58 protein-coding genes (2 of these 58 running past the window's edge) are annotated in these 56025 nt (G+C 53.8%); 33 read left to right on the top strand and 25 right to left on the bottom strand.

Annotation, left to right across the window (positions count from 1 at the left end; all coding sequences use genetic code 11):
* The 4 genes from ACRDCA_RS12340 to ACRDCA_RS12325 all read left to right on the top strand — a co-directional run.
* On the top strand, window positions 1-160 hold the final stretch of the coding sequence (locus ACRDCA_RS12340; protein WP_438689763.1) for a TRAP transporter substrate-binding protein. The gene continues 818 nt to the left of window position 1, outside the view; the window shows 160 of its 978 coding nt (coding positions 819-978); its start codon lies off the left edge, out of view; its stop codon occupies window positions 158-160.
* A gap of 136 nt (window positions 161-296) precedes the next feature.
* On the top strand, window positions 297-809 hold the full coding sequence (locus ACRDCA_RS12335) for a TRAP transporter small permease (protein ID WP_025123315.1): 513 nt from the start codon (window positions 297-299) through the stop codon (window positions 807-809).
* A gap of 27 nt (window positions 810-836) precedes the next feature.
* A complete protein-coding gene (locus ACRDCA_RS12330) occupies window positions 837-2129 on the top strand; it encodes a TRAP transporter large permease (RefSeq protein WP_071680536.1) in 1293 nt (430 codons plus the stop codon).
* 167 nt (window positions 2130-2296) lie between these two features.
* Window positions 2297-2716 carry a hypothetical protein gene (locus tag ACRDCA_RS12325; RefSeq protein WP_438689762.1) on the top strand — a complete coding sequence of 140 codons (420 nt, stop codon included), beginning with the start codon at window positions 2297-2299 and terminating at the stop codon, window positions 2714-2716.
* A gap of 117 nt (window positions 2717-2833) precedes the next feature.
* On the opposite strand, the gene ACRDCA_RS12320 is transcribed toward ACRDCA_RS12325, so the two are convergent.
* Entirely contained in the window at window positions 2834-3328 is a 495-nt protein-coding gene (locus tag ACRDCA_RS12320) for an Lrp/AsnC family transcriptional regulator (RefSeq protein WP_438689761.1), read from the bottom strand.
* A 139-nt stretch (window positions 3329-3467) separates the two neighbouring features.
* On the opposite strand from ACRDCA_RS12320, the gene ACRDCA_RS12315 reads away from it, so the two are divergent.
* On the top strand, window positions 3468-4421 hold the full coding sequence (locus ACRDCA_RS12315) for a DMT family transporter (RefSeq protein WP_438689760.1): 954 nt from the start codon (window positions 3468-3470) through the stop codon (window positions 4419-4421).
* Window positions 4422-4514: 93 nt separating this feature from the next.
* Here ACRDCA_RS12315 and proP read toward each other — a convergent pair whose 3' ends face one another.
* Window positions 4515-6017 carry a glycine betaine/L-proline transporter ProP gene (gene proP, locus ACRDCA_RS12310; protein WP_438689759.1) on the bottom strand — a complete coding sequence of 501 codons (1503 nt, stop codon included), beginning with the start codon at window positions 6015-6017 and terminating at the stop codon, window positions 4515-4517.
* A gap of 415 nt (window positions 6018-6432) precedes the next feature.
* A complete protein-coding gene (locus ACRDCA_RS12305; protein ID WP_438689758.1) occupies window positions 6433-6846 on the bottom strand; it encodes an Exc2 family lipoprotein in 414 nt (137 codons plus the stop codon).
* A 152-nt stretch (window positions 6847-6998) separates the two neighbouring features.
* On the opposite strand from ACRDCA_RS12305, the gene ACRDCA_RS12300 reads away from it, so the two are divergent.
* The 3 genes from ACRDCA_RS12300 to ACRDCA_RS12290 all read left to right on the top strand — a co-directional run bounded on the left by ACRDCA_RS12300 (window position 6999) and on the right by ACRDCA_RS12290 (window position 8127).
* Entirely contained in the window at window positions 6999-7298 is a 300-nt protein-coding gene (locus ACRDCA_RS12300) for a hypothetical protein (protein WP_438689757.1), read from the top strand.
* A gap of 124 nt (window positions 7299-7422) precedes the next feature.
* Window positions 7423-7926, top strand: a complete 504-nt coding sequence (locus ACRDCA_RS12295) for a YlaC family protein (protein ID WP_438689756.1) — start codon at window positions 7423-7425, stop codon at window positions 7924-7926.
* A gap of 69 nt (window positions 7927-7995) precedes the next feature.
* Window positions 7996-8127, top strand: a complete 132-nt coding sequence (locus ACRDCA_RS12290) for a hypothetical protein (RefSeq protein WP_438689755.1) — start codon at window positions 7996-7998, stop codon at window positions 8125-8127.
* 285 nt (window positions 8128-8412) lie between these two features.
* On the opposite strand, the gene ACRDCA_RS12285 is transcribed toward ACRDCA_RS12290, so the two are convergent.
* The 3 genes from ACRDCA_RS12285 to mdoC all read right to left on the bottom strand — a co-directional run bounded on the left by ACRDCA_RS12285 (window position 8413) and on the right by mdoC (window position 12243).
* Entirely contained in the window at window positions 8413-10134 is a 1722-nt protein-coding gene (locus ACRDCA_RS12285; RefSeq protein ID WP_438689754.1) for a potassium/proton antiporter, read from the bottom strand.
* Window positions 10135-10625: 491 nt separating this feature from the next.
* Window positions 10626-10850, bottom strand: coding sequence for a hypothetical protein (locus ACRDCA_RS12280; RefSeq protein WP_438689753.1), 225 nt, complete (start codon window positions 10848-10850; stop codon window positions 10626-10628).
* A 265-nt stretch (window positions 10851-11115) separates the two neighbouring features.
* On the bottom strand, window positions 11116-12243 hold the full coding sequence (gene mdoC, locus ACRDCA_RS12275) for a glucans biosynthesis protein MdoC (RefSeq protein ID WP_438689752.1): 1128 nt from the start codon (window positions 12241-12243) through the stop codon (window positions 11116-11118).
* A gap of 251 nt (window positions 12244-12494) precedes the next feature.
* Here mdoC and ACRDCA_RS12270 point away from each other — a divergent pair, with 251 nt between their 5' ends.
* Both ACRDCA_RS12270 and mdoH read left to right on the top strand, forming a co-directional pair.
* Window positions 12495-14063 carry a glucan biosynthesis protein G gene (locus tag ACRDCA_RS12270; RefSeq protein WP_438689751.1) on the top strand — a complete coding sequence of 523 codons (1569 nt, stop codon included), beginning with the start codon at window positions 12495-12497 and terminating at the stop codon, window positions 14061-14063.
* Window positions 14056-16617 (top strand): glucans biosynthesis glucosyltransferase MdoH, encoded by a 2562-nt coding sequence (mdoH, locus tag ACRDCA_RS12265; protein WP_438689750.1) that lies wholly within the window; start codon window positions 14056-14058, stop codon window positions 16615-16617. Before ACRDCA_RS12270 ends, mdoH begins: the two co-directional genes overlap by 8 nt.
* A gap of 52 nt (window positions 16618-16669) precedes the next feature.
* On the opposite strand, the gene ACRDCA_RS12260 is transcribed toward mdoH, so the two are convergent.
* Window positions 16670-17218: a GNAT family N-acetyltransferase gene (locus tag ACRDCA_RS12260; RefSeq protein WP_438689749.1), complete on the bottom strand. Its 549-nt coding sequence runs from the start codon at window positions 17216-17218 to the stop codon at window positions 16670-16672.
* Between the two features lie 97 nt (window positions 17219-17315).
* On the bottom strand, window positions 17316-17690 hold the full coding sequence (locus ACRDCA_RS12255) for a MysB family protein (protein WP_438689748.1): 375 nt from the start codon (window positions 17688-17690) through the stop codon (window positions 17316-17318).
* Between the two features lie 176 nt (window positions 17691-17866).
* Here ACRDCA_RS12255 and leuA point away from each other — a divergent pair, with 176 nt between their 5' ends.
* Entirely contained in the window at window positions 17867-19534 is a 1668-nt protein-coding gene (leuA, locus tag ACRDCA_RS12250; RefSeq protein WP_438689747.1) for a 2-isopropylmalate synthase, read from the top strand.
* On the opposite strand, the gene ACRDCA_RS12245 is transcribed toward leuA, so the two are convergent.
* Entirely contained in the window at window positions 19506-20306 is an 801-nt protein-coding gene (locus tag ACRDCA_RS12245) for an AraC family transcriptional regulator (protein WP_438689746.1), read from the bottom strand. The genes leuA and ACRDCA_RS12245 overlap by 29 nt on opposite strands.
* A gap of 134 nt (window positions 20307-20440) precedes the next feature.
* On the opposite strand from ACRDCA_RS12245, the gene ACRDCA_RS12240 reads away from it, so the two are divergent.
* Window positions 20441-20839, top strand: a complete 399-nt coding sequence (locus ACRDCA_RS12240) for a VOC family protein (protein ID WP_438689745.1) — start codon at window positions 20441-20443, stop codon at window positions 20837-20839.
* 223 nt (window positions 20840-21062) lie between these two features.
* Here the strand turns inward: ACRDCA_RS12240 and ACRDCA_RS12235 are convergent, their stop codons facing one another.
* The 4 genes from ACRDCA_RS12235 to ACRDCA_RS12220 form a co-directional block, all read right to left on the bottom strand.
* Entirely contained in the window at window positions 21063-22616 is a 1554-nt protein-coding gene (locus ACRDCA_RS12235; protein WP_438689744.1) for a peptide MFS transporter, read from the bottom strand.
* 477 nt (window positions 22617-23093) lie between these two features.
* Window positions 23094-24329, bottom strand: a complete 1236-nt coding sequence (mdtG, locus tag ACRDCA_RS12230; RefSeq protein WP_438689743.1) for a multidrug efflux MFS transporter MdtG — start codon at window positions 24327-24329, stop codon at window positions 23094-23096.
* A 200-nt stretch (window positions 24330-24529) separates the two neighbouring features.
* Window positions 24530-24814 carry a YciI family protein gene (locus ACRDCA_RS12225; RefSeq protein WP_438689742.1) on the bottom strand — a complete coding sequence of 95 codons (285 nt, stop codon included), beginning with the start codon at window positions 24812-24814 and terminating at the stop codon, window positions 24530-24532.
* Between the two features lie 93 nt (window positions 24815-24907).
* Window positions 24908-25828, bottom strand: a complete 921-nt coding sequence (locus tag ACRDCA_RS12220) for a Kdo(2)-lipid IV(A) acyltransferase (protein ID WP_438689741.1) — start codon at window positions 25826-25828, stop codon at window positions 24908-24910.
* 307 nt (window positions 25829-26135) lie between these two features.
* Here ACRDCA_RS12220 and ACRDCA_RS12215 point away from each other — a divergent pair, with 307 nt between their 5' ends.
* Window positions 26136-26297 (top strand): hypothetical protein, encoded by a 162-nt coding sequence (locus tag ACRDCA_RS12215; protein WP_025123291.1) that lies wholly within the window; start codon window positions 26136-26138, stop codon window positions 26295-26297.
* 19 nt (window positions 26298-26316) lie between these two features.
* On the opposite strand, the gene ACRDCA_RS12210 is transcribed toward ACRDCA_RS12215, so the two are convergent.
* Complete coding sequence (locus ACRDCA_RS12210; RefSeq protein WP_438689740.1) at window positions 26317-27414, bottom strand: NADH:flavin oxidoreductase/NADH oxidase; 1098 nt, start codon at window positions 27412-27414, stop codon at window positions 26317-26319.
* 205 nt (window positions 27415-27619) lie between these two features.
* On the opposite strand from ACRDCA_RS12210, the gene trhO reads away from it, so the two are divergent.
* Complete coding sequence (gene trhO / locus ACRDCA_RS12205) at window positions 27620-28672, top strand: oxygen-dependent tRNA uridine(34) hydroxylase TrhO (RefSeq protein WP_438689739.1); 1053 nt, start codon at window positions 27620-27622, stop codon at window positions 28670-28672.
* A gap of 49 nt (window positions 28673-28721) precedes the next feature.
* Here trhO and ACRDCA_RS12200 read toward each other — a convergent pair whose 3' ends face one another.
* Together ACRDCA_RS12200 and ACRDCA_RS12195 are read right to left on the bottom strand one after the other, a co-directional pair.
* Window positions 28722-29300, bottom strand: a complete 579-nt coding sequence (locus ACRDCA_RS12200; RefSeq protein ID WP_024486808.1) for a YceI family protein — start codon at window positions 29298-29300, stop codon at window positions 28722-28724.
* Window positions 29301-29326: 26 nt separating this feature from the next.
* A complete protein-coding gene (locus ACRDCA_RS12195; RefSeq protein WP_438689738.1) occupies window positions 29327-29881 on the bottom strand; it encodes a cytochrome b in 555 nt (184 codons plus the stop codon).
* A gap of 428 nt (window positions 29882-30309) precedes the next feature.
* On the opposite strand from ACRDCA_RS12195, the gene ACRDCA_RS12190 reads away from it, so the two are divergent.
* The gene (locus ACRDCA_RS12190) at window positions 30310-31368 is read left to right on the top strand and encodes an AI-2E family transporter (protein ID WP_438689737.1); all 1059 of its coding nucleotides are present in this window, start codon (window positions 30310-30312) and stop codon (window positions 31366-31368) included.
* A gap of 3 nt (window positions 31369-31371) precedes the next feature.
* Here ACRDCA_RS12190 and ACRDCA_RS12185 read toward each other — a convergent pair whose 3' ends face one another.
* The 6 genes from ACRDCA_RS12185 to pyrC all read right to left on the bottom strand — a co-directional run bounded on the left by ACRDCA_RS12185 (window position 31372) and on the right by pyrC (window position 35725).
* Window positions 31372-32010 carry a helix-turn-helix transcriptional regulator gene (locus ACRDCA_RS12185; RefSeq protein WP_438689736.1) on the bottom strand — a complete coding sequence of 213 codons (639 nt, stop codon included), beginning with the start codon at window positions 32008-32010 and terminating at the stop codon, window positions 31372-31374.
* Window positions 32011-32225: 215 nt separating this feature from the next.
* The gene (gene solA / locus ACRDCA_RS12180; RefSeq protein WP_438689735.1) at window positions 32226-33338 is read right to left on the bottom strand and encodes an N-methyl-L-tryptophan oxidase; all 1113 of its coding nucleotides are present in this window, start codon (window positions 33336-33338) and stop codon (window positions 32226-32228) included.
* A 144-nt stretch (window positions 33339-33482) separates the two neighbouring features.
* Window positions 33483-33737: a biofilm formation regulator BssS gene (bssS, locus tag ACRDCA_RS12175; RefSeq protein WP_024485935.1), complete on the bottom strand. Its 255-nt coding sequence runs from the start codon at window positions 33735-33737 to the stop codon at window positions 33483-33485.
* Window positions 33738-33948: 211 nt separating this feature from the next.
* Window positions 33949-34227 (bottom strand): hypothetical protein, encoded by a 279-nt coding sequence (locus tag ACRDCA_RS12170; RefSeq protein WP_438689734.1) that lies wholly within the window; start codon window positions 34225-34227, stop codon window positions 33949-33951.
* 134 nt (window positions 34228-34361) lie between these two features.
* The gene (dinI, locus tag ACRDCA_RS12165; RefSeq protein ID WP_025123282.1) at window positions 34362-34601 is read right to left on the bottom strand and encodes a DNA damage-inducible protein I; all 240 of its coding nucleotides are present in this window, start codon (window positions 34599-34601) and stop codon (window positions 34362-34364) included.
* Window positions 34602-34675: 74 nt separating this feature from the next.
* Complete coding sequence (gene pyrC, locus ACRDCA_RS12160; protein WP_438689733.1) at window positions 34676-35725, bottom strand: dihydroorotase; 1050 nt, start codon at window positions 35723-35725, stop codon at window positions 34676-34678.
* A 340-nt stretch (window positions 35726-36065) separates the two neighbouring features.
* Between pyrC and ACRDCA_RS12155 the strand changes: the two genes are divergently transcribed.
* A complete protein-coding gene (locus tag ACRDCA_RS12155; RefSeq protein ID WP_438689732.1) occupies window positions 36066-36353 on the top strand; it encodes a putative quinol monooxygenase in 288 nt (95 codons plus the stop codon).
* 60 nt (window positions 36354-36413) lie between these two features.
* Here the strand turns inward: ACRDCA_RS12155 and rne are convergent, their stop codons facing one another.
* Window positions 36414-39698, bottom strand: a complete 3285-nt coding sequence (rne, locus tag ACRDCA_RS12150) for a ribonuclease E (RefSeq protein WP_438689731.1) — start codon at window positions 39696-39698, stop codon at window positions 36414-36416.
* A gap of 553 nt (window positions 39699-40251) precedes the next feature.
* Between rne and rluC the strand changes: the two genes are divergently transcribed.
* Complete coding sequence (gene rluC, locus ACRDCA_RS12145; RefSeq protein ID WP_438689730.1) at window positions 40252-41220, top strand: 23S rRNA pseudouridine(955/2504/2580) synthase RluC; 969 nt, start codon at window positions 40252-40254, stop codon at window positions 41218-41220.
* 3 nt (window positions 41221-41223) lie between these two features.
* Here rluC and ACRDCA_RS12140 read toward each other — a convergent pair whose 3' ends face one another.
* Window positions 41224-41805, bottom strand: a complete 582-nt coding sequence (locus tag ACRDCA_RS12140) for a Maf family protein (protein WP_438689729.1) — start codon at window positions 41803-41805, stop codon at window positions 41224-41226.
* Between the two features lie 141 nt (window positions 41806-41946).
* Between ACRDCA_RS12140 and yceD the strand changes: the two genes are divergently transcribed.
* The 14 genes from yceD to ptsG all read left to right on the top strand — a co-directional run bounded on the left by yceD (window position 41947) and on the right by ptsG (window position 54210).
* Window positions 41947-42468 carry a 23S rRNA accumulation protein YceD gene (gene yceD, locus ACRDCA_RS12135; RefSeq protein ID WP_025123531.1) on the top strand — a complete coding sequence of 174 codons (522 nt, stop codon included), beginning with the start codon at window positions 41947-41949 and terminating at the stop codon, window positions 42466-42468.
* Window positions 42469-42484: 16 nt separating this feature from the next.
* Window positions 42485-42652, top strand: coding sequence for a 50S ribosomal protein L32 (rpmF, locus tag ACRDCA_RS12130; RefSeq protein WP_004943042.1), 168 nt, complete (start codon window positions 42485-42487; stop codon window positions 42650-42652).
* A 12-nt stretch (window positions 42653-42664) separates the two neighbouring features.
* Entirely contained in the window at window positions 42665-43699 is a 1035-nt protein-coding gene (plsX, locus tag ACRDCA_RS12125; RefSeq protein WP_025123530.1) for a phosphate acyltransferase PlsX, read from the top strand.
* Between the two features lie 6 nt (window positions 43700-43705).
* The gene (locus ACRDCA_RS12120; RefSeq protein ID WP_438689728.1) at window positions 43706-44659 is read left to right on the top strand and encodes a beta-ketoacyl-ACP synthase III; all 954 of its coding nucleotides are present in this window, start codon (window positions 43706-43708) and stop codon (window positions 44657-44659) included.
* 18 nt (window positions 44660-44677) lie between these two features.
* Window positions 44678-45607 (top strand): ACP S-malonyltransferase, encoded by a 930-nt coding sequence (gene fabD / locus ACRDCA_RS12115; RefSeq protein WP_438689727.1) that lies wholly within the window; start codon window positions 44678-44680, stop codon window positions 45605-45607.
* Window positions 45608-45619: 12 nt separating this feature from the next.
* A complete protein-coding gene (fabG, locus tag ACRDCA_RS12110) occupies window positions 45620-46354 on the top strand; it encodes a 3-oxoacyl-ACP reductase FabG (RefSeq protein WP_025123527.1) in 735 nt (244 codons plus the stop codon).
* A 154-nt stretch (window positions 46355-46508) separates the two neighbouring features.
* On the top strand, window positions 46509-46745 hold the full coding sequence (acpP, locus tag ACRDCA_RS12105; protein ID WP_004719003.1) for an acyl carrier protein: 237 nt from the start codon (window positions 46509-46511) through the stop codon (window positions 46743-46745).
* An 81-nt stretch (window positions 46746-46826) separates the two neighbouring features.
* Window positions 46827-48068, top strand: a complete 1242-nt coding sequence (gene fabF / locus ACRDCA_RS12100; protein ID WP_438689726.1) for a beta-ketoacyl-ACP synthase II — start codon at window positions 46827-46829, stop codon at window positions 48066-48068.
* A 105-nt stretch (window positions 48069-48173) separates the two neighbouring features.
* Window positions 48174-48971, top strand: a complete 798-nt coding sequence (pabC, locus tag ACRDCA_RS12095; RefSeq protein ID WP_438689725.1) for an aminodeoxychorismate lyase — start codon at window positions 48174-48176, stop codon at window positions 48969-48971.
* 13 nt (window positions 48972-48984) lie between these two features.
* On the top strand, window positions 48985-50010 hold the full coding sequence (gene mltG, locus ACRDCA_RS12090; RefSeq protein ID WP_438689724.1) for an endolytic transglycosylase MltG: 1026 nt from the start codon (window positions 48985-48987) through the stop codon (window positions 50008-50010).
* Window positions 50000-50638 (top strand): dTMP kinase, encoded by a 639-nt coding sequence (gene tmk / locus ACRDCA_RS12085; protein WP_438689723.1) that lies wholly within the window; start codon window positions 50000-50002, stop codon window positions 50636-50638. The genes mltG and tmk overlap by 11 nt, the downstream gene beginning before the upstream one ends.
* Window positions 50638-51645: a DNA polymerase III subunit delta' gene (gene holB, locus ACRDCA_RS12080; RefSeq protein ID WP_438689722.1), complete on the top strand. Its 1008-nt coding sequence runs from the start codon at window positions 50638-50640 to the stop codon at window positions 51643-51645. The genes tmk and holB overlap by 1 nt, the downstream gene beginning before the upstream one ends.
* A gap of 14 nt (window positions 51646-51659) precedes the next feature.
* A complete protein-coding gene (locus ACRDCA_RS12075; protein ID WP_438689721.1) occupies window positions 51660-52436 on the top strand; it encodes a metal-dependent hydrolase in 777 nt (258 codons plus the stop codon).
* 340 nt (window positions 52437-52776) lie between these two features.
* A complete protein-coding gene (gene ptsG / locus ACRDCA_RS12070; protein WP_438689720.1) occupies window positions 52777-54210 on the top strand; it encodes a PTS glucose transporter subunit IIBC in 1434 nt (477 codons plus the stop codon).
* A gap of 139 nt (window positions 54211-54349) precedes the next feature.
* Here ptsG and ACRDCA_RS12065 read toward each other — a convergent pair whose 3' ends face one another.
* Window positions 54350-54502, bottom strand: coding sequence for a type I toxin-antitoxin system Hok family toxin (locus tag ACRDCA_RS12065; protein ID WP_438689719.1), 153 nt, complete (start codon window positions 54500-54502; stop codon window positions 54350-54352).
* A gap of 398 nt (window positions 54503-54900) precedes the next feature.
* Between ACRDCA_RS12065 and ACRDCA_RS12060 the strand changes: the two genes are divergently transcribed.
* Complete coding sequence (locus ACRDCA_RS12060) at window positions 54901-55410, top strand: hypothetical protein (RefSeq protein ID WP_438689718.1); 510 nt, start codon at window positions 54901-54903, stop codon at window positions 55408-55410.
* Between the two features lie 34 nt (window positions 55411-55444).
* Window positions 55445-56025, top strand: partial view of a GNAT family N-acetyltransferase gene (locus ACRDCA_RS12055; RefSeq protein ID WP_438689717.1) — the 5' portion only. 16 nt of this gene lie beyond the right edge of the window; 581 of the gene's 597 nt are visible here — the first part of the coding sequence; its start codon is at window positions 55445-55447; its stop codon lies beyond the right edge, outside the window.

Here is a 56025-nt window from a genome sequence, read left to right as displayed (position 1 = left end):
GAAGAAATATAACCAGAAATCTCTGGACGTGATGAAAGCGGGTGGAGTGCAGTTCCATGATATCGATACCGATTATTACTACAAAGCGACCCAATCCGTGCGCGATGAGTTCGGTAAGGGCCACGAAGAACTGCTCCAACGCATTGCAGATGTACAGTAACGTTCTTTATATCGTCGTATAAAAAACTGAACTCTGACGGTGGGCGAGGGGAATAGTATATCCCTCGCCCACGACGGCAAATATTACGACTACAGAGTGCTCATACAAACGACCTTTTCATATAGGTAATATTATTATGGGACGTTATTATTCGTTGCTCATGGACGTTATTTATCGCATTTCAATGTGGGGCTCAGGGATAGCTTTGTTACTTATGGTGTCGGTAATTCCTGTCGGCATATTTGCGCGTTATATATTGAATAGCGCGTTATCATGGCCTGAACCAGTCGCCATCATGTGTATGGTTACCTTTACCTTTATTGGGGCTGCGGTGAGCTATCGCGCTGGTTCCCATATTGCCGTCTCCATGGTGACGGACCGTCTCCCGCCTCATTTACAAAAAGCCAGTGCCTTGCTGACCGACCTGATGATGTTGGCGATCAGCGTATTTATTCTGGTGTACAGCTATGCCTTGTGCCGGGAGTTGTGGGAACAGCCGGTGGCAGAATTCCCTCTGCTTACCGCTGGGGAAACCTATTTGCCACTGCCAATCGGATCAACGGTAACGATACTCTTTATTGTTGAACGGATCCTTTTTGGTTCTCAGCAACGCCGCCCAGCTGTGATGTTGGGGTCAGCAGAGAGTTAATACAGCCTACTATCCAGGAGCCATTACATGGATGCTTTCATATTAGTTGCTTCATTGGCCGTAATGTTGGCTATCGGTGTTCCCGTTGCTTATGCGGTTGGTATCAGTGCGATCGTGGGGGCCTTGTGGATCGATATCCCGCTTGAAGCGGTAATGATCCAGTTAACCAATGGCGTAAACAAGTTTTCATTGCTGGCCATCCCTTTCTTTATTCTGGCGGGGGCGATCATGGCCGAAGGGGGAATAGCCAGGCGATTGGTTAACTTTGCCTATATCTTTGTCGGGTTTATTCGCGGTGGCCTGTCTCTGGTCAATATTGTGGCGTCAACGTTCTTTGGGGCGATCTCCGGTTCTTCCGTTGCGGATACGGCCTCCATCGGTTCCGTGATGATCCCGGAAATGGACAAGAAAGGTTACCCACGCGATTTTGCCGCAGCGGTAACGGCGAGTGGGTCGGTTCAAGCTATTTTGACCCCGCCTAGCCACAACTCGGTCATTTATTCACTGGCGACCGGGGGAACGGTTTCAATTGCTGCGTTGTTTATCGCCGGGATTTTGCCTGGGTTGCTACTCAGCTTTAGCCTGATGGTGATGTGCGTCTGCTTTGCTCATAAACGGGGTTATCCGAAAGGTGAAAAAATTCCTTTCCGCCAGGCAGTGAAAATTTTCGTTGATACACTGTGGGGATTAATGACCGTGGTCATTATTATGGGGGGGATCCTATCAGGCATCTTTACCGCCACTGAATCGGCCGCCATTGCCTGCCTGTGGTCGTTCTTCGTCACCATGTTTATTTATCGTGACTACAAATGGTCGGAGTTGCCGAAACTGATGTACCGCACGGTAAAAACCGTCACCATCGTGATGATCCTGATTGGTTTTGCGGCGGCGTTCGGCGGCATTATGACCTACATGCAGTTGCCTGCGCGCATTACCGAGATGTTCACCTCCATTTCAGATAACAAATATGTGATCCTGATGTGTATCAACATCATGTTGCTGCTCATTGGCACCTTGATGGACATGGCGCCGTTAATCCTGATCCTCACGCCTGTGCTACTGCCAGTGACCAACTCGCTGGGCATTGATCCGGTGCACTTTGGTATGATCATGCTGGTTAACCTGGGGATTGGTCTGATCACGCCGCCGGTGGGATCTGTATTATTTGTCGCCAGTGCGGTGAGCAAGCAGAAAATCGAGCAGGTTGTGAAAGCGATGCTGCCTTTCTATGCAGTGCTGTTCCTGGTACTGATGGTGATCACCTACATTCCGGCCATCTCCCTGTTCCTGCCCAAATTATTCGGAGTACATACCGGTTAAGTCTGTTCCTTTATAGTGCCCATGACTAACGGAATGGGCACTTTTCGGCAAGCTAACTGATGAGTTCTAAAGATTTTTTAAATTGAATGGATTCAGCGCGATTTCGTGATCGGCGGTAAATGGTATGCTGCCAAGCTCAGCTATTCATTGAGGATCAGGAGATGACGATGGAATTTGAAATTGAGATTATTAACCCGGCGAAGCACCCAGAGCTTGCGGCCCAGCAGGTGGTGATCGAGCTGATCCGTGCGGGGAAGATTGATAACTCCTTTAACGGCGTCAAAGCGTTAAATACCTATCAACACCTGGTGGAAAAGTACAAGGCATTGGCTGCCGATCCGGCTATTGCCGAGGTTAAGGGCAATGATATTGTGCCTACCGCTTCGGAGGTCAAGCCGGCCGCAACGCCGAGCAAGCCTGTAGTGGCTGCGGCCAAAGCCAAAACCACGGCTGAGAAGCCTCCTGTGGCGGTAAAAGCGAAAACCAAGGCACCGGCCCCTGCGGCGAAAGAGCCAGCCGTTACGGCAGAAGTCGTTGCCAAGCCAAAGAAAGCCAAGCCAAACCCGACAACGGCCAAGAAAAAATAATCCCTTTATGCGCGGGGGCTTGAGCCTTCGCGCAGCTTCAATAAAATGCGGCAAGGTCATCAGCGTGCAATTATCCTGACGGGCGCAGCGCCCCCTACGCCGTGAGCACCCGCAAAATTATTTAATTGGCTGGACGCTGATGCCTTCCGCCGGTAACGGCAAGGCCGTTTTGTAGCGTACCTGCTTGAGAGCAAAGCTGGATCGGATATTGGCGACGCCCGGGATCTTGGTCAGATGGTCCAGAATAAAGCGTTCCAATGCGCGGATATCGGGCACCAATACCCGCAGCAGGTAGTCGGCATCCCCCGTCATCAGATAACACTCCATTACTTCGGGCCGTTCATCAATGGCTTGCTCAAAGTTGCTGAGCGCACCTTCCACCTGCTTTTCCAGACTCACCTGAATAAATACGTTCACATGCAGCCCTAGCACCGCCGGTTCCAATAAGGTCACTTGCCCCTTGATAATGCCTGACTCTTCCATCGCTTTTACGCGGTTAAAGCAGGGAGTGGGGGACAGGTTGACCGAGCGCGCAAGCTCCGCATTGGTGATCCGCGAATTTGTCTGCATGGAGTTCAGAATGGCGACGTCTGTACGATCGAGCTTCTTCATGTGAGAAAATTTGTCCTATAAAGATGGCTTTGATGGGTAAAATGACTCATAAAAACCGATTCGGTAAACATAATAAGAGAAATTACCCCCGGTTAACCAGATAAAATCAGCGTATTGAATTAATGGATGAGAAATCGCTGTGGATACTGAGGGAAAATACTTAACCGGCTCGCAAAGCACGCGGGGTTACGCGCCCGATAGCGTAAAAATCAAAGGTGTCCTGCTGTTGGTTGGGGCAATTGTGATCTGGGGCGCGAACTGGCCGGTGATGAAGGCGGGGCTCTCTCATATGACGCCCATCTGGCTCTCAACCACCCGATTTGTCAGTGGTGCGCTGTGTCTGTTTGCTCTACAGATACTGACGAAGAAATTACGCTTCCCGCCGCGAAAAGATTGGCCTTTGGTGTTGAGCGTGGGGCTGTTGCAAATGTTAACGTTTACCGTGCTGGGGGCTTTTGCCATGACCGAAGTGCCCGCAGGCCGGTCCGCGATCCTGGCCTACACCACGCCGCTTTGGGTCACGCCGATTGCGGTGTTATTTTTCCGTCAGTCACTTTCACGTCGGCAACTGATGGGGTCATTGCTTGGTGGTGTTGGGGTGATTGTGCTGTTCAATCCCTTCACCTTTAACTGGGGCGATAAGGTACTCGTCGTGGCGAACCTGATGTTGCTGACGGCCTCATTTGCCTGGGCGATGTGTATCTTGCACCTGCGCTATCACAAGGGTGTATGCAGCGCTTATGAGCTTGCGCCCTGGCAGATGCTGCTGGCCAGCGTGCCGTTGGCGCTGATGGCACGGGTGGTGGAAGGGCCGTTTACCGGTGATGGTTCTACCTCATTAATTGAAATTCTGCTGTTTATGGGGCCGTTGGCAACCGCATTCTGCTTTGTTGCGGTGAACGCCGCCAGCATGTGGTTGTCGAGCACCAGCATGTCGACGGCTATGCTCGGAGTACCGGTGATAGGCTTGCTGATGTCCGTTGCTTTCCTGGGCGAGAAACTGACCCTCACGCTGGGTATTGGCCTGCTGGTGATTATGTTGGGCATCTATATCGTGACGGTGAAACCAGCGGGAAGTGAAAGAACGGGGTAGCGACAACATCCTGACTGCCTAGCTCATACTGCACAAATAAAAAGGCCAGAGCCGTGATATTCACGAACTCTGGCCTATAGCGACTATCGGTGATTAATCCAGCTTTGGATGCTGGTCGATCAGCGTCTGCTTTTTCTTCTCTAAATCGGCGATTTGCTGGCTGATATCTTCCACCTTCTGCTCGATATTATCGTAGGTTTCCTGCAACAGCTCTTTGGCTTCCGAACGGTCAGAGGCAGCAGGTGCTGCGCCACGCAGTGGCTTGTTGGCCGTTTCTTTCATATACAGGCCAGTCACCAGACCAATCGCTGCCACTACCATCAGATAGTAGGCTGGCATATACAGGTTGCCGGTGGATTCGACCAACCAGGCGATCAGCGTCGGCGTGGCACCTGCAATCAGTACCGAGATATTGAAGGCAATGGCCAATGCGCTGTAGCGGATGTGGGTAGGGAACATCGCAGGCAGTATTGACGCCATCACCCCGATAAAGCAGTTGAGCAATACGGCCAGGATCAGCAGGCCAACAAAAATCAGCCCGATAACGTTACTGTTGATCAGGATGAAGCTGGGGATAGCCAGCGCCAACAGGCCAATACTACCGCCGATGATGAACGGCTTACGGCCAATACGGTCACTGGTCAGGCCAACCAACGGCTGCACGAACAGCATCCCGAGCATGATGGCAATGATAATCAGCACGCCGTGGTCTTCGGAATAGTGCAAATTATGCGACAGGTAGCTTGGCATGTAGGTCAACAGCATGTAGTAGGTCACGTTGGTCGAGATCACGATACCTACGCACACCAGCAGGCTTTTCCAGTGTTTGGTGGCGATCTCTTTGAACGAGGTCTTCGGCGGGTTTTCAATCGCCGCACGGTCGTTCTGTTCCATCTTGTCCATATGCTGCTGGAAGGCGGGCGTTTCTTCCAAGGCATGGCGTAAATACAGGCCAATCACCCCCAGCGGCGCGGCCAGGAAGAACGGAATACGCCAGCCCCAGTCGAGGAAGTTGGCCTCGCCCACGATGCTGGAGATTAACACCACTACGCCTGCCCCTAATACGAAGCCAGCGATGGAGCCAAAGTCGAGCCAACTGCCCATGAATCCGCGTTTACGGTCCGGCGAATATTCGGCCACGAAGATGGCCGCACCAGAATATTCCCCACCAACGGAGAAACCCTGAGCCAGTTTGGCCAGCAACAGCAGGATAGGTGCCCAAATGCCGATCGAGGCGTGGGATGGGATCAGGCCGATACAGAAGGTACTGATGGCCATAATAATGATGGTAATGGATAGCACTTTCTGGCGGCCGAATTTATCGCCCATGGCACCGAAGAACACGCCGCCCAGAGGGCGTACCAGGAAAGGAACCGAGAAGGTGGCCAGAGCGGCAATCATCTGCACGCCGGGCGTTGCGCCAGGGAAGAACACCTGGCCCAGTGCGTAGGCAACAAAGCCGTAAACACCGAAGTCGAACCATTCCATGGCGTTGCCTAATGCGGCGGCGGTAATGGCTTTTTTTAACTTGCTGTCATCAATAATCGTGATGTCATTAATCTGTAGTGGTTTATGCTTTTTTTTTCTTAGCTTCATAAATCATCCCATGCAAAATTGATCGTCGGCGAGTTCGTCGGCCCGCTCATTTTTATTGGTCAAGATATCAGTCAGGCTAATGTCACCCCCTGTTTAGAAAGATCGTCCTTGTGCTTCTTTTCTGAGATTCTCATCACAATAAATAGGGTTTTAAACAAAAAATGTCATCTTTAGGATTAGTTTTTCTTGTCATATAGCTTAGCGTTATCTGGAGTTTGAATCAAATTGAGTAACAAATGTTATGTTTTTCAGTAACTTTGCAGGAAGGAATGTTTGAGGGAATGACTGATTTTCATCAAGATTGGCTGTTAAAAAGCGTTCAGCATGTCTGCGAACACCTGTCTACCATGTCCCCGAACACTGCCGGAGGGAACCCCCCGCATAGACGCAAAAGCAGGGGGCGAAACTGGCTCGTTTAGGGCTTGCCGTCATAGCCATCCCAGTAGGTGGCGATAGCATTTTCAAGCAGGATCGCGCGCTGTTTCTTCGGCGAATCAGCCGTATAGGATTGATTAAACATCGTCGCTTTCTGCTCTGACTCAGGTAAAAAATCAGGGCTGCGGAACCCGTCCACCCTTTGCTGAGCCTGTTCGCGGGTCAGTCCATCCTGGCGATCTTTTTTGCCTAGCTGGTAAAACTGCTCGAAGAACGGGATGGCGGCTTTCATCGACTTTGAGATATCGGTGCGCGTATCGGGGCTGAAATGCGCATCCGCCAACTGGAAGGTTGAACGGCGCGCGTGTTTTTCAACGCTGCTTTGGGATGCCGTACAGGCACAAAGCAACAGCGTGGCAAGCAGCGGGAGCGTGCGGTAACGTTTAAGCGGCATATGACTCTCCATGTTATAGGGTATTTTCTGTTCCAGAGGATGCCGGGCTATTCTATCCCAGTTGCAACATATTGAAACCCATCAGCATCATAGCAAGCAGAACCTTTGCTAGACTTATATCAGGCAGCGTTGCCTGGTTAGTGGAGGTGGATATGTCTGATACCGAACTACTGCAAACGTTATTGCAACGTATTGAGGCGTTGGAGGCCCGGGAACAGGCATTAACTGCGGCCTCCAATGCCTACCAGGCGATCATCACCACCCTATTGGGCAATATGGACAAGACCGCGCGCGACAAAGTGATCTCGATGATCGATCAGGCTCATGAAATTGCCTATGTGCGCGCAGCGCAGCGATGTAACGAACCACAGAAACGCAAGATCAAGCAGGCGGATGATGTGGCACAGCGTATGTTTATGGTCGCGCAGGGCAGGGCATCAGAGTCACGCTGAGTTGAGCTATAACAGTTTGCTGCGAATAATGCAGGAATTGATCTACCTCAATAAATTGTCATTGTGATAGCTTGGGCTGAGATTGGTGATAGAAACGATGCGCTGAGGCATTAAGGTTATGGCGATGGATACGATTAAGAACATTCTGGTTGCAGAGATAGAACAGATTAACCGGCGAGAAGGGCGTGACGGCAAGCCGCGTTTCAACAGTGAGTTTGCACGCACCCACCGTTGGCTGTGTTTTGCCATGTTCGCTGGCTACTTTGCGGTGATTGCGGTGATGTACCCGGTGCCCTACATGGGGCTGTATTCATTCCTGGGTTTTACTGCCTTTGTGCTGTTTATGTTTGCCATGTTGTTGATTGAAATCAAACCGGTATACCGTTTTGAAGATATCGGCGTGCTGGATCTGCGCGTCTGCTACAACGGGGAATGGTACTTTACACGCGCTTTGTCGCCGCAGGCCATTCAGACACTGTTGAACGAACCGACGGTGAGTTCGGTGTTGAAAACCCGCATGCAGGAAATCATCGCCAACAAGGGCGAGATCGACTTCTATGACGTTTACGATCTAGCCTATGGCAAAAGATTGGCTACCCCGTCAACGCCTCAGGCGGTGCTGAGCTGAAGTGGTTGCACCAGTGCCGATGTGGGTTATAATAGTCGTTGGTTATGAGACTATTCTTAGGAAATAGCGATGAGTGATGATATTTTTGATTTTGACATTGATGCTGAATTAGCCAAAGCGGAAAAGAATGCGGCGCAGAAAGCCAGAGAAGTTCCTGAAATCCTTGAGGATGAAGAAGACTGCGAAGGCTGCAAAATCTGATCGAATTACCTGAAAAACCGCTGCGGCGGTTTTTTTATGTCCGCCCGCCAGAGATTGTTTTAATCAAGCACAAAACCCCAAATCAACAGCCCTGCCACAGTTACCAGGCACAGGGCAGAAACCGTCAGCAGTACTTTTCCCAGAACGTCTTTCTCTTGTTGTTTATTTTGCATCAGATTACATCATCCAATTAGTATTCGGTGGAGCAAGTCGGCCATGCCAGACATTAAGAGTTTTGCGGGCTGGATTAGTTCCCGCAGCGTGGCCGTTAATGGTATTGACGGGTTAATCGGTAACGATTTTCACGCCTATCTTACTGATCTGATTAGCGTCCATTTCCGCGATGGTCCAGGTTAATCCATCCCACTCCACCTGATCCCCCACCACGGCTTCGCCGCCGATCAACTTGGTGACGAACTGGCCGAGCGTTTGCTGTTCGTCCACGCCGTCTTGCAGATCCAGGCCGTAGGCCTGCGAGATATCGCATAAACGCGCATCGGATTGCAGAATGAAATCACCGAAGAAGCGCTCATCCAGTGTCACCGTAGGCGCTTGGCTAAACAGTTTACCCAGCGCAGGCAGATCGTGTTCATGACCGATAACGCACAGGGTATCACCTGCCAGCAAGCGGGTACTGCCACTCGGATGTAGTAGCTCTTTGCCGCGGAACAGCGCGGCAATGTGCGTTCCCTGCGGTAGCTTGAGTTCACGCAGCTGCGCGCCAACGCACCAGTTTTCTGCGGTGAGCTGGTAGGTAAACTGCTCCCATTGGTTTTCCTGGTGGACATCCAGCCCCACGCGGGAAATCGGTGCCAATGCCGGAGGCACTACCACCTTGGCCTTTTTGGCGGCAAAGGACAGCGATGTCCCCTGCAACAGCAGTGAAACCAGCACCACAAAGAACGCGACGTTGAAGAACAGATTGGCATTGGGTAGCCCGGCCATCATCGGGAACACTGCCAGGATCACCGGCACCGCGCCGCGTAGCCCCACCCAGGAGATGAACATGCGTTCACGCAGGTTAAAGTTGCGAAATGGCAACAGGCCGATAAACACCGAGATCGGGCGGGCAAACAGGATCATCCACAGCGAGAGCAGCAGGGCAGGGATGGCAATAGGCAACAGATCGTGCGGGTTGAGCAACAGCCCCAGCACCAGGAACATGCCGATCTGGCTCAGCCAGGCCAGCCCGTCAAAGGTTTGCACAATGCCGTGATAGTTACGGATCGGGCGGTTACCCAGCAACAGGCCACACAGGTAGACCGCCAGAATGCCGCTGCCATCCAGCGCGGTAGTTAACGCAAAAATCAAAATACCGCCGCTCACGGCCAGTAGCGGATATAAACCTTCTGCCAGTTTGATGTGGTTGATCAGCGTCATCAGCAACCAGCCGCCGCCCAGCCCGAGCACGATGCCCATGCCAAACTGCTGCAACAGATGGACGATGAACATCCAGCTCAACGAGGTTTCGCCAGCGGAAATCATGGCAATCAGGGTGATGGTTAAAAACACCGCCATCGGATCGTTGCTGCCGGACTCAATTTCCAGCGTAGCGCTGACACGCTCGTTCAGCCCTTTACCGCCCAACAGCGAAAATACCGCCGCCGCATCGGTGGAGCCAATAATCGCCCCGATTAACAGCCCCTGGATCAGATCGAGGTTAAACAGCCAGGCGGCGGCCAGGCCCGTCAGACCGGCGGTGATCAGTACGCCGATAGTGGCCAGTGACAATGCTGGCCACAGGGCGACACGGAAAGAACTGACGCGGGTACGCATACCGCCGTCAAGCAGGATCACGGCCAAAGCCAGGTTGCTGACCAGATAAGCGACAGGATAGTTGTCGAAGGCGATGCCACCGGGGCCGTCAACGCCGGCCAGCATGCCTATCGCCAGGAAGATCACCAGAATGGGAATACCCAGACGCGAAGAGAAAGAACTGAGCAGAATACTTGCTCCCACCAACACGGCACCGATGATGAACAAGCTATTGATCGTGCTGGCATCCAAAATAATGTTCTCCTGCGAATTGAGCTGAAAGGGTGGGGGCGCTAAAGCATAGGCACCGGGCCATGATCGTAATGTTTGTCAGTAATGCCCTCACCCTAACCTCTCCCACAGGGATAGGGGACTGAACGTGCTACAAATTGGCATCTGTACCTACCCGCGGCTCCGGACTCGCCCCCTCTTCGCATCATTGTACGTAGGGTATTCCGGGACGCTATATCGGGAGAGGGCCGGGGTGAGGGGCGACGGATGGCCTTAACTGACAAGCATTAGGGCCATGATAGCCTGTTTTTCCGGTAAAACGCCAAGGCTGATTGCCAAAAAATGGTGCCATTATGGCTGTTTGCCACAGAGTTTGGTAAAAACAGGAGTGAAATGCGGATATTGCGGCTTTTGTGTCTATTTATCAGCTGATTGAGGATGGGAGTAAACAGATTTGTGATGAAAAACCATTAATCCCCCAAACGGAGGCTTAATGGTTTGTGGGCGGGAGCTTAGTGATCGAGTGATTGCAGAGCGCGCTTGATTAATTCGCCCGCCAGCTTCCGTTCAGCTTCGGAGATCCCGTCCAGGTTGAGGCTGGAAAGCTCGGTAACCAATACGCTGCGATCTTTGCCGCTGATGGAAGAATCCAGTGCAGAGAGCAGTCTGCCCAGGATTTTCAGTAGTGTGGCGTTTTCTGCTACGGCTTCGGTTGCCGTGGTCGTTTTGTCGGTCATTAAAAATCCTCTCTGTCGTGGCGGAAGGGAAGTCGTACTGGCGCACGCGATGGTGATGCGCCATCCCTTGGGGTGTTGAGCCCAATCGCTACCGTAAGGCAGGGATGTGGATTTTTTCTTATGCACTGTAGTTATAACAACTCACCGCAATATGCTCCAGCACAACTTTGCATCAACAGGCCGCAATAGGTTGACCAATCTGTGCGCTGCGTACCGATCAATTATAGCCAAGCGGGCGCAGCATGCCGCGCCCGGTACAGGCAGACTAGGCTTTACCGGAAAACAGGAAGCGTAACAGCGGGATGCGTTTGTGCAGCTCATAGAGCAGGAAGGCGCAGGAAAAAACAAACACCAGACCCAACAGGAAGCCCAGTAGATTACTCTCGATCAGCGGGGTCACGAAGGCACCGTATATCAACGTCAGCGGATGGTGCACCAGATAGATGAACAGCGATGCGTTGACCAGATAGGTAATGCGTGGCGATTGGAAGTCAAGCAGCGCATGGCCAAATGAGAACACCACGTTGGCCATCAGGACGCCGAGCACGCTTTTTATCGCGATTTCCAGTTCAAACATGAAGCTGCTGTCTGCCAGCAGTTTCTGGTTGAGCATGTAGGCCAAGAACAGCAGCAGCGAACCCAGCACGGCTGGCCATGAGGGCTTGAGGAACACCGCTTTGAGCCACGGGTACTTGAAGGCGTAGGCACCGATAATGAAGAACGGCAGGTAGAACAGCGTTTCCATCACCACGAAGTTGAACAGGCCGTTAGACAGCAAATGCGGAGCCGTGATTAAAATAACGCGATGAAACACGCCGTATATAAAGGCATATAATAAAAACCACAATGAGATATTGCTCAAATTGGTCATTTTATTAATCGGCCGTGGTGCCGTTGGTGATGTGATGGCCTTAATTTTTTTAAACAGATAAAAACAGGCGCAGGTCAATAAGCATAAGGTTAATAAAAACCACAGATGGGAAACCAGTTCCCAAACCGCCACGTTTATTTTTTGATAAGGGGTAAAGCCATCCCAGCCGTTGATTTTATCGGTGAAGTTCTTGAGTAAAAAGAACTGTGGCAGGGTAATCAAAGGGATAGAACTCAGTAGCGGGATGGCAACCCGCTCCAGGCGTACCTTTAACCAGCGGTGGCTGTCATAGCGCTCGTACAGCATGTAGGAAAAGTAGCCGGAAATGATGAAGAACACCTGCATGCGAAAGGCGTGAATAAAGTCGTTCAGCACCGTCAGTGAAAACGACGGGGTGGCACTGTTTACCGCCCAGGAATGGCTGGAGTAAATCAGAGAAAGATGAAAAGGAATGCCGAGCAACATTAAATACGCCCGGATTGAATCGAGGAAAAACTCCCGCTGGTTGGTGCCGTTTGTCATAGTTTACCGCTGATGGTTGCTCTGGAGGGCATAAACCCGCTTAATAAGTCGGCAATAAGGCTATCGCAACCGCAAACCCTACTATAGCGACTGACATTTTTCCATAGCGTCTTGGGGCACGGCTTGCTACGCTGCACAACTGCTTAAACTCTAAGCCGTAAACATTAACACACGTTTATCATGTTGTCGGCGAGCGGAATAATCCATTAATATGGATTTTGAATATTTTGAGCACACGAATAGGGGGGGATGTGCTAGTAAATCTATTATCAAAAAAACCACGCGCCACGAGCGTACGTTGGTTAGGTGCTACCGTTTTGTGCACGTTGTTGAGTTCGCAGGCATGGGCTTTTTCTATCGACGATGTGGCCAAACAGGCGCAGGATCTGGCAGGAAAAGGCTTTGAAGCCCCGAAGAGCAACCTTCCTTCTCAGTTCCGTGAACTCAAGTTCGCGGACTATCAGCAGATCCAGTTCAACCACGACAAGGCCGTGTGGAATAAGCTGAAAACCCCTTTCAAGCTTGAGTTCTACCATCAAGGCATGTACTTCGACACCCCGGTCACCATCAACGAGGTTACGGCGACCACCGTCAAAGAGATCAAGTACAGCCCGGACTATTTTAACTTTGGCAACGTCAAGCACGATCCTGACACGGTGAAGAAACTCGGTTTCGCTGGCTTTAAAGTGCTTTATCCGGTCAACAGCGCGGATAAAAACGACGAAATCATGAGCGTGCTGGGCGCAAGCTATTTCCGCGTGGTGGGTAAAGGGCAGGTTTATGGGCTTTCTGCTCGTGGGCTGGCTATCGATACCGCTTTGCCATCCGGTGAAGAGTTCCCGCGTTTCCGTGAATTCTGGATCGAGCGGCCGAAGCAGGGCGACAAGCATCTGGTGATCTATGCCTTGCTGGATTCTCCGCGTGCCACCGGTGCCTACCGTTTTGTGGTTTACCCCGGCCGCGATACGACGGTAGACGTTGAGTCTAAGGTGTTCCTGCGCGACAAAGTGGGCAAGCTGGGTATGGCACCGTTGACCAGCATGTTCCTGTTTGGGCCGAGCAATCCTTCGCCAACCCTGAATTACCGTCCGGCGCTGCATGACTCCAACGGTCTGTCGATCCATGCCGGCAACGGCGAGTGGATCTGGCGTCCGCTGAACAATCCTAAGCACCTGTCGGTCAGCACCTATACCGTCGAAAATCCGCAAGGTTTTGGTCTGCTGCAACGTGGTCGCGATTTCCGTGACTACCAGGATCTGGACGATCGTTACGATCTGCGTCCTAGTGCCTGGGTGGAGCCGCGCGGCGATTGGGGCAAGGGCAAGGTTGAACTGGTAGAGATCCCAACCGCAGATGAAACCAACGATAATATCGTGGCGTTCTGGACGCCGGACGTGCTGCCAGACGCGAAAACGCCGCTGGCGTTGAACTACCGTCTATATTTCACCCGCGACGAAGAGAAGCTGCATTCCCAGGATATCGGCTACGTGGGTAAAACCATGCGTTCAACCGGTGATGTGAAGCAGTCGAACCTGATCCGCGAACCGGACGGCAGCGTGGCGTTCCTGGTTGATTTTGTTGGCCCGGCACTGAAAGCGCTGGATGCCAATACGCCGGTAGCTTCTCAGATCAGCATTGGTGACAACGGTGAAATGGTGGAAAACAGCGTCCGCTATAATCCGGTCACCAAAGGCTGGCGCCTGACGGTACGTTTGAAAGTCAAAGATGAGAAACAACCGGTAGAAATGCGTGCTGCGTTGGTCAACGGTGACAAGACCCTGTCGGAAACCTGGAGCTATCAGCTACCTGCCAATGAATAAGTCTACTGAAACTGCCCAGGAATATCTTGCGGCAATGCCTCTGACCGCTGAGCGGTCAGAGGAGCTCAAGCAACAGTTGATGGCGGCCGAGACCCCGGCACTGGAGGCATTGCATCGTCAGATGGGCGTCTCTGATGTCAATGTGGCATCACTGTCTGCCGATGATGTCGCCCTGGCCTCGGTCAAGGCGCGCATCAGCCAGGCTTGGCCGGACGCCGTTGATGACGACGATTTTGACTGTGACCCGGAAGGGCGCACCATTCTGAAAGCCACGCCACCGGTCAAACGCACCAGCATGTTCCCCGAGGCCTGGCGCACCAACCCGGTGGGCCGCTTCTGGGATTCTCTGCTGGGGCGTAAGACGCATAATCGCCATGCCAGCAAAGAAGAGGCCGAGGCGGAAAACCGCTGGCGTATCGTCGGTTCAATGCGCCGTTACGTGCTGTTGATCCTGATGCTGGTGCAAACCGGCATTGCCACCTGGTACATGAAAACCATTCTGCCTTATCAGGGCTGGGCGCTGATCGATCCGTTCGCCATGTGGGATCAGGATCTGATGCAGTCGTTGTTGCAACTGTTACCTTATCTGTTGCAGACCGGCATTCTGATCCTGTTCGCCATTCTGTTCTGCTGGGTTTCGGCCGGGTTCTGGACCGCGCTGATGGGATTCCTGCAACTGCTGATCGGCAAAGATAAGTACAGCATTTCTTCGACCATCAAGGGCGATGAGCCGATCGATCCGGCGCACCGTACCGCGCTGATCATGCCTATCTGCAACGAAGACGTCGAACGGGTATTTGCCGGCTTGCGGGCAACCTATGAGTCGGTGAAGGCAACCGGTCAGCTTGAGCATTTTGATATCTACGTGCTGAGCGACAGTTACGATCCCGATATCTGCGTCGCCGAACAGAAAGCCTGGATGGAACTGTGCCGCGATGTTGAGGGCCACGGGCGCATCTTCTACCGCCGTCGCCGCCGTCGTGTGAAACGCAAGAGCGGCAACATCGACGACTTCTGCCGTCGTTGGGGTGGCGAGTACAGCTATATGGTGATCCTGGATGCCGATAGCGTGATGAGCGGTGAGTGCCTCACCGGGCTGGTACGCTTGATGGAAGCCAACCCGAACGCCGGTATCATCCAGTCTGCGCCAAAAGCTTCCGGGATGGATACGCTGTATGCTCGCGTGCAGCAATTCGCCACGCGTCTCTATGGCCCATTGTTCACTGCTGGTCTGCATTTCTGGCAGTTGGGTGAGTCCCATTACTGGGGGCATAACGCCATCATCCGGGTGAAACCTTTTATCGAGCACTGCGCATTGGCGCCGCTGCCGGGTGAAGGTTCGTTTGCCGGTTCCATTCTCTCTCATGACTTTGTGGAAGCCGCATTGATGCGTCGTGCCGGCTGGGGCGTGTGGATTGCCTACGATCTGCCGGGCAGTTATGAAGAGTTACCGCCTAACCTGCTGGACGAGCTGAAACGCGACCGCCGCTGGTGTCATGGTAACCTGATGAACTTCCGCCTGTTCCTGGTAAAAGGCATGCACCCGGTACACCGTGCGGTGTTCCTGACCGGGGTGATGTCCTACCTGTCGGCACCGCTGTGGTTTATGTTCCTGGCGCTGTCTACCGCGTTGCAGATAGTACATACGCTGGTGGAGCCGCAATACTTCCTGCAACCGCGGCAGTTGTTCCCGGTGTGGCCACAGTGGAAGCCTGAACTGGCAATTGCGCTGTTCTCCACCACCATGGTGCTGCTGTTCCTGCCGAAGTTACTGAGTATCGTGCTGGTTTGGGCCAAAGGGTCGAAGCAGTACGGCGGGCCGATCCGGCTGCTGATTTCCATGCTGATGGAGGTGATGTTCTCGGTGCTGTTGGCGCCGGTGCGCATGTTGTTCCATACCGTGTTCGTGGTCAGCGCGTTCCTGGGCTGGGAAGTGGTGTGGAACTCACCGCAGCGTGATGATGATGACACCCCTTGGGGCGAAGCCTTCAGACGCCACGGTTCGCAAATGCTGCTGGGCCTGGTTTGGGGCGGTGGCATGGCGTTGCTGGATCTGAACTTCCTGTGGTGGCTATCACCGATTGTCTTCTCGTTGATCCTGTCGCCGTTTGTTTCGGCGCTGTCCAGCCGGGCCACGCTCGGTCTGAAGAGCAAGCGTGCCAAGCTGTTCCTGATCCCGGAAGAGTACGATCCGCCGCGTGAGCTGGTGGCTACGGATACCTACCTGCAACTTAATCGTCAGCGCGCCTTGCGCAACGGCTTTATGCATGCGGCGGTGGACCCGTCTTACAACGCCTTGGCTGCCGCGCTGGCAACGGCTCGTCACCATCTGCGTACTCTCATCGAAAAGGTGCGGGAAGAGCGGGTGAACGAGGCGCTGGAAGTGGGGCCAGAGAAGTTGGCGAAAGCCAAACGCCTGGAGCTGTTGAGCGATCCGGTGGCGCTGTCACGTTTGCATCAACGCATCTGGCAGTTGCCGCAGGGCGAGGCCTGGCGCGAACATTATCGGCAGTTGCCGCATAATGAGCAGGCTCATCCCGTCGGCCAACGCTAACGGCAAGTGCTGATCAATAAGGGGGAATGCGCGTGGCGTGTTCCCCCTTTTTTTAGCCGTGGGTGGCGAAGACCACCAGTTGATAATTCTGCTGGTTGCAGTGGAAAGAGGTTAGCGCCGTCATCCCCAGGCCATCAACATGGGCGGCTAGCGAATGCGGGTTATCGTCATTGATAAACAACGCACCTACATCAAAATCCTGCTGGGTTCGTGCTTTCACCGCCGCAAACAACTGCCGCAGCACGCCTTTTCCCCGCCATTCGGCACTCAGGCATACCGGGCCATAGAGAAATACCCGCCGTTGAGACAGCGTCTGCCCTTGAAACTGCTGGTTGGCTAGAGTTTGCAGCATGGCATCCACGACCGGTGGCCGGGGTTGGGCATCGGTTGGCATCAGGCAGACAAAGCCTGCCAACTGTTGATCCTCAATGGCGATCAGTATACCCAGGCCGCTGTTAATGCTTGCCAGCTGTTTTTCGTTCATTTGCGAAACGATAAATCCCTGTTGCCGCTGTTGGGCGTTGAGATGCTCTGGGGTGTTTTGCGCCTGTAAGGCCAGAATTGCCTGATAATCACCGGGAACGGCCTGCCTGATAAGCATGATAGCTGCCTGTGTTAATGGAGGATTGTTGCAGCATGCAATGCGCAGCCAGGGCCGTCAAGGCGAGGGTGGGCAATCCATCACCCACCCCAGTGTCTTAACGCTCATCCCATTCGTCGGCCGCGCTCTGGCCTTCTTCGGTATCCAGCGGGGGATCGAGTTGAAAATCACCTTCCTCCCACTCATACAACGTATTTTCGTTGATCCACTCTGCGAGGATCTCAATCTCGTCGTAATCACCGTCAAAAATGGCCTGAGCGGCAGCACCGCTACGCAGGGTAAAACATTCGACCGACTCGCCTTCCTCTTCGAAAAACTCGGCCTGCCACATCGTGTCACCGTCCAACATGATGTATTTTTGCAGGTTAAACTGCTGGGGCACCGGCGGCTCATCATCGCCGCCTTCTGCCGTTTCGATAAACTCTTCGCGAGCGGCTTCGATCGCTTCTTCCAGCGTGGCATACAGGCTCATACGCATCTCCTTGTTTCAATCATCTTGGGGAACACCAGCATTAATTGTTGTCGCATCGCCGCAGGATGCAAATTTTTTGTTGTCCGTTTTGCGACGATGATTGTCCATCCGTCGGGAGACGCCTGGCCGTGCTCAGGAAATAATGGCTACACCCTTTGGTCTGTAGGAGAATCAGGATGTTAGCCAACCCAGCAAGCAAGTACCGGCCGTTCCCGGCCATTGACTTACCCGATCGTCAGTGGCCGGGTCGCACCCAGCAGCAGGCTCCACGCTGGTGTTCCAGCGATCTGCGCGACGGCAATCAGGCGTTGGCCGAGCCGATGGATAACGCTCGCAAGCTACAGTTCTATCAGCTGTTATTGAGTTGTGGATTCAAGGAGATTGAGGTGGCATTTCCTTCCGCCTCGCAAACCGACTTTGATTTCGTGCGGCATCTGATCGAGCAACGGCTGATCCCGGATGACGTCTCAATCCAGGTGCTGACGCAGTCGCGTGACGATCTGATTGACCGCACGATGGAGTCGTTACAAGGGGCTCCACGCGCCATCGTCCATCTGTATAATGCTACCGCTCCGATGTTCCGCGAGATCGTCTTCAAGCAGGATAAGGCCGCCACCGTGGCGCTGGCGGTGAATGGCGCACGGCGTATTCGCCAGTGGTGCGATCGGCATCCAGAAACCGATTGGTGCTTCGAGTATTCGCCGGAAACCTTCTGCTTTACCGAACTGGAGTTTGCCCTGCAAATTTGCGAAGCGGTGGCAGACGTGTGGCAACCCGAACGCCAGCGGCCGATGATCATCAACCTGCCGGCCACCGTGGAAATGAGTACCCCGAACATTTATGCCGACCAGATCGAATGGTTCTGCCGCCATTTCAGCCAGCGTCAGCGGGTAACGATCAGCGTGCATCCGCATAACGATCGCGGTACCGGCGTCGCTTGTGCCGAACTGGCCATGCTGGCGGGGGCCGATCGGGTTGAAGGTTGTCTGTTTGGCAATGGCGAGCGTACCGGGAATGTCGATCTGGTGACGCTGGCCCTTAACTTGTATACCCAGGGCATCGCGCCAGGCTTGGACTTCAGCCGGTTGAAAGAAGTGGTTGAGGTGGTGGAGCAATGCAACCAGCTACCGGTACATCCGCGCCATCCTTATGCCGGGGAATTGGTGTTTACTGCGTTCTCCGGCTCGCATCAGGACGCCATCAAGAAAGGCTTTGCCGCCCAGCAACTGCGCGAAGATGGGTTATGGCAGGTGCCATACCTGCCGCTCGACCCGGCAGATGTGGGATGCAGTTACGAGGCGTTGATCCGCGTTAACAGCCAGTCTGGCAAAAGTGGTGCCGCCTGGTTGCTGGAGCAGAATCATGGATTGCGCCTGCCGCGTGGCTTGCAGATCGATTTCAGCAAGGTGGTGCAGCAGGCCACGGATGAAAGCGGTAAGGAAATGACGGTGGCGGAAATCTGGCGGCTGTTCCGCAACAGCTACGGATTGGTGGATCAACCTCGTTTGCAGTTGCTCAGTTACCAAACGCAAAGCCAGGGTGGGGCGGCTTACAGCTTTACGGCGCAGGTGGCTCTGGCAGGGGAGTCAATATCGCTGCAGGGGAGTGGCAATGGATTATTGTCCAGCGCGGTGGATGCGTTATGCCAGCGTTTTGGTCTGGTGCTGGCTATTGACGACTACCATGAACACACTCTGGGTCACCAGAGCCACAGCCGTGCCGTGACTTACATTCGCTGTACGTCAGCAAGAAGTGAGGCAATTTATGGGGTAGGGATTGACGCTGACTCGGCCAGCGCTTCGCTCCAGGCTCTATTTAACGTGGCTGGCCGCTGTTTACCCTGATCGCCGGCTGGGCCTGGGAAAAGTAGGTGCTGGGGGAAACACCAAGCAGGCGGCGGAACATGGCGCTAAACGCGCTGGGGCTGTCATAGCCCAGATCCAAAGCCACCTCCAGCACCGAACTTCCGGCGGCGAGGGCGTTGAGCGCCGCCAGCAGGCGGGCACGGCGTACCCAGTCGCTAAAGCGTAGGCCCGTCTCGCGCTGGAAGCGGCGGGACAGCGTACGGCCGCTGACGTTGATATGGCGCGCCGCCAGCTCCAATTCCCAAGGTTGGGCCAATGATTGCTGAATATGCTGGCACAGGGCCAACAAGACGCTATCACGTGGTTCGGGAAGGTGTAGGGGCAGGATCGGCAGCATACGCAGTTCATCGAGGATCAGCTCCATAATGCGCTCTTCACGCCCGCCGGGCCGATAATCGGGCTGAATGTCCATCGCGCTGATAATCAGTTCACGTAACAACGGGGAAATCTGTACCACCTGACACTGGGCGGGCAAATCGGCGCGCGCCAAAGGATCAACAAACAGCGTGCGCGCCGCCACGTTCCCGCTAAACCGCAGGTTATGCTCTACCTTGGCCGGTAACCAGACGCCACGCCCCGGAGGAACCACCCAACTGCCAACGCGAGTGTTGACCTGCACGACACCGCTCAGTGCGTGGATAAGTTGAGCACAGTTGTGGCAGTGGTCCGGTTCGCAGTCACCATCCAGATAGTCTTTCGAGAACGGCACGATAGATTGATTCTCTGCCAGATTATCGATGCTAAACAGCACGTTTGCTCCTTTGGTGGGTGATCAAGCCATCCATGCAGCATGCCATGTCTGGCCATTGTCGCAAAGCGCATTTCCTGTACGTCGTAGCAGTGTGAAAACGGTTTAGCTTGTTGGTTTCAATAGCGGGAGGATATATGGATGTTGCCAACGCGGTGTTACGGATTGCCCGGCCCACCGACCATTTGACTACGATTGCCGAAATGTATTGCCAGGGTCTGGGATTTGAGCAACTGGGGGCGTTTGAGGATCATCAGGGTTTTGATGGGATTATGCTTGGTCATCCGCATCATGCTTATCATCTGGAATTTACCCATCATCGTGGTGTGCGGGTTGGGCGCGCGCCAACGCAGGACAACCTGCTGGTGTTTTATCTGCCAGAAATCGCGAGTTGGCGAAGAGGGTGCGATCAGATGCTAGCCAGTGGCTTCCAACTTGTACCGGCTTATAACCCTTACTGGGATGTTCATGGACAAACGTTCGAAGATCTGGATGGTTATCGCGTGGTGTTGCAAGCTCGCGCCTGGCAGGTGTAAATCCCCCAACCCTCCCAAAAGGCGAGGGGGCCGGTACGGAGCTGTGTTCAGGTGTCGAGTCGATCTGTAACTGGGAATGCAGAGGACGAATACCGTAGCCAAGTGGTAGCTCGCTCGGTTCCCTCTCCTGGGGGAGAGGGTTAGGGTGAGGGGGCATTTGCTATCGCGCGCATAAAAAAAGCCAGCGCTAGGCACTGGCTTTAGGTAACTCATTCAGAGTTTATCAGGCGTGCGTTGCCGGTTTGTCACCGCTTTTACCCTGGGTGTTTTCCAGCATGCGGCGGATTGGCACGATCAGCAGGATAAGCACGGCAGCACAGATCACCAGCGCAATCGAGCAGCGGGCGAACAGGGTTGGCAGCATGTCCAACTGATCCGCTTTCACGTGGCCACCGATCAAGCCTGCGGCCAGGTTACCCAGCGCGCTGGCACAGAACCACAGGCCCATCATCTGGCCACGCATTCTATCCGGTGCCAGTAACGTCATGGTTGCCAGGCCAATCGGGCTCAGGCACAGCTCACCCAGCGTCAGCATCAGGATACTGCCTACCAGCCACATCGGCGACACGCCAGCCCCACCGTTGCCCAACACCTGCTGCGCAGCCAGCATCATCAGGCCAAAGCCCGCAGCGGCAAACAGAATACCGATGACGAATTTGGTGATGCTGCTCAGGCGTATTTTGTTGCGAGCCAGAGCTGGCCAGGCCCAACTGAAGATAGGCGCCAACAGGATAATGAACAAGGCGTTAATCGATTGGAACCAGACCGCCGGGATTTCAAAGTCGCCGATCATACGGTTGGTGTAATCGTTGGCGAACAGGTTGAACGAGGTCGGTTTCTGCTCGAAGGCCGACCAGAAGAAGGCGGCAGAAATCAGCAGGATAAAGCACACCAGCAGACGAGCACGCTCTTTGCGGCTCAGGCCGGCAAAGAAGAACAGGTAGATAAAGTACAGCGTGACCGAGGCGGCGATAACGTAGACCAGCATGCTGGCAACGGCGACCGGGTTAATCACGATGATGCCTTGGGAGATCATCACGACAATCGCGGCAACGCCCACGGCCAGCGCAATCAACCAGGCACCCACGCCATTTTTCTTGGCAACCGGGCTATTCCAGGTAGAGTCCAGGCCCACTTCGCTGTCATAGCGCTTCATGGCCGGTACGGCAAACACCCGGAAGATAACCAGCGCTACCAACATCCCGATACCACCGATACCGAAGCCCCAGTGCCAGCCGTGTGAACGGATCAGCCAGCCGGAAATCAGCGGTGCAATAAAGGAGCCCATGTTGATGCCCATGTAGAACAGCGAGAAGCCACCGTCACGACGCGCATCGCCTTTCTTGTACAGGGTACCAACCATCACCGAGATACAGGTTTTGAACAGGCCGGACCCGAGCACGATAAACATCAGGCCGACGAAGAACAGGTCGTTGCCCATAAAAGCGGACAGGGCGATCGACAGGTGGCCCAGAGCGATCAGGATTGAGCCGTACCAAACGGCCTTTTGCTGGCCGAGCCAGTTATCGGCCAACCAGCCACCGGGCAGCGCCGCCAAATACATGCTGCCAGCAAAGATACCGACGATTGCCGAAGCATTTTCGCGCGCCAACCCCATCCCGCCGTCATAAACCGTGGCGGCCATAAACAGGATCAGTAACGGGCGAATGCCATAAAACGAGAAACGCTCCCACATTTCAGTGAAGAACAGCGAGCGGAGCGGATATGGATGGCCGAGGAACGTCCGGCTTTCTTTCTGATCAACAGAGGATTGCATAAAGTCTTCCCAATATAATGTGCTGCGCGATGGCAGCAGATACTGTGATATGTCTGTGTCTGTAAGCGAGGTAATCCCGCTGATGTGGATTACCTGACAAAACCTCAGCCGCAGCGCCTATTAAGCGTGAAATACATGCAGGCCATTTTATTCACTTGGTCAGAGTTTTACTTCTGGCGTGATATTATTTAACCATTTGATAACTGAATGGTGGTTTTGTCTAGTACCTGTATCCCATTTTTTAGACGAAAAGTCGACAAACATCTACTTTATTGGTTTTTCTGTTGGTTAAGTCGTTATTTTTATTGACAGCTGGTTTATTGCTCTGAATATGATTTTGCTGTTTAAAAACAGCGTGTTAATAATATTATTCTTAGCGATTGATGCCGAGCTCCGCCGGGGGGATAACAGTAATAAAAATAAGGGAAATGGGGCTTGGGGAATATTTAGCGCAGCAAGTGGCGATAAATAACGCTATTACTCCTCCTGCAACGTATCTTCACGCATCCTGGCCGGGCGCCGTTGCAGACACCACCAGGAATAAAACGCGTTAAATAACACCACCAGTGCCGTCATGCAGAATACCGCGCGGAATCCATAACTGGCAGAAACGGCGGCTCCGAGCAGGGGCCCGCTGACGTTGCCGATATCACGGAAAGATTGGTTATAGCTGAATATTCGTCCGGCTACCTGATTGGTGCAGTTATAGATCAGCAGGGTTTGCACCGCAGGCAGCAGTGCGCCATCGGCAGCGCCGAGCAGGAAGCGTAATACGCCGAGCTGCCACGGAGTCTGCACAAAGGCCATCGGGATCAGCAACAGCACGGACACCACCAGCATAAACACCAGAATGCGTTCCGGGCCGATCCTGTCACCCAATTTCCCCAGCCGAGGGGCGCTCATCAAGGCGGCAACGCCGGGCACCGAGGCAATCAAACCGCTGACGAACGCCAGGTTGCTGATATTACCCGCCAGTTCACGCACGTAAAGCGTCAGAATGGGGGCAATCGAACCGGTAGCGATCTGGATGATCATGGTGGTGATAAACAGACTGAGGATCAGCTTGGGGCTTTTGAGCGAGGCAAATACCTGGCGCGCATGCAGCATGTCTTTTTTCTGCACCGGGGTGAACTGTTCCCGCACGCACAACAGCGTCAGCAGGAAACAGATAAACAGCACCGTGGCCGTGATGAAGAACACTGGCCGCAGCCCATACTGGTCAGCCAGCAAGCCGCCAATCAATGGGCCAATCAGGGCGCCGCTGACGCCGCCAGTTGACAGGGTACCTAGCGCCCAGCCGCTGCGATGACGCGGCACCTGGGTGGCAATCAGCGCATTGGCATTGGGAATAAAGCCGCCGAGCAACCCCAGCACCGCACGCAGAGCCAGAAACTGCCAGATGTTCTGCGCCATGCCCATCAGCACCATCACAATCGCCATCCCCAGAGCAGAACGTAGCAACATCAGCTTACGCCCACGGCGATCGGCCAGGCTGCCCCAGAACGGTGAGGCAATAGCGGAGAACAGGAAGGTGATACTGAACACCAGGCCGGACCACATATTCAGCGATTGATGGCCGGTAACGCCAAGGGCTTCAACGTACAGCGGCAAGAATGGCATGATCAGGCTAAAAGCCGCACCGGTCAGAAAGCAGCCAAGCCAGGTGACGAACAGGTTACGTTGCCAATTGATAGGTTCTGCTACCGGGGCCATAGGTTTCCGTGCGGGGAAGAGGGGCTTTACGATCGCAAAGGATAATAGCGCAAAGCAAAAAAAGTTAGCCTGGTAAGTATGCGCTTAATAACGCAGGTTATCAATTGAGCAGTTGTGCGAATTTTAGTGAAAATGAAATAAAGTTTTAAAAAGGATAATGACAATTATTCCCGCATCGGGCGACGCGGGAACGAGATGTTTCAGGCACCGATCAAGGCTTCGAATCCAGCGCTGGCGGTAGTGAGGGCGACGTTTGTCACCTCATAATGGGCTACGTCGACGAAGGGATCTTCTGCCAGGATGGCATCCAACCGGGTACGCTCCATGTCTTTCACCAGGATCACGCCACCGGTACGTGGCTGCTTACGGCCAGAGGCAATAAAGCTGCCGGTTTGAAAGTACTGCTTCAACCAGGCGATATGCCCGTCGAGATGGCTTTCTACTTCTTCAATCGGACGGTGGTAGGTCAGGCTGACGATATACATAGAGTGACTCCTTTGCTGGTAAGTCCTTAACATCACATCGTTTGGACGCTTTTTCAAGGCGGTTGCGAACCCGCCAGACCTGTCCAATATCAGTCAATAAAGCGAAGGCTCGCCTTCCGGGCGGGTCTTGAAGCGGCGGTGCAGCCACATATATTGATCCGGTGCCATCAGGATCTCTTTTTCTACCACCTTGTTCATAAAGGCTGCGGCTTCGACTTCGTTATCCAGCGGGAAGTTTTCCACCGCTGGCTGCATGATAAGCTCATAGCCTTTGCCTCCAGGTAGGCGGCGTGGGGTAAACGGGATGATCGCCGGTTTCCCCATGCGCACCAGCACATAGCTGCCGGTGGTGGTGGCGGCTTTTTCCACCGCAAACAGCGGGGCAAACACGCTGGCACGTGGGCCGTAATCATGATCCGGTGCGTACCAGATGATCTCACCCTGTTTCAGGGCGCGGATCATCCCCTTGACGTCTTTACGATCCAGCATCGATTTGTTAGAGCGCATGCGGCCCCAGGTCTGTAGCCAGTCCATCAGCTTGTTATCGTGTGGCCGGTAGACGCCGATCCCCGGATTGTGAATACCAAAAATCCGTGCCCCCAACTCCAGTGTCAGGAAGTGCAGACCGATCAGCAGCACCCCTTGATGATTGTCCTTGGCCTTTTGAATGTGTTCCAGACCGCTGACGCTGAACCAACGCTCGATACGCCAGTTGGGCCAGAACCAGGCCATACCGGTTTCAAACAGCCCCATCCCCACGGATTCAAAGTTCTTGGCAATCAACGCATCACGTTCGGCTTTTGGCATAGTCGGAAAACACAGTTCCAGGTTACGCTGCGTTATCGCAAGGCGGCGTTTGAGAAAACGCATTGAAAACCGGCCTAACCCGGTACCTAAGCGATAAATAATCGGGTACGGCAGCAGCACCAGCAGGTAAAGTAAGCCGATGCCAAACCAGGTGAGCCAGTAGCGGGGATGCAGTAAAGATCGATTGAAAGAAGGAACTTGCGTCATGGGTTCTCAGCTTAGAAGCAGTCATTTAACAGTAATAACAGGGTTCTTGCATAGACACTGGGTATCAGCGTGACGAGAGGTAATCAGACTCAGCCCGTGGCTTGAACAAATCGGTCTATGCAAAGGTTTTCTGCCGTTTATAATAGCGTATTGTGACATTTTTCTTATGTAACAGGAAAATTCACCGCATTAAAACACCATTTTTGCTTGTAAACTGCGTGCGAGTGCCGGTTTTTTCGCCAGAAACGGTGGCTGGGGACTCTCTTTCGAGCGACATTTCAATCGATTATAGATTCGGGAGGTGACGATGTTGGCGTCATGGTTAAGCGCTGGGCTGCTGGTGATTGGCGGGTTACTCGGCTGTCTTGGGGCATATTTGCAGTACAATCCTTTGCTGGCCGTAGCGGGAAGCGGACTGTTGGCGGGGGCGATTATTTCCGGGGCTACGGAGTGGTCAAGCGGGCGCTGAGCACCCGCTTGCTGCTGTATCACTGATCTTTAAACAATCCTTTTACCCTGTGCGGTTCTGAGCGCCAATACTGTGGTGGAGCCTGCACCTTGGCACCCAGTTTTGCGGCAGCATGCCACGGCCAACGCGGGTTGTAGAGAATACCGCGTGCCAGCGCGACCATATCGGCCTGGCCGGTGGCGACGATCGCTTCCGCCTGTTCTGGCTCGGTGATCAACCCCACGGCGATGGTTGGCATCCCCACTTTATGTTTGATAGTTTCGGCAAACGGCACCTGATAGTTTGGCCCCACCGGGATTTTTTGCTGCGGTGACAGGCCGCCGCTGGAAATATGAATGTAATCGCAGCCCAGTTCTTTTAACGCACTGGTCAGCTCAACGGACTGCTGTTCATCCCAGCCTCCCTCAACCCAATCGCTGGCGGAGATGCGCACGCCAAGCGCTTTGTGGGCAGGGAACACCGCCCGCACCTCGCTGAAAATTTCCAGCAACAATCGCATACGATTTTGCAGGTTCCCGCCGTATTGATCGGTACGCTGATTGGCCAGCGGCGACAGGAACTGATGCAACAGATAACCATGTGCTCCGTGCAGTTCGATGAGGTCAAAGCCTAGACGGTCGGCACGCTGCGCCGCTGCGACAAACTGTGCCTTCAACTGTTCAATCTGCTCCAGGCTCATGGCCTGGGGAGCTTCATCCAAAGGGTTAAAAGGCTGGGCAGAGGCAGACAACGTTTGCCAGCCGCCCTCACCGTTGGCCAGCTGTGCGCCGCCTTGCCAGGGAAGGGCGCAAGATGCTTTACGGCCAGCGTGTCCCAATTGGATCCCCAGTGGCATGGTGGCGTGTTTTTTTACCGCCTGTACCACATCGGCAAGTGCCTGCTCGGTTTCATCGTCCCACAGGCCCAGATCCCCTGGGGAAATCCGTCCTTCCGGTGAAACCGCAGTGGCTTCCACAATCAGCAAACCTGCCCCGGAAAGCGACAGATGGCCGAGATGCATGGTATGCCATTCGGTGGCTTTGCCGTGGTCGGCAGAATACTGGCACATCGGGGCGATAATAATGCGGTTAGGCAACTTCAGTAGCCCCAGGGTGATCGGCGTAAACAGCTGGCTCATAATTTCCTCATGGCTTAAAATTCGGTGGTACGACTGGCATTAGGCTTATCGGTATTTGCCAATAACGTCAAGCTTTGTGCGGAAATCATTACCGCCGGGTTAATGCTGTGTTGCAGCCTATTTTCGGGTATTATGTGCGCCGCGCGCGGGCTTACGGCCCGTGGGCACTCAATCAGTCACCTCCCGAAAGACAGGAAAGTACACCATGCCAGTGTTACATAACCGAATTTCTAATGAGGAACTGAAGGCGCGTATGCTGGCTGAAACCGAGCCACGCACCACAGTTTCTTTTTATAAATACTTCACCATTGACGACCCCAAGGCCTTTCGCGATAGCCTGTATATTCAGTTCGATAAGCTGAAGGTATTTGGCCGTATCTACGTGGCCAAAGAGGGTATCAATGCGCAGATCAGCGTGCCGCAGAGTCATTTCGATGCGTTCAAAACCGCGCTGTTTGCATCCCACCCGGCTCTGGATCAGGTACGCCTGAATATTGCGCTGGAAGACGATGGCAAATCCTTTTGGGTGCTGCGCCTGAAGGTGCGCGAACGCATTGTGGCCGACGGGATTGAAGATGAAACCTTCAACCCAGCCAACGTGGGCGAATATTTACAGGCCGATCGCGTCAACCAGATGATTGACGACCCGAACACGGTATTCGTCGATATGCGCAACCATTATGAATATGAGGTTGGGCACTTTGAGAAGGCGATCGAAGTGCCTTCCGATACGTTCCGCGATCAGTTGCCGATGGCAGTGGAGATGCTACAGGAGCAGAAAGACAAGAATATCGTCATGTACTGTACCGGTGGGATCCGTTGTGAGAAAGCCAGCGCCTACATGCTGCATAATGGCTTCAAAAACGTCTATCACGTGGAAGGCGGTATTATCGAATATGCCCGCAAGGCTAAAGCGCAGGGGCTGCCACTGAAGTTTATCGGCAAGAACTTTGTGTTTGACGAGCGCATGGGGGAACGTATCTCAGAGGACGTGATCGCCAACTGTCATCAGTGCGGCGTACCTTGTGATACCCATACCAACTGCCTGAACGACGGCTGCCATCTGCTGTTTATCCAGTGCCCGAGCTGTGCCGAGAAGTTTGCGGGCTGTTGCAGTGAAACCTGCCGTGAAGAGCTGAAATTGCCGCGTGAGGAACAGCGAGCCCGCCGGGCTGGCCGCGAGAATGGCGTGAAGATCTTCAATAAATCCAAAGGGCTGTTGCAAACCACCATGCATATCCCGGAACCGAAAGAGTAGGGGGTTGCAGGCAATAGAAAAGGGCGCTGAATTTTCAGCGCCCTTTTTATTACTTCTCGCGTACGCCTTCCACGGAGATGATCAACTCAACTTCCTGGGACGCCGGGCCGAGATCGGTGGTGATGCCAAAGTCTTTCAGTTTGATTTTACCGTTGGCTTCGAAACCGGCGCGGTAACCGCCCCATGGATCCTTACCTTCGCCAACCAGCTTGGCAGCCAGCGTAACCGGCTTGGTCACGCCGTTCAGCGTCAGGTTGCCGACTACGGCATAGCCTTCACCGTCTTTCTTCACTTCGGTAGAGGTAAAGGTGGCCTGCTTGTTCTTTTCAACGTTCAGGAAATCGGCGCTGCGCAGGTGCTTGTCACGCTCGGCGTGGTTGGTGTCAACGCTGGCGGTGTTGATGGTCACGTTGACTTTATCGTTAGCCGGATCTTTTTCATCGAAGGTAAAGCCACCGTCAAAATCTTTGAAGGTGCCGTAAATCCAGCTGTAGCCCAGGTGCTGGATGCGGAATTCGATAAAGGCGTGCTGGCCTTGTTTGTCAATCTTGTAGTTGGCAGCCAGGGCAGAACCGGCGTTTAACAGCAGGGCGCCTGCGGCCAGACCTAATACGGTTTTCTTCAACATAGCAATAACTCCATAAATCCAAGGGGTTAATCGGTGCTGCGACCCAGCATCCGTTTCAAAGTTACATCACCATCAACAAAGTGATGTTTAAGCGCAGCCAGGGCGTGCAGTACCGAAAGCACCACGACGGCCCAAGCCAGATAAAGATGGATAGTCCCGGCGGTATCGGCTTGCTGAGGCAAACCGGTCAAGGTGGCCGGTACGTCGAACCAGCCAAACACGCTGATGGCCTGACCATCGGCAGTAGAAATCAGGTAGCCGCTGATCAGGATGGCGAACAACACGGTGTAGAGTGCAATATGGGCGAGGGTGGCACTAATACGCGTAAGACGCCCATAGCTTGCCAGAGGCTTGGGTGGCGGTGAGATAAAACGCCAAACCACTCGCACCACCATCACGATAAACAGCAGCGTGCCAATACTTTTGTGGATCTCCGGCGCCTGGTGATACCAAACGTCGTAATAACCCAGGGTGACCATCCATAAGCCTAGGGCGAACATGCCGTAAACGGCCAGCGCCACCAACCAGTGGATCAGCACAGAAACGTGACCAAAGCGGTCGGCGGTATTTTTCCAGAGCATCAGCTTTCCTTACATTGCGCATTTACCGGCAGCAATATTTAAACTTTAAGAAACATAAATCAATAATAAATTTAACTATGTTACTTCATAAAAATATTAATCAGTAGATTTGTTTGAGTTGCGGCAAGTTGGTCAAAGGAATCGTTGGAGAGCGCTTTTTTTTGCCGCCGTTGGCTAAACGCTGGCCAATTGAAAATTATCGACTTAATGGTTAATTGTCAGCTTTTGTCATTTTTCGTAAATACGTCGGCAAACCCTGGAAAATAATTGAATAACGACTAGCGGTGATTATTTTAACACCGTTACCTGGCGAATTAATTTAATTCCATCAGCAGCTTGACGGCAATATGCCTGCGCCAGCACAGAATTATTTGCTAACATGTATTCATTGGCGGCTCATGGGGGCCTGTTTTACTCAAGGAAATGACATGGGCGTACCCGATTTCAATGACCGCAAGCTACGTTTGATCATGATGCTGGCCATGCTGGTGGTGATCCTGGCTGGGGTCAAGGCGGCGGCAGACATTGTGGTGCCGTTCCTGCTGGCAGTGTTCCTCGCCATCGTGTTAAACCCATTGGTGCTTTTACTGGAGCGCTGCCGGGTGCCCAGAGCGTTGGGCGTGACGCTGTTGGTCGTCGCCATCGTGGTGCTGTTGTTGACCCTGGTCGGCATGCTGGCTTCTTCGTTGAACGAGTTTGCGCGCTCATTACCGCAGTATAGTGGCATGATGCATGAGAAGCTGAACGAACTGCAATATCAGGCGCAACGCCTGAATCTGGATATTACCTTCTCGGCGGATGCGGTGGTTAAATACGTCGATCCTGGCGCCACCATGAATCTGGTGACCCGCTTGTTAACCCATCTCTCTGGCGCGATGACCAGTATCTTCCTGCTGTTGATGACGGTGGTGTTTATGCTGTTTGAGGTGAAGGTATTGCCGTACAAGCTGCAGCAGGCGCTGGATAATCCTACCGAAGGCATGGCCACTATCCGCAGAGCCTTGCAAGGGGTAACCCACTATCTGGTGATCAAGACCGCCATCAGCCTGGCAACCGGCCTGATTGTCTGGGGTTTCCTCAGTTGGGTTGGCGTTCGCTTTGCCTTTATCTGGGGCATGATGGCGTTTATGTTTAACTATGTACCTAATATTGGCTCGATCATTGCCGCTATACCGCCGTTGATCCAGGCATTGCTGTTTAACGGCTTTGCCGATGCGGCCGTGGTGGCTGCGGGCTACATTCTGATCAACCTGATTATCGGTAATATCCTGGAACCACGGATCATGGGGCGTGGGCTGGGGCTTTCTACGCTGGTGGTATTCCTTTCCCTGATCTTCTGGGGCTGGCTGATGGGGCCGGTGGGGATGCTGTTATCCGTCCCTTTGACCATTATCGCGCGCATCACGTTGGAAAATATGGATGGAGGGCGCAAGGTGGCCATGATCCTCGGTGATGGGCGACAAATAGCGGAAACACCGCCGAAGTAACAGTTACATGGCGGCCAACATGGTTAACGAAGCAGAGCTCACCGGGCTAAAGGTGGGTTCTGGCGGATAGAAATAGCGCAGTATGTTATACAGCGAATAAAATTCCAGCCGGTTACGCACGTGGATTTTCTCGGTGATATGGCGTTTATGTACATACACCGTATGGGAACTGATCTGCAATTTCTTGGCGATGCGATAATTCGGCATCTCGGACATCCAATAACGCATTACCGTCAATTCTTGCGGGCTGAAAAGCGAATGAGCTTCCTGATCCTTCATTAGCACACTCGGGTTGCTACTCAGCGTCGTTAGCGCATCGGGTAATACGGCTTTATTGAATAAAAAGGTATTGCTGGCAATACGCTGCGGGCTTTCACAGTAAGGATAAGGAACATCCAGATAAATATGCAGCATTGCATGCCTGGCCGACGAGATAAACGCTGAAAGCAACTGATTATCTGTCGTATAGCGGCAGTAGTTGGTCAGATTAACCAGAATATGGCTGGGTTTGAAACTGGCCAGTAGAGGGAGCGCGGTGTCGATGTCTGGGCTGCATTTCACTGACGCAAACGGGTTGTCAGTAAAGTGACTGGCTATGCCGACACGTGTGAAACAGCATTCGTCCACAACGAGTAGTTTCATAGTGACGTCCTTGTTGAAGATACAAAACGGGCTAAAGCACAATTATGTAAAATAGGCCGTACCCGGTTGTGGGATCAATTCGGAAATCCAGAGACTTTAGGACGTTATTTCCGTCTATAGATTATTAATTAGCAATATCAGTGGATTAGAGTGTTTATCTGGTTGAGGAGTTCCCCTGCCGGTGGCTTGCGCGGTGCGAACAGGGGATTAAACGGTCAGAAACGCTGCAGGCTGAAGGGCGTGATATCCAGCGTGGAGGGCTTATCCTGCGCAAATAGCGCGGCGATTTCACCCAGCACGCTGGCAAATTTAAACCCATGGCCGCTCAGGCCAGTGATTACCATCAGCCGTTGGCAATCTGGCAGGGTGTCGATGATAAAGTCTTCATCCGGGCTCATATCATAGCTACAGGCCTCACCATGCAGGCAGACGCCCAGCCCCGGCAGGAAGTGGCGCAGAAAACCGAATACCTCGGTGCCGTCACTGGCCAGAGCGCCGAACGGCTTGCGTTGTTCCGGTGTCTCCATCGGTTGTCCGCCATCGTGTTTACCGAGTTTTAGTCCGTCATTCTCGGACGGGAAACCGTAGTAGTGGCAGCCATCTGGTGCTTCAACGGAAAAAGCCGGGAAGCGGTTGTTTTCACTGTAACGACCATCGGCCTGATACCAGGAAAACACCTTACGTAGCGGCGTGATGGGGAGCTGGGGTAACAGATTTTTGACCCAGGTTCCCACGCAGACCACGGCTTTACGCCCTTGGTAGCGCCCCTCAGGTGTCACGACCTCAACCCCTTGTTCGATTGGCTCAATAGCGGTGACCGGGCAATTAAACAACTGGGCGCAGCCTGCTTCTCTGGCCAGTTTGATATAGCTGGCAACGATCAGTTCCGAACGCAGTATTCCCGCATCCGGTTCGAACAGGCCGACATAACCCGCAGGAGCGGTGAACTCTTGCCAGCGCTGCTGGATCTGTTCCGCGCTCAGTAGCTGGGTATTGAGGTTAAAGTTTTTTGCACTGCGCTGTGCTGTAGTGACGAATTCACTTTCTTGCGGCCCCAGGGTGAGCACGCCACAGGGGTGAAACAGTTTTTCACCGCTTTTGTGTTCTAAGCCGTTCCACAGCGCCTGGGCGCGCAGCAGAAACGGCACATATTTTTCACCTTCGCCGTAGGCATGGCGGATGATACGGGTGTCGCCGTGGTGGCTGCCCTGACGATGCGGGGGGAAAGCGCTGTCAATCATTAAGACCTTAAGGCCCGCCGCCGTCGCATAATAGCCTGCAGCAGCGCCAACTGAGCCGCTACCCACGATGATCAAGTCATATTCCACGTGCCATATCCTTTCTCTGATGTGTCGCTGATGGGGGATATGATAAGAGTTTGGCGGCGCTAATGCACCTGGAACCGATTCGGGCCAGGCAAAAGAAAAGGCGCCGGATAATTGCCGACGCCTTAGTGGGTGAGGGTGATGGGATTAATGTTTTCTGCGATCAAGGTCTAAGTAATCCGTTGATTCAATCTTGGCGATGCCGGCCTCTAGAATATTGATCAATTGGCGGGCAACATCGGTAGTTAGCCAAAGCGTCCGATCGACTTGCGCTTCTTCGGCAGTTTGGTCTAGTGAAGACAGGTAATGAAGGCGAATCATCATGGCATCATAAACATCGACGGTACTGATATCCCAGCCAACAAGCGGATGTGTCTGTATTACTTCATCATTTCTGTCCATAAAGACCCCTTATCAAGTAGTGACTAGCTGGAGTTACTAACGAGGATCAATGCGTCTCATCTTTACAGTGAGCTTTTACAGTATACGCATCCAGGATCTGGCGTGGGGTGTTTTCCTGCTGATAATTGAAAATAAATATTTGTTTGCACAATTAATCGGCTAGCGGGGTTTTTAATCTACCGCAGGGGCGCTGCTGCGCCCGTGACAGATATTATTCTTCAGACGCTGGAGGAAGTGTAACCTGCGCGTGGCTTTCCAATTCGGCAGCCAGATGGGCGAAATGTTTTTGCATTTCAGGATCGCGGTTCTGATTCTGTGCTTCCAGTTTCAGGCTGTGGATCAGCAACTGGTTGGCTTTGTCATTCAGGCCAAAGGATAAATAGGAGAAAGCCACTTCAAGCACGCTCAGCCGCCGTTTTTGATCGGCGATCAGGGCCAGCAGCTCGCCGAAGGTCATCGCTTCTTCGGGCTTGTCTTTGTCCGGAACCATGGTTGACACCTCCGTTGCATCTTAAGTCGTCTACTCATTACAGACCACAAGTGCCGTTTCTTCCAGGCAAAAGGGCGCTACGCCAGAAACAAAAAAGCCGGAGAGCGACCCCCGGCAACAACTACATTGCAGAATTATTCTGCACTGAACCAATCGTCGGCACTTTCCCAGGTTTCCTGGAGTATCTCCTCGATCAGGTCTTTATCTGTTTTGGCACCGCCCAATACGGAGAGGCCATTGGCACCGGCGTAACGGATTTGTACGGTAGTGTCAGGAAACTGGCGATTCACCCGTTTACTGAATTCGCCGGTCAGGGCTTCGATAGCCCCCGGCGGCAGTGGTTTGGTTTTATCTATAGTGACTTCAACACGCATAATTGCCCCCGGAACTGTCTACTGGATATTTATACAGTTAACTTTCGCCGGAGGCAAGAGCAGAGATAAAATAATTAGCAGTCGGTCACCGACCAGTTGATCTGTTCACCGGCCAGGAAAGGCACCACGGTTTCGCTACCCAAGGCAATCTCCTCTGGCTGGGTCACCGGTAGGCGTTGCAGCGTGATGAAGTCCTGGTTGACTGGCAGGCCGTAGAAGCGCGGGCCATTGAGCGAACTGAAGGCTTCCAGATGTTCAAGCGCGCCCAATTGCTCAAACACGGTTGCGTAGGCTGGCATGGCGTTGGGCGCATTAAATACCCCGGCACAGCCGCAACTGCTCTCTTTACGGTGTCTGGCATGCGGTGCCGAGTCGGTGCCCAGGAAGAACCGGTCACAACCACTGGCAACGGCGTTGCGCAGCGCTTCCTGATGGATGTTGCGTTTGAGGATCGGCAAGCAGAACAGATGTGGCCGGATGCCGCCTACCAGCATGTGGTTGCGGTTAAACATCAGGTGCTGTGGCGTGATGGTAGCGCCAAGGAAACGATTGCCTTCCTGCACGTACTGAGCCGCTTCGCGGGTGGTGATATGCTCGAAGACGATTTTTAATTCCGGGAACTGACGGCGTACCGGCTCCATCACCTGTTCGATAAAGCGAGCCTCGCGATCGAAGATATCGACGCTGGCATCGGTGACCTCGCCGTGGATCAGCAGCGGCATACCGATCTTCTGCATTTGCTCAAGCAGGGGATAAATTCCGGTCACATCGCTGACGCCGTGGCTGGAGTTGGTGGTGGCATTGGCAGGATACAGTTTGGCGGCGGTGAATACGCCTTGCTCAAACCCGTTAACCAGCTCCGCCGCAGCCAGTGAATCTGTCAGATAGCAGGTCATCAACGGCGTGAAGTTATGTTCTGCGGGAAGGGCTGCCAGGATACGTTCACGATAGCTGCGTGCTGCAGCAACGGTGGTGATCGGTGGGGCCAGATTCGGCATCACAATCGCCCGGCCAAACACCTGACTGGTATAGGGCAGAACCGTTTTCAGCATGGCATCGTCACGCAGATGGATGTGCCAGTCGTCAGGGCGGCGGATTTTCAGGGCTTGGGGTTGTGCGGTCATGGTGCAGAGCTCCAGCGGTCAAAAAATCTTAATAAAAGTGAAGTTACCCTATGAATTTCGAGCTGCAGCTAGGCGACAGGCTTACTCATCCCCAGGAGCTTACTTTTAGTAAGTGACTGGGGTGAGTAAGTGCAGGTAACAACGCTGCAGCTTGAAAGGCGACGGGTATAATTTGGGTTCTTCACGCCGGGGTGCAAGCATAAGCGGAAAACGCTTTGGATGCATCTGTTTGTTAATGGCAAGTTGAAATCAGTTGGCCAACGGCGGCATAGTAACCGTGATACACCGGTTCCCTCTGGCCAGACTTGTGAGGGGCACTTTGTCGAGATGGGAGAATAAAATGGAAGTACGTGTTATTGCCACTTTGCAAGCCAAGCCTGACAGCATCGACGCCGTCAGCGATGCGGTACATGAAATTATCGAGGCCAGCCGTCTTGAGGTGGGGAACTTACAGTACGATCTGCACCGGGATATGGACCAGCCAGGCACCTTCGTGTTCTTTGAGCGTTGGGCCAGCAGCGAAGCGTTGGAGAAGCACAACGCGACCGAACACTTCAAACGATTTGTCAGTCAGATTGATGGCAAGCTTGAGGTGTTGGACATCAAGAAACTGAAACAGATTGCCTGAGTTTTCAGTGGTAAGAAAAAACCCGCCATTCAGGCGGGTTTTTTTATGGCAGGGATTAACTTAGTCGTTAACCGGCTGCGGTTTGGTTGCTGGCGCAGTGGCCTGATTTGCCGCTGCGTGACCGCCTGCAGAGCCTTTGCCATCAAAGTTGAAGGAAGGGCGCTGCCACTCGCTGACTTTAGCGGCTTCCGGTTGGTAATCCGGGGCTGGCGCTTTGGTCATTGGTGCGGTAGCGATATGCTTGTACAGCGCTGGCTGCGGCTGTGCGACAACCGGGGTAGCCTGCACAGGTGCTGGTTCAGGAGCTGTCTCTGGCTGGGCTGGGATGACCTCTGGCTCAACTGCGGCAACAACAGGTTCCGCTACGGCAACTACTTCGGCTTCAACAACCGGCTCTTGTGCCACTGGCTCTTCAATAACCGGTTCAGCAACAACTTCAACGGCTACGGTTTCCACCACCGGCTCGGCAACAATGGCAACGTCAGCTTCGGCTTCAACAGATGCTGTTGCTACAGGAGCTTCTACAGCCACTGGTTCAGCTGCTACTGCCTGCGGTACCACGTCTTCTTCAACTACGCTTGACGCTTCGTTGACGATTGCTGGCTGCACTGGAGCAACTTCAACCGCAACTGGTGCTGCAACGGCTTCATTTGCCACTGGTGCTTGAGCTTCCTCATGTTCCACATAGGCTGCTGCATGTGCTACAGGGTAGCTGACCCAAACTTTGCCTGAAGCCATTTCTGGTGAGGCAAAAGCCCCGGCCAACGGCATTGGCGACTGGTTTGGATAACGCTCGTCACGATAGCGACGACGACGTTGACCACTGACACGCAGATGGCGCGGAGAACGACGAGAGCGACGTGGCATCCCGTTCTCACCGTTACCACGGTTGTCAGCTTGTGCTTCTTCGTCAGACTGTGCCTCAACGGTTTGTGGCAACAGCTTCACGCTTTCTGCCACTGCTGGAGCCTGGCTTTCTTCTACCTTGGCAACCGGCGCTTTAGGCGCTAACAGCTCTTCAGCGGCGCGATGCAGCTCTTCTTCCGCCGACAGGACGCGAACCTTCTGCGTGAGTGGGCGGCGTTGACGACGCTGGGTCGGTTGCTGATGACGATCTTCATCTTCGTCATTGCTATGGCTGGCAACGACAACTTCAGCAGTGTCCGGCACTTTGACGTCTTGCGGCGCCTGGCGTTTCTCTTCCTGACGACGACGTTGACGCTCGGCACGTTGCTCACGACGCTGTTGTTGATCTTCGCGCTGTGCCTTGGCCGCTTCTTCAGTCTGCACTTCGCTGTTGGCAACCGCTGGTGCAGTCTGCTGCTGTGCGTTGCGGCGGTTGTTGCGGCGCTGATCGTCACGATTTTCGCGCGGTTCACGTGGTTCACGGTTCTCGCGATTTTCGCGTGGTTCGCGGTTATCACGTTCGCCACGTTCACGGTTGTCACGGCCTTCACCACGATCTTTACGCTCGCCACGTTCACCTTTACGGGCTGAGCCCTGGCGGCGTTGGCCACGACGATCCTGGCGGCGGTTGTCGCTGTCTTCGGTTTTTTCAACCTCGACCGGTTTAGCCGCTACCACTGGCGTTTCTTCACCGGCGAACAGTGACTTCAGGCCACCGAACAGACGGCTCAACAGGCCAGGCTTGGCTTCAACCGCTGCGGCAGGTGCTGTTGCTGGCTTGGCGGCAACGGCAGGCTTGCTAACGGCAGCTTCTTCTTCCTGCGGTGGAGCATCTTGAGCCAGAGAGAAGGAGGCCAGGGCCGGTTGCTCGCGCTTGCGCTCAATCGGCGCATCTTCCTGCGGTTGAGCCATTTCTTCTTCATGCAGCTTCGGCAGCAGGTAGCTCAGGGTAGGTGTTTCTTCACCCTTACGAACGCGCAGCACGGAGTAATGCGGAGTTTGCATCTGATCGTTTGGCACGATGATGGCTTTCACGCCACCCTGACGCTTTTCGATCGCACTGACGGAATCACGCTTCTCGTTCAGCAGGTAGGAAGCAACCTGAACCGGCACGATGGCGTGAACTTCTTTGGTGTTCTCTTTCAGCGCTTCTTCTTCGATCAGGCGCAGAATAGACAGCGCCAGCGATTCGTTATCACGGATGGTGCCGGTACCGGTACAGCGTGGGCACACGTGATGGCTGGACTCACCCAGTGACGGGCTGAGGCGCTGACGGGACATTTCCAACAGGCCGAAGCGGGAAATACGGCCAATCTGAATGCGGGCACGATCCTGACGGACGGCGTCGCGCAGACGGTTTTCCACTTCACGCTGGTGGCGCACCGGGGTCATATCGATAAAGTCGATAACGATCAGGCCACCCAGGTCGCGCAGACGTAATTGACGAGCAATCTCATCCGCGGCTTCCAGGTTGGTATTGAATGCGGTTTCTTCGATATCACCACCGCGGGTTGCACGCGCGGAGTTGATGTCGATAGCGGTCAGCGCTTCGGTGGTGTCGATCACGATGGAGCCACCGGAAGGCAGACGCACTTCACGTTGGAACGCGGATTCGATCTGCGATTCGATCTGGTAATGGCTGAACAGCGGGATTTCGCCACTGTAGAGTTTGATCTTGCTGCTGAAATCCGGGCGACCCAGGGCAGCGATGTGTTCCTTGGCCAGATCGAGGACCTTCGGGTTGTCGATCAGGATTTCGCCGATGTCCGGGCGCAGGTAGTCGCGGAATGCTCGCACGATCACGTTGCTTTCCTGGTGGATCAGGAACGGAGCAGGGCGGCCTTCGGCGGCTTTCTTAATCGCTTCCCAGTGCTTGAGGCGGAATGACAGGTCCCATTGCAGCGCATCGGCAGACTTGCCAACGCCAGCGGTGCGGACAATCAGACCCATGCCGTCTGGCAATTGCAGCGAGGAGAGCGCTTCTTTCAGTTCGGTACGGTCGTCACCTTCGATACGGCGGGAGATACCACCGGCACGCGGATTGTTCGGCATCAGTACCAGATAGCTACCGGCCAGGCTGATGAAGGTGGTCAAGGCAGCGCCTTTATTACCACGTTCTTCTTTATCTACCTGAACGATGACTTCCTGGCCTTCACGCAGCACATCTTTGATGTTCGGGCGACCATGGGAGGAGTAATTGCTTGGGAAGTATTCGCGAGCGATTTCTTTTAGCGGGAGGAAACCATGTCGTTCAGCGCCGTAATCAACAAATGCGGCTTCGAGACTTGGTTCAATACGAGTGATTTTGCCTTTGTAAATATTCGCTTTTTTCTGCTCATGACCAGGGCTTTCAATATCCAGATCGTACAGCCGCTGTCCATCTACAAGGGCAACACGCAACTCTTCCTGCTGAGTTGCGTTAATCAACATTCTTTTCATCTTAACTTACTCGTTTTTTTTACATTATCGACAAAGCTGCGGGCAAAATAACCTCATGGCCGGGCTAAAACCGAAAACCCCGTGTCTTCTCGCAAAGCCGTCAACCTCACGGTTGTCGCCTGCATAGGGGCGCATTATCTCGGTAAGCCTGTGTTTCTTTGTGAAGCACAGCGCTTTTCACTCAGGGAATAGCCTCTGGAATTGGTTGACAGAGCTGATTCCGTTTACTGGCCAAGCTGCAACCCGCAGCCCGCTAATTGTTTGATTTCACATTACGTCTTACGCCATTGCTGCGTTTTTGTGTCACCAGACAAACTGTATAATTCCGCAATTCTCCCTGTTTCAAGGGGATCGGCACGGAAAGTTACAGCATTATTCCATTGCTGACACCGTTATAGCAAGGTGACTTTGCTGAAACTGTCGTTGAAACCGCAAACGTTCAACCTGGCTTGCTGCCTTATTGTTCGCCGCCGTTTCTCTTGCAGTCTGAGAGACAGTTAAGCACATAAAAAGAGGTGGCGCTATTGACTCGCTGTATTTAGAATCCCGCACCATGAAAACGAACATTCCCGCAGTACAATTAGTGACGATTTCTGACGATGAAGCCGGTCAGAGAATCGACAATTTCTTGCTTGCCCGCCTGAAAGGCGTGCCGAAGAGCATGATTTATCGCATCGTGCGTAAAGGCGAGGTGCGGGTCAATAAAGGTCGCATCAAGGCGGAATATAAACTGGCACCGGGCGATGTGGTGCGTATTCCTCCGGTACGGGTCGCCGAGCGTGAAGACGCGCCGGTTTCTGCCAAGCTGGATAAAGTGGCCGCCTTGGCCAACTGCATCCTTTATGAGGACGATCACCTGCTGCTGCTGAACAAACCTTCGGGTACGGCGGTGCATGGCGGTAGCGGCCTGAGCTTCGGCGTGATCGAAGGGTTGCGGGCATTGCGCCCGGAAGCGCGCTTCCTGGAATTGGTACACCGTCTGGACCGCGATACCTCCGGCGTATTGATGGTGGCCAAGAAGCGTTCGGCGCTGCGTTCGTTGCACGAGCAACTGCGTCTCAAGGGAATGCAGAAGGATTATATGGCATTGGTGCGTGGCGAGTGGCAGTCACACTGCAAGGCGGTGCAGGCTCCGTTGCTGAAAAATATTTTGCAGAGCGGCGAGCGGATCGTACGCGTCAACAGCGAAGGCAAGCCTTCGGAAACCCGCTTCAAGATCGAAGAGCGCTTTGAACACGCCACGCTGGTGAAGGCCAGCCCGATCACCGGGCGTACCCACCAAATCCGTGTGCATACCCTGCATGCGGGGCATCCGATCGCCTTTGACGACCGATATGGTGACCGGGAATTCGATCGTCAACTGGCGGGCACCGGCCTGAAGCGCCTGTTCCTGCATGCGGCGGCGTTGCGTTTTGAACATCCCGCCACCGGCGAAACGATGCGTATCGAAGCGCCGATGGATGATGAACTGCGCCATTGCCTGCAAGTCTTGCGGCAACGGACGGCCGCAGCCAAAAAATAACCTTCACCCCAGCGGGTTGATGCCTTCAGCCCGCAACATTTCCAGCAGTGCGATCAGCGGCAGACCAATCAAGGTATTCGGGTCACGGCCCTCCAACCTTTCAAACAGCGCAATCCCCAAACCTTCGCTCTTAAAGCTGCCCGCACAGTTGAGCGGTTGCTCCAGGCGTACGTAGTTTGCGATCTCCGCTTCGCTCAGGGTACGGAAATGCACGTGAAAAGGTTCACACACCACCTGTAGGCGTTGGCTATGGCTATTATAGAGCGCCAGACCGGTATAGAAGGTCACCTGCTTGCCACTGGCCCTATGCAGTTGCTTGCGAGCGTTCTCTTCGCTATGGGGCTTACCGGTGATCTCACCGTCGATCACGCAAACCTGATCGGACCCGATAATCAGATGATCCGGGTAAGCCACGGCCAGCGCCTGAGCCTTGGCTGCCGCCAGGCGCAGCACCAGGGCTTCGGCAGTTTCACCGGCTAACGGCGTTTCATCGGCCTGTGGAGCCGCACATATAAACGGCAGGTGCAGCTTTTCCAACAGCTGCTGGCGGTAAACCGACGTTGAGGCGAGTAACAGTCTTTGCATAATTTTTTCTACAAACCATGGCGTAAATAGGTCGACCATCTTAAACTGTCGGCCGCTCTGGAAGCGAATATTGGTGAAAGGTGCCGTTTTAGGGCCTTTTTCTTTGACTCTATGACGTTACAAAGTTAATATGCGCGCCCTATGCAAAAGGTAAAATTACCCTTGACCATTGATGCGGTACGTACCGCTCAGAAACGCCTGGACTATGTTGGTTCCTATGCGCCTGAGCTGGTTACACGTGTTGCCGACTCCGTGGTCAGTGTGGACAGTGATGTTGAAGTGCAGTTGTCGTTTGATATCGATAACCAGCGCCTCGCGGTGATAACAGGGCAGGCGGACGTCGCGGTAACGCTGATGTGCCAACGCTGTGGTGTCCCGTTTGCACATCAGGTCCACACAACATATTGTTTTAGCCCGGTCGTCAATGATGAGCAGGCTGAGGCATTACCGGAAGCGTACGAACCGATCGAAGTTGACGAGTTTGGCGAAGTCGATCTGTTGGCAATGATTGAAGATGAAATTATTCTTTCACTGCCTGTCGTTCCGGTACATGAATCTGAACACTGTGAAGTGTCCGAAGCGGACATGGTGTTTGGCAAACTGCCTCCAGAGGCGGAGAAACCAAATCCATTTGCCGTATTAGCCAGTTTAAAGCGTAAGTAATCGAGGAGTAAGGTCCATGGCCGTACAACAAAATAAACCAACCCGTTCCAAACGTGGCATGCGTCGTTCACATGACGCCCTGACCACCACCACCTTGTCTGTAGATGCGACTTCCGGTGAAACTCATCGTCGTCACCACATCACTGCCGACGGTTTCTACCGCGGTCGCAAGGTTATCGGCTAAGTCAGCGATACTTTGACTCGTCTAACCCTGGCGTTAGATGCTATGGGCGGGGATTTCGGTCCCTGCGTCACAGTGCCTGCTTCATTGCAGGCACTGGCCTCTAATTTACAGCTTCATCTCCTGTTAGTCGGCGATCCCGACATCATCTCTCCGTTACTTGCCAAAGCCGATCCGTCTGTACTGGAACGCTTGCAAGTCGTACCTGCCGAATCGGTGATTGCCGGTGACGCCAAGCCTTCACAAGCGATCCGGGCCAGCCGAGGTACCTCCATGCGCATTGCGCTGGAGTTGATTAAAAGCGGTGAGGCACAGGCTTGTGTCAGTGCGGGGAATACCGGGGCGTTGATGGGGCTGGCCAAGCTGCTGATCAAACCGCTGGACGGCATTGAACGCCCGGCGTTGATGACCGTGATCCCAAACCAACAGCGCGGGAAAACCGTGGTGCTGGATCTGGGGGCCAACGTCGAGTGTGATAGCACGATGCTGGTGCAGTTCGCGGTGATGGGCGCAGTGATGGCAGAAGAGGTATTGGGTATTGCGCAACCACGTGTGGCGCTGCTCAATATCGGCGAAGAAGAAACCAAAGGTCTGGATAATATCCGCGAAGCTTCCGCCGTACTTAAAAAAACTCAGGCAATCAACTATATTGGTTATCTGGAAGGTAACGACCTGCTCACCGGTAAAACCGATGTGATGGTCTGCGACGGCTTTGTTGGCAACGTCACTCTGAAAACCATGGAAGGTGTGATAAGACTGTTCTTGTCACTACTCAAGTCATCCTCCGAAGGGGGGAAGCAGGCGTGGTGGTTAAAATTGTTGGGTCGTTGGTTACAAAAAAGGGTCGCCAGGCGTTTTGGCCACCTGAACCCCGACCAGTATAATGGTGCATGTCTGTTAGGATTGCGGGGAACCGTGATCAAGAGCCACGGCGCCGCGAACCAAAACGCGTTTGCAGTGGCAATCGAACAGGCTGTACAGGCGGTGCAGCGGCAAGTCCCGGACAGGATTGCTGCGCGCCTTGAAGCTGTATTACCCAAGAGTGACTGATCGTTCATGTATACAAAGATTCTCGGTACGGGGAGTTACTTGCCCGCACAAGTGCGCACCAACGCTGACTTAGAAAAAATGGTGGATACGTCTGACGAGTGGATTGTGACTCGCACCGGTATTCGTGAACGTCGTATCGCTGCCCCTGATGAAACCGTGGCAACCATGAGCTTCCACGCTGCGTCTCACGCGCTGGAAATGGCCGGTGTGGCTAAAGAAGATATCGGCCTGATCGTGGTGGCTACCACCACCTCGAGCCATGCATTCCCAAGTTCTGCTTGCCAGGTGCAGCAGATGCTGGGTATTCAGGACTGCGCGGCGTTTGATATCGCGGCAGCCTGTGCTGGCTTTACCTACGCCTTGAGCGTGGCCGATCAGTACGTCAAGAACGGCGCGGTAAAACATGCGCTGGTGATCGGCTCAGATGCGTTGTCACGCACGCTCGATCCAGAAGATCGTGGCACGATCATTCTGTTTGGCGACGGTGCCGGTGCGGTAGTGCTGGGGGCTTCTGAGGCGCCGGGCATTATCTCTACCCATCTGCATGCGGATGGCCGTTACGGCAATCTGCTGGCGCTGCCGAATAAAGATCGTCAGAACCCGGATCAGCCAGCCTACGTCACCATGGCGGGCAACGAAGTGTTTAAAGTGGCAGTCACCGAACTGGCACATATCGTTGATGAAACGCTGAAGGCCAACAGTCTTGACCGCAGCGAACTGGATTGGCTGGTTCCGCACCAGGCCAACCTGCGCATCATCAGCGCAACGGCAAAGAAATTGGGTATGGGGATGGATAAAGTGGTGGTGACGCTCGATCGTCACGGTAACACCTCTGCCGCCTCGGTACCTGCGGCGCTCGACGAAGCCGTACGCGACGGTCGCATCCAGCGTGGTCAGCTGGTGTTGCTGGAAGCATTCGGCGGTGGCTTTACCTGGGGCTCGGCGCTGGTTCGTTTTTGATTCAACAGGAATAAAAAAATGACGCAAACTGCTTTTGTTTTTCCAGGCCAGGGTTCACAAACCGTTGGCATGCTGGCCGATTTGGCCGCACAGTTTCCCATTGTGGAACAAACTTTTAGCGAAGCTTCTGCGGCTTTGGGTTACGATCTGTGGCAATTGGTACAGGCTGGCCCGGCAGAAGAGCTGAACAAAACCTGGCAGACACAGCCAGCGCTGTTGGCGGCCTCGGTTGCCATCTTCCGTGTCTGGCAGCAGCAGGGCGGTAACATGCCGGTGATGATGGCAGGCCACAGCCTGGGTGAATACTCTGCGCTGGTGTGTGCCGGTGTCCTGGATTTCGCGGCGGCCATCCGTTTGGTAGAGTTGCGCGGCAAGCTGATGCAGGAAGCGGTACCTGAAGGTACTGGTGCCATGTACGCCATCATCGGCCTGGATAATGACTCAATTGCCAAAGCCTGTGAGGAGTCTGCTCAGGGCCAGGTCGTTTCTCCGGTGAACTTTAACTCCCCGGGGCAGGTGGTTATCGCGGGCAGCAAAGAAGCGGTTGAGCGTGCTGGTGCCGCTTGCAAGGCGGCCGGTGCCAAACGTGCGCTGCCGTTGCCGGTGAGCGTGCCTTCTCATTGCGCATTGATGAAACCGGCTGCCGATAAGCTGGCTGTCGCGCTGCAAGACATTACCTTCAACGCGCCGCTGGTCCCAGTGGTCAATAACGTTGATGTACGCGCAGAAACCGCGCCAGAAGCTATCCGTAGTGCGCTGGTTCGCCAGCTGTACAGCCCGGTGCGCTGGACGGAAAGCGTAGAATTTATGGCAGCAGAGGGCGTTTCTCTGCTGTTGGAAGTGGGCCCAGGCAAAGTGCTGACCGGCCTGACCAAACGCATTGTAGACACCCTGACGGCGGCGGCAGTGAACGATACTGCCAGCCTGTCTGCGGCGTTGGAACAGTAAAAGAGGATCACCATGAGCTTCGAAGGGAAAATTGTCCTGGTCACCGGCGCAAGCCGCGGTATCGGCCGGGCTATTGCAGAGATGTTTGTTGCACGTGGCGCCAAGGTTATCGGCACCGCTACCAGCGAGAGCGGTGCTGAAGCCATCAGCAGCTATCTGGGTGAGAACGGCAAAGGCTATATGTTGAACGTGGTTGATGCGCAATCTATCGAACACGTTTTGACCTCGATTCGTGCGGAATTTGGCGAAATCGACATTTTAGTGAATAATGCCGGGATTACGCGTGATAACCTGCTGATGCGAATGAAGGATGATGAGTGGCAGGATATCCTGGACACCAATCTGACTTCCGTATTCCGTCTGTCAAAAGCGGTAATGCGAGCTATGATGAAAAAGCGGTTTGGCCGTATCATCTCTATCGGTTCCGTTGTTGGCACCATGGGGAATGCAGGGCAGGCTAACTACGCGGCGGCTAAAGCCGGTCTGATTGGTTTTAGTAAGTCTTTGGCACGTGAGATCGCTTCACGTGGCATTACGGTCAACGTCGTGGCTCCTGGCTTTATTGAGACGGACATGACACGGGCGTTGACAGAAGATCAACGCGCAGGCATTTTGACTCAGGTTCCGGCTAGCCGGCTTGGGGAAGCAAAAGAAATCGCCAGCGCTGTTGCATTTTTAGCCTCTGACGAGGCCAGCTACATCACCGGTGAAACGTTACATGTCAATGGCGGCATGTACATGATTTAAAAAATGTGAAAACTATTTGCGTTATTTGAGGTAAAAACCGCAAAATAGCGTAAAATCGTGGTTTGACCAGCCGGGATTTAGTTGCATCTTTTTCAACATTTTATACACTACGAAAACCATCGCGAAAGCGAGTTTTGATAGGAAATTTAAGAGTATGAGCACTATCGAAGAACGCGTTAAGAAAATCATTGTTGAGCAACTGGGTGTTAAGCAGGAAGAAGTATTGAACAACGCTTCTTTCGTTGAAGACCTGGGCGCTGATTCTCTTGACACCGTTGAGCTGGTAATGGCTCTGGAAGAAGAATTCGACACCGAAATTCCAGACGAAGAAGCAGAGAAAATCACTACTGTGCAAGCAGCTATTGATTTCATCAACGCTAGCCAGCAGTAAGCGAACATATCTAGGCGGTCACTCGACCGCCTAAGTTTTTTTTATCCCTTGCGTCATATTTTCCCTCCTTGGAGGACAAACGTGTCTAAGCGTCGAGTAGTTGTGACCGGACTGGGCATGTTGTCTCCTGTCGGCAATACGGTAGAGTCCACATGGAATGCCCTGCTTGCCGGTCAGAGTGGCATCAGCCTGATCGACCATTTCGATACTACTGCCTATGCAACGCGTTTTGCTGGCTTGGTAAAGAATTTTAACTGTGAAGATTTCATCTCGCGCAAAGATGCGCGCAAGATGGATGCCTTCATTCAATACGGCATCGTCGCCGGCATGCAAGCCATGCAGGACGCGGGGCTGGATATCAACGAGGCAAATGCCAATCGTATTGGTGCCGCCATCGGCTCCGGTATCGGCGGCCTGGGGTTGATTGAAGAGAACCATAGCTCACTGGTTAACGGTGGCCCACGGAAAATCAGTCCGTTTTTTGTGCCTTCGACCATTGTGAACATGATTGCCGGTCACCTGACCATCATGTACGGCATGCGTGGCCCAAGTATTTCCATCGCTACTGCCTGTACCTCGGGTGTCCATAACATAGGCCATGCTGCACGTATCATTGCTTACAATGATGCCGATGTGATGCTGGCCGGTGGTGCAGAAAAAGCCAGTACCCCTCTGGGTGTCGGCGGCTTTGGGGCGGCTCGTGCGCTCTCAACCCGCAATGACAACCCACAGGCCGCAAGCCGCCCTTGGGACAAAGACCGTGATGGTTTTGTACTCGGCGATGGCGCGGGGATGATGGTGCTGGAAGAGTACGAACACGCGAAACGCCGCGGTGCGAAAATTTACGCCGAAGTTGTCGGGTTTGGGATGAGCAGCGATGCCTACCACATGACATCGCCACCAGAAAATGGTGCCGGTGCGGCCTTGGCGATGGAGAACGCGCTGCGTGATGCAGGTGTGACAACGTCACAAATTGATTATATCAACGCGCATGGCACCTCGACGCCGGCCGGTGATAAAGCCGAAACCCAGGCGGTGAAATCCGTATTTGGCAGCGATGCCAAGCGGGTGATGGTCAGCTCCACCAAATCGATGACCGGCCACCTGCTGGGTGCCGCTGGTGCGATTGAGTCGATCTTTACCGTGTTGGCGCTGCGCGATCAGGCCGTTCCGCCTACCATCAATCTGGATAACCCGGATGAAGGTTGCGATCTGGACTTCGTGCCGCATGAAGCACGTCAGACCAAAGATATGGAGTTCACGCTGTGTAACTCCTTCGGCTTCGGTGGCACTAATGGCTCGCTGATTTTCCGTCGCGTGTAGTTATTGCCAACTTAAGCTGATAGAGGCCCGGTGCATTTTGACCGGGCTTTTTTTATGCGCCATACATAATGTTATGCTGTAGCGAAAACCACGGTGGGGAAACGCATGTACTGGATCAACGGACAACAACATGACGCCCTGGCAGCCAGCGATCGCGGCTTGCAGTTTGGCGATGGCTGCTTTACCACCGCCCGGGTAAGGGATGGCAATATCGATCTCTTGCCCTGGCATCTTGAACGTATGCAGCAGGCGGCACAACGATTGCTGCTGCCTGCGGTGGATTGGGCAGCATTGGAACGTGAGATGTGCCATGCGGCAGGATCTCTTCAGCTTGGCGTGGTCAAGGCAATACTGACCAGAGGCAGCGGTGGACGTGGCTACAGCCCACAAGGATGCGCAGCGCCTACCAGGATCGTGACTCGCAGCACTTATCCCACGCACTACCTGTCATGGCGTGATGAAGGGATCACCTTGGCGCTTAGTCCGGTAGCGTTGGCGCGTAACCCACTGCTGGCGGGTTTGAAACACCTTAACCGCCTGGAGCAGGTGTTGATCCGCGCACATCTTGACCAGGCCGATGCCCATGAGGCGCTGGTGCTTGACACTGCGGGTATGCTGGTGGAATGCTGTGCCGCTAATTTATTCTGGCGCAAAGGAAAAAACGTCTTTACGCCCAATCTCGATCAGGCCGGTGTCGCCGGAGTGATGCGCCGCCGGGTGATTGAACTTTTGCAGGGCAGTGAATATCTACTGCATGGCGTCAGTGAGCCCATAACCACGCTGGCGGATGCGGAGGAAGTTTTGGTATGCAACGCGCTGATGCCGTTGCTGCCGGTGAATAGGGCACAATCATGGCGTTACCCCGCGCGCCAACTGTATGATTTTTTGCGACCACACTGTTGATGATGGCTGATTGATGAAGAGAAAAAAGCTCAAGATTGTTTTACTGGTGCTGCTGCTGGCGTTGGCTTCGCTGTTTTGGGGGCATCAGCGGATTGAACGCTTTGCCGATACCCCGTTGGCGATTGGGCAGGAAACCTACTTCAAACTGCCCGCAGGCACTGGCCGTGTGGCGCTGGAAGGGCTGCTGGTCCGTGACAAACTGATCCACAACGGTCGCTGGTTCCCCTGGCTATTGCGCCTGGAGCCGGAACTGGCCGAATTCAAGGCTGGCACCTACCGTTTGACGCCGGGGATGACGGTGCGCCAAATGCTGAAACTGCTGGCGAGCGGCAAAGAAGCCCAGTTCAGCGCGCGCTTTATTGAAGGTTCGCGTCTGAAAGATTGGTTGCAGGTGCTGCAAGAGTCCAAATATGTCAAACATACCCTGGCGGGTAAAAGCGAGGCGGAAATCGCCATGGCGCTGGGCTTGCCGGAAGGAACCACGCTGGAAGGGCGTTTGTATCCAGACACCTATCTCTACACGGCGGGAACGACCGATCTGGCATTGCTGAAGCGTTCGCAACTGCGGATGTACAAGGCATTGCAGGATATCTGGCATGCGCGAGACACCAGCTTGCCATACAAAACCCCGGAAGAGATGCTGACGATGGCCTCGATCATCGAAAAAGAGACCGCGGTTGCGGAAGAGCGGACCAAGGTTGCTTCGGTGTTTATCAATCGTCTGCGTTTGGGGATGCGTTTGCAGACCGATCCTACGGTGATTTACGGCATGGGAGAGAATTACACCGGCAACATCACCCGCAAGGATCTGGAAACGCCAACGTCCTATAACACTTATGTGATCAGTGGCCTGCCACCAACGCCGATTGCCATGCCGAGCCGTGCTTCGCTGGAGGCCGCTGCCAACCCGGCTAAAACCGATTACCTGTACTTTGTTGCCGACGGCAAGGGTGGGCATACGTTCACCACCAATCTGGCCAGCCATAATGCGGCGGTGCGTGCCTATCGGCAGGTGCAAAAGGAAAAGAATGAAAAGTAAATTTGTCGTCATTGAAGGCTTGGAAGGCGCGGGAAAAACCACCGCGCGCAATACCGTGGTCAACATGCTCAACGAGCATGGGATTAACGATATTGTGTTTACCCGCGAACCCGGCGGTACGCCGCTGGCAGAAAAGTTGCGCGAGCTGTTTAAATGCGGCGCAGATGGCGATTTGCCAACCATCAAAGCGGAACTGTTGATGATCTATGCTGCGCGCGTGCAGCTTGTAGAAACCGTGATCCAACCAGCGTTGGCTCGGGGAGCCTGGGTGGTTGGCGATCGTCACGATCTCTCCGCGCAAGCCTATCAGGGTGGGGGCAGAGGTATTGACCCTCGCTTGATGAAATCACTACGTGACACGGTACTGGGTGATTTCCGTCCCGACCTGACGCTGTATCTCGACTTGCCGCCATCGGTAGGTTTGCAAAGAGCGCGAGCGCGCGGCGAGTTGGATCGTATTGAGCAAGAGGCGATGCCGTTTTTCGAACGCACCCGTGCACGTTATCTTGAACTGGCGGCCGAGGATGCGAGCATCGTTACCGTGGATGCGGCACAAACGCTGGAACAGGTCACCGCCGATATTCGCCACGCAGTGGCGCAGTGGCTGCAACAGCAGGAAGAGGCGTAATGAACTGGTATCCGTGGCTTAACGCCCCCTATCGTCATTTGGTGGGGCAGTATGCCGCTGGGCGCGGCCATCACGCCTTGCTGCTGCATGCGGCGGTGGGTAACGGTGATGCGGAGTTACTCTATGCCGTAAGCCGCTGGCTGATTTGCCAGAAGCGCAATGGTGAAAAGAGCTGCGGTGAATGCCACAGCTGCCGGTTGATGCTGGCAGGCAACCACCCGGACTATCACGTGCTGGCACCGGAAAAAGGCAAAAGCAGCCTGGGTATCGAACCGATCCGCCAAGTGATCGAGATCCTCTATTCCCATGCTCAGCAGGGGGGAGCCAAGGTGGTGTGGCTGTCGCAGGCGGAATTGCTGACCGAAGCCGCCGCTAACGCCTTGCTGAAAACCCTGGAAGAGCCTCCGGCCAATACCTACTTCCTGTTAGGCTGCCGTGAACCCTCACGTCTACTGGCGACGCTGCGTAGCCGTTGCTTCTACTGGCATCTGGCCAGCCCGGATGAACAGCTCAGCTTGCAGTGGTTAAATCGCCAGGGAGCGGGTGCTCCACTAGATCGTCTGACTGCGTTACGTTTACATGATGGCGCTCCGTTGGCCGCTGAAAAGCTGCTGCAACCAGAGCGTTGGCAACAGCGTGTGGCACTGTGTAGCGCCCTGAGTGCCGCTTTGCCGCAGTGCGATATGCTGGGCCTGCTACCCGCGCTGAATCATGACGACGTGGCCGACAGGTTGCACTGGCTGTGTGCATTGTTGATGGACGCAATGAAATACCAGCAAGGTGCCGCGAGCTATGCTCTGAACCAGGATCAACTACCGCTAGTCCAGCAGTTGGCCAGCCGGTTGAGCAGCGTTTCGCTACAACAAATCATGCAGCAGTGGCTTAACTGCCGCCATCAGTTACTCAGCGTGGTTGGCGTTAATCGCGAGCTGCTGCTGACAGAACAGTTACTCGGTTGGGAGCAGATGCTCGGCGCTACCGGTTACTCCTCCCCTCATTCGTTGTAAAAGAGTTAATTATCATGTTATTAGTAGATTCTCACTGCCATCTCGACAGCCTGGACTTCGCCACCTTGCACCACAGCGTGGACGATGCGCTGGTCAAAGCCAAAGCGCAGGATGTGGGCTTTGTACTGGCGGTTGCCACCACGCTGCCCGGCTATCAGGCTATGACCCAGTTGATTGGCCAACGTGATGATGTCGCCTTCTCCTGTGGCGTTCATCCGTTGAATCTGGAAGGCGGCTATGACTATGCCGAGCTGCGCAGTCTGGCAGCGGCAGAGCAGGTGGTTGCCATGGGGGAGACCGGGCTGGATTACTTTTATCAGCAAGACAATATCCCGTTGCAGCAAGAGTCGTTCCGCCAACATATTCGTATTGGCCGGGATCTCAATAAACCGGTGATCGTGCATACTCGCGATGCACGCGAAGATACTCTAGCCATTCTGCGTGAAGAAAATGCCCAGGATTGTGGCGGCGTACTGCATTGCTTCACCGAAGATTTGCCGACGGCCAAGGCCTTGCTCGATCTGGGCTTCTATATCTCGTTTTCCGGCATCGTCACTTTCCGTAACGCTGAGCCGCTGCGCGAAGTGGCCCGCTATGTGCCACTGGATCGCATGCTGGTGGAAACCGACTCGCCATACCTGGCGCCAGTGCCGCATCGTGGCAAAGAAAACCAACCTGCCTATGTGCGCGATGTCGCGGAATACCTGGCCGTGTTGAAGGGCGTCAGCCTGGAAGCGCTGGCGCAAGCGACCACCGCCAACTTTTCACGATTGTTTCACATTAAACTCTGATCCTTCGCCTAGGCTTAGCCAATCGGCGGCGCCAAGGTAATTCTTTTTAAGCTCGTAATTAATCCCCGAAACGGGTAATGTTCCCACCCGTTTCAGGGCAAAGACTGCATGTTTTTTCATCTTTTCTTACAAAAAGTAGGCGATATGAGAAAAATGGCCGAGCTGATTCATCGAAACGTGACAGTTATCAAACATTGTTCAGGGTATTTATTTTACTCTGCGTAAAAATTAAAGGGGTGCTCAGACACCCTGAAAATGCAGGGGTTTTTCTCTCCCCCCTCTGCAACGCGAAAATTCGCGAAAAGTAGCAAAGCACTATTACTCAGGAGCACACTCAACTATGTTCAAGAACGCATTTGCCAACCTGCAAAAAGTAGGTAAATCGCTGATGCTGCCGGTTTCCGTATTGCCTATCGCAGGTATCCTGCTGGGCGTCGGTTCCGCCAACTTTAGCTGGCTACCTCTGGTAGTCTCACACGTGATGGCGGAAGCCGGCGGTTCCGTATTCGCCAATATGCCGTTGATCTTCGCTATCGGTGTGGCCCTGGGCTTCACTAACAACGACGGCGTATCTGCATTGGCCGCGGTAGTGGCTTACGGCATCATGGTGAAAACCATGGCCGTGGTAGCGCCGCTGGTGCTGCATTTGCCGGCCGAAGAGATTGCGGCTAAACACCTGGCGGATACCGGTGTGCTCGGGGGGATTATCTCCGGTGCCATCGCTGCCTACATGTTTAATCGCTTCTTCCGCATTCAGTTGCCAGAATACCTGGGCTTCTTTGCCGGTAAGCGTTTTGTGCCGATCATCTCTGGTCTGGCCGCCATCGTTCTGGGTGTGATCCTTTCCTTCATCTGGCCTCCAATCGGTACGGCTATCCAGACCTTCTCTGAATGGGCGGCTTATCAGAACCCAGTGGTGGCGTTTGGTATCTACGGTTTTGTTGAGCGTGCTCTGGTGCCGTTTGGTCTGCACCATATCTGGAACGTACCGTTCCAAATGCAGATTGGCGAATACACCAACGCAGCAGGTCAAGTATTCCACGGTGACATCCCTCGCTATATGGCGGGTGACCCAACTGCGGGTATGCTGTCCGGTGGCTTCCTGTTCAAAATGTACGGTCTGCCTGCCGCCGCGATTGCCATCTGGCACTCTGCCAAGCCGGAAAACCGTGCCAAAGTCGGCGGTATCATGATCTCCGCTGCGTTGACCTCGTTCCTGACCGGTATTACCGAGCCGATCGAGTTCTCCTTCATGTTCGTTGCGCCGATCCTGTATGTAATCCATGCGATCCTGGCCGGTCTGGCATTCCCAATCTGTATTCTGTTGGGTATGCGTGACGGTACCAGCTTCTCACACGGTCTAATCGACTTCATCGTACTGAGCGGCAACAGCAGCAAAATCTGGCTGTTCCCTATCGTCGGTGTCATCTACGGTCTGGTGTACTACACCATCTTCCGTGTGCTGATTGCCAAACTGGATCTGAAAACCCCTGGCCGTGAAGAAAACTCTACCGACCAGGTGACTCAGGGTGGTTCTGAAATGTCTGCTGCGCTGGTTCAGGCATTCGGCGGTAAAGAAAACATCACCAACCTCGATGCCTGTATTACCCGTCTGCGCGTTAGCGTGGCCGACGTATCCAAGGTTGACCAGGCTGGTCTGAAGAAACTGGGTGCTGCCGGTGTGGTTGTGGCTGGCTCAGGCGTTCAGGCAATCTTTGGGACCAAATCCGACAACCTGAAAACCGATATGGATGAATACATCCGTAACAACTAATTCAGGTAGGGGAGTTGATAGAGGGGAGGCTTAGGCTTCCCCTTTTTTTATGGGATTTTTTAATAACATAGCAAGGGGCGCTCATGGATTTTCAGCTCAAACAACCAACAGGCGGGGAAAGCCCCGCCGTTGGGTTGCCTTACCTTAGGGATTCGTAAGCCATCATGGCCGCAACCTCCGTGTCTCCGCTACGGATGCGGATTTCGCAGAGTCTTTTTCTGGTTATCCATGTAAACACCAGCACGGTGATACAGAGAATAACCAGAGTCGTTACTACCCATTTTTGCGGCATGATAGCCTCCTTGTCCTTGCCTTTCGGCGGGTAAGAGGCTACCTTTATGGTGTTCATGCATAAAGAGTGACCTCGGGTTGATGTTATCGATTCGGGGTCTTTCTCTTTTTATCCCTTGCCAATGCTCGGGACAAAAAGATCCAGAGCACCCATGCGAATTCTAACCCTAATCCCGCCTGGTAATAAATCAGCCCTTTATTACATACGACAATTAAGTCGAGCCGGTTCAGTGTTTATCCTTCTGGTTTTTATTTCCCCCTATGGCGACTTACGCTGCCTTTTTATAGGTTTTATGTTGTGTTGACATGGGTTTGGCAATGCCGCTAATGTCAAGGCACTGCAAGTAGTCGCAAGAGCAAAAATGCGCTCCTTGAAACTTGGCCAGAAGGAGTTTGGCGATGAAAAAATACTCTTATCCATATCTTTTTAGCGTCACGATCCTGTTTCTGGCGTTTATCTTTGGGGGCTTTATGTGGCATAGGGAGGTATATCGAATGACCTTTCTAAATCGTTCCACGGTGCGCTATATGTTGATGACCGTATTCATAGTGGCCTTGGTTACGTCGTGCTATGTTATCAAGCGAGGAACGATTAAGAGTAATAAGTATGTTGATTACATTAGGCTTTTTTGTGCTGCAAACATCTCGTTGCTCCTGGTTGCTATCTTGGTATTGGTCACCATCGCATACTGCCTTCCTGGCGAGGCTTCTTCATATACCACGAATTATACCTATGCTGCCTCCAGCCGTAGCAGTTGTGCTGGTGCGGAAGTTAATGATGTAGATTTAGGCTCGAATATCAGAATATGCTACCCAGCGGGAAACGTTGAGTTTAATAACCAGATCTACGTTGAGAAACGTAGCAACGCAGTTGGCATGGTAGTGACCTACGCCCAAACATTCCCTTAATCGGCGGGCAGAGGCATCTATGCAGAGGGGAAAAATGGCCATTCAGGTAATGCATGAACTACCGACGTTGATCGGAGACCATATCGAATTATGGCCTTTGCAGCCGGAGCATCGTGAGGTAATGCTGAGCGCTGCCGCAGACGGTGAATTATGGAACCTGAAGGTCACCGCAGTGCCAAATGCCAGCACCATCGACAACTACATCACCACCGCAGTGGCGGGTCGTGATGCCGGTACAATGCTACCGTTTGTGATTGTTCAACGGGCCAGCGGGCGCATTGTCGGTAGCACCCGTTTTTGGAAGATCGATCGGGTCAATCGCAAAATGGAAATAGGTCACACCTGGCTAAGCCAGTCGGTGCAGCGTTCTGGGGTGAATACCGAAGCGAAATACCTGCTGCTTGGCTATGCCTTTGACGTTTTGCAGGCGGTACGGGTGCAGTTCACCACCGATGAACTGAACGACAAGTCACGCGCGGCAATTTTGCGTATTGGTGCCAAGCAGGAGGGGATCGTCCGCCACGAGCGGATCATGCCCGACGGGCGTAAACGTAACTCGGTCAGGTTCAGCATCATCGATGATGAGTGGCCTGAGGTGAAAGCTGGGTTGGAGGC

Source organism: Serratia sp. (in: enterobacteria), assembly GCF_051654945.1.
Classification (GTDB): Bacteria; Pseudomonadota; Gammaproteobacteria; order Enterobacterales; family Enterobacteriaceae; genus Chania.
This window is presented reverse-complemented; position numbering and strand designations above follow the sequence as displayed.

What these genes read in the sequence shown, in the direction of transcription:
- ACRDCA_RS12220 (WP_438689741.1), bottom strand. Translation starts at nt 25,828, where the DNA reads ATGACGCAAGTTCCTTCTTTCAATCGATCTTTACTGCATCCCCGCTAC.
- ACRDCA_RS12255 (WP_438689748.1), bottom strand. Translation starts at nt 17,690, where the DNA reads ATGAGCCTGTATGCCACGCTGGAAGAAGCGATCGAAGCCGCTCGCGAA.
- acpP (WP_004719003.1), top strand. Translation starts at nt 46,509, where the DNA reads ATGAGCACTATCGAAGAACGCGTTAAGAAAATCATTGTTGAGCAACTG.
- bssS (WP_024485935.1), bottom strand. Translation starts at nt 33,737, where the DNA reads ATGGACAGAAATGATGAAGTAATACAGACACATCCGCTTGTTGGCTGG.
- ACRDCA_RS12155 (WP_438689732.1), top strand. Translation starts at nt 36,066, where the DNA reads ATGGAAGTACGTGTTATTGCCACTTTGCAAGCCAAGCCTGACAGCATC.
- yceD (WP_025123531.1), top strand. Translation starts at nt 41,947, where the DNA reads ATGCAAAAGGTAAAATTACCCTTGACCATTGATGCGGTACGTACCGCT.
- leuA (WP_438689747.1), top strand. Translation starts at nt 17,867, where the DNA reads ATGTTAGCCAACCCAGCAAGCAAGTACCGGCCGTTCCCGGCCATTGAC.
- pyrC (WP_438689733.1), bottom strand. Translation starts at nt 35,725, where the DNA reads ATGACCGCACAACCCCAAGCCCTGAAAATCCGCCGCCCTGACGACTGG.
- tmk (WP_438689723.1), top strand. Translation starts at nt 50,000, where the DNA reads ATGAAAAGTAAATTTGTCGTCATTGAAGGCTTGGAAGGCGCGGGAAAA.
- ACRDCA_RS12075 (WP_438689721.1), top strand. Translation starts at nt 51,660, where the DNA reads ATGTTATTAGTAGATTCTCACTGCCATCTCGACAGCCTGGACTTCGCC.
- ACRDCA_RS12120 (WP_438689728.1), top strand. Translation starts at nt 43,706, where the DNA reads ATGTATACAAAGATTCTCGGTACGGGGAGTTACTTGCCCGCACAAGTG.
- ACRDCA_RS12225 (WP_438689742.1), bottom strand. Translation starts at nt 24,814, where the DNA reads ATGTATATCGTCAGCCTGACCTACCACCGTCCGATTGAAGAAGTAGAA.
- dinI (WP_025123282.1), bottom strand. Translation starts at nt 34,601, where the DNA reads ATGCGTGTTGAAGTCACTATAGATAAAACCAAACCACTGCCGCCGGGG.
- ACRDCA_RS12305 (WP_438689758.1), bottom strand. Translation starts at nt 6,846, where the DNA reads ATGCCGCTTAAACGTTACCGCACGCTCCCGCTGCTTGCCACGCTGTTG.
- ACRDCA_RS12235 (WP_438689744.1), bottom strand. Translation starts at nt 22,616, where the DNA reads ATGCAATCCTCTGTTGATCAGAAAGAAAGCCGGACGTTCCTCGGCCAT.
- ACRDCA_RS12065 (WP_438689719.1), bottom strand. Translation starts at nt 54,502, where the DNA reads ATGCCGCAAAAATGGGTAGTAACGACTCTGGTTATTCTCTGTATCACC.
- ACRDCA_RS12215 (WP_025123291.1), top strand. Translation starts at nt 26,136, where the DNA reads ATGTTGGCGTCATGGTTAAGCGCTGGGCTGCTGGTGATTGGCGGGTTA.
- ACRDCA_RS12290 (WP_438689755.1), top strand. Translation starts at nt 7,996, where the DNA reads ATGAGTGATGATATTTTTGATTTTGACATTGATGCTGAATTAGCCAAA.
- ACRDCA_RS12185 (WP_438689736.1), bottom strand. Translation starts at nt 32,010, where the DNA reads ATGAAACTACTCGTTGTGGACGAATGCTGTTTCACACGTGTCGGCATA.
- holB (WP_438689722.1), top strand. Translation starts at nt 50,638, where the DNA reads ATGAACTGGTATCCGTGGCTTAACGCCCCCTATCGTCATTTGGTGGGG.
- ACRDCA_RS12190 (WP_438689737.1), top strand. Translation starts at nt 30,310, where the DNA reads ATGGGCGTACCCGATTTCAATGACCGCAAGCTACGTTTGATCATGATG.
- ACRDCA_RS12280 (WP_438689753.1), bottom strand. Translation starts at nt 10,850, where the DNA reads ATGACCGACAAAACGACCACGGCAACCGAAGCCGTAGCAGAAAACGCC.
- ACRDCA_RS12295 (WP_438689756.1), top strand. Translation starts at nt 7,423, where the DNA reads ATGGATACGATTAAGAACATTCTGGTTGCAGAGATAGAACAGATTAAC.
- fabG (WP_025123527.1), top strand. Translation starts at nt 45,620, where the DNA reads ATGAGCTTCGAAGGGAAAATTGTCCTGGTCACCGGCGCAAGCCGCGGT.
- rne (WP_438689731.1), bottom strand. Translation starts at nt 39,698, where the DNA reads ATGAAAAGAATGTTGATTAACGCAACTCAGCAGGAAGAGTTGCGTGTT.
- fabD (WP_438689727.1), top strand. Translation starts at nt 44,678, where the DNA reads ATGACGCAAACTGCTTTTGTTTTTCCAGGCCAGGGTTCACAAACCGTT.
- trhO (WP_438689739.1), top strand. Translation starts at nt 27,620, where the DNA reads ATGCCAGTGTTACATAACCGAATTTCTAATGAGGAACTGAAGGCGCGT.
- pabC (WP_438689725.1), top strand. Translation starts at nt 48,174, where the DNA reads ATGTACTGGATCAACGGACAACAACATGACGCCCTGGCAGCCAGCGAT.
- ACRDCA_RS12325 (WP_438689762.1), top strand. Translation starts at nt 2,297, where the DNA reads ATGGAATTTGAAATTGAGATTATTAACCCGGCGAAGCACCCAGAGCTT.
- ACRDCA_RS12330 (WP_071680536.1), top strand. Translation starts at nt 837, where the DNA reads ATGGATGCTTTCATATTAGTTGCTTCATTGGCCGTAATGTTGGCTATC.
- ACRDCA_RS12320 (WP_438689761.1), bottom strand. Translation starts at nt 3,328, where the DNA reads ATGAAGAAGCTCGATCGTACAGACGTCGCCATTCTGAACTCCATGCAG.
- proP (WP_438689759.1), bottom strand. Translation starts at nt 6,017, where the DNA reads ATGAAGCTAAGAAAAAAAAAGCATAAACCACTACAGATTAATGACATC.
- ACRDCA_RS12140 (WP_438689729.1), bottom strand. Translation starts at nt 41,805, where the DNA reads ATGCAAAGACTGTTACTCGCCTCAACGTCGGTTTACCGCCAGCAGCTG.
- ACRDCA_RS12240 (WP_438689745.1), top strand. Translation starts at nt 20,441, where the DNA reads ATGGATGTTGCCAACGCGGTGTTACGGATTGCCCGGCCCACCGACCAT.
- ACRDCA_RS12300 (WP_438689757.1), top strand. Translation starts at nt 6,999, where the DNA reads ATGTCTGATACCGAACTACTGCAAACGTTATTGCAACGTATTGAGGCG.
- ACRDCA_RS12200 (WP_024486808.1), bottom strand. Translation starts at nt 29,300, where the DNA reads ATGTTGAAGAAAACCGTATTAGGTCTGGCCGCAGGCGCCCTGCTGTTA.
- ACRDCA_RS12210 (WP_438689740.1), bottom strand. Translation starts at nt 27,414, where the DNA reads ATGAGCCAGCTGTTTACGCCGATCACCCTGGGGCTACTGAAGTTGCCT.
- mdoH (WP_438689750.1), top strand. Translation starts at nt 14,056, where the DNA reads ATGAATAAGTCTACTGAAACTGCCCAGGAATATCTTGCGGCAATGCCT.
- ptsG (WP_438689720.1), top strand. Translation starts at nt 52,777, where the DNA reads ATGTTCAAGAACGCATTTGCCAACCTGCAAAAAGTAGGTAAATCGCTG.
- ACRDCA_RS12060 (WP_438689718.1), top strand. Translation starts at nt 54,901, where the DNA reads ATGAAAAAATACTCTTATCCATATCTTTTTAGCGTCACGATCCTGTTT.
- mltG (WP_438689724.1), top strand. Translation starts at nt 48,985, where the DNA reads ATGAAGAGAAAAAAGCTCAAGATTGTTTTACTGGTGCTGCTGCTGGCG.
- rluC (WP_438689730.1), top strand. Translation starts at nt 40,252, where the DNA reads ATGAAAACGAACATTCCCGCAGTACAATTAGTGACGATTTCTGACGAT.
- ACRDCA_RS12335 (WP_025123315.1), top strand. Translation starts at nt 297, where the DNA reads ATGGGACGTTATTATTCGTTGCTCATGGACGTTATTTATCGCATTTCA.
- ACRDCA_RS12260 (WP_438689749.1), bottom strand. Translation starts at nt 17,218, where the DNA reads ATGCTTATCAGGCAGGCCGTTCCCGGTGATTATCAGGCAATTCTGGCC.
- rpmF (WP_004943042.1), top strand. Translation starts at nt 42,485, where the DNA reads ATGGCCGTACAACAAAATAAACCAACCCGTTCCAAACGTGGCATGCGT.
- mdtG (WP_438689743.1), bottom strand. Translation starts at nt 24,329, where the DNA reads ATGGCCCCGGTAGCAGAACCTATCAATTGGCAACGTAACCTGTTCGTC.
- ACRDCA_RS12170 (WP_438689734.1), bottom strand. Translation starts at nt 34,227, where the DNA reads ATGGTTCCGGACAAAGACAAGCCCGAAGAAGCGATGACCTTCGGCGAG.
- mdoC (WP_438689752.1), bottom strand. Translation starts at nt 12,243, where the DNA reads ATGACAAACGGCACCAACCAGCGGGAGTTTTTCCTCGATTCAATCCGG.
- ACRDCA_RS12195 (WP_438689738.1), bottom strand. Translation starts at nt 29,881, where the DNA reads ATGCTCTGGAAAAATACCGCCGACCGCTTTGGTCACGTTTCTGTGCTG.